At 46.1% G+C, this 57,671-nt stretch carries 45 protein-coding genes, 1 tRNA gene, 1 pseudogene and 1 CRISPR repeat array (1 of these 48 running past the window's edge); of the genes and pseudogenes, 16 read left to right on the top strand and 31 right to left on the bottom strand.

Annotation, left to right across the window (positions count from 1 at the left end):
- Positions 1 to 517: direct repeats of the CRISPR family, unit length 37 nt; unit sequence GTTTCAATCCCTGATAGGGAGTTAGGTTAATTGCGGC; it reaches 603 nt to the left of the window's first position.
- A 278-nt stretch (positions 518 to 795) separates the two neighbouring features.
- The 6 genes from QUA57_RS17120 to QUA57_RS17095 all read right to left on the bottom strand — a co-directional run bounded on the left by QUA57_RS17120 (position 796) and on the right by QUA57_RS17095 (position 8,468).
- On the bottom strand, positions 796 to 2,913 hold the full coding sequence (locus QUA57_RS17120) for a DNA-binding protein (protein ID WP_333062358.1): 2,118 nt from the start codon (positions 2,911 to 2,913) through the stop codon (positions 796 to 798).
- Between the two features lie 264 nt (positions 2,914 to 3,177).
- The gene (locus tag QUA57_RS17115) at positions 3,178 to 4,944 is read right to left on the bottom strand and encodes an NACHT C-terminal helical domain 2-containing protein (protein ID WP_333062357.1); all 1,767 of its coding nucleotides are present in this window, start codon (positions 4,942 to 4,944) and stop codon (positions 3,178 to 3,180) included.
- A gap of 351 nt (positions 4,945 to 5,295) precedes the next feature.
- The gene (locus QUA57_RS17110; RefSeq protein ID WP_333040868.1) at positions 5,296 to 5,988 is read right to left on the bottom strand and encodes a hypothetical protein; all 693 of its coding nucleotides are present in this window, start codon (positions 5,986 to 5,988) and stop codon (positions 5,296 to 5,298) included.
- 172 nt (positions 5,989 to 6,160) lie between these two features.
- Positions 6,161 to 6,811, bottom strand: a complete 651-nt coding sequence (locus QUA57_RS17105) for a hypothetical protein (protein WP_333062355.1) — start codon at positions 6,809 to 6,811, stop codon at positions 6,161 to 6,163.
- Between the two features lie 38 nt (positions 6,812 to 6,849).
- The gene (locus QUA57_RS17100) at positions 6,850 to 7,623 is read right to left on the bottom strand and encodes a PP2C family serine/threonine-protein phosphatase (RefSeq protein ID WP_333062353.1); all 774 of its coding nucleotides are present in this window, start codon (positions 7,621 to 7,623) and stop codon (positions 6,850 to 6,852) included.
- A gap of 182 nt (positions 7,624 to 7,805) precedes the next feature.
- Positions 7,806 to 8,468, bottom strand: coding sequence for a VWA domain-containing protein (locus QUA57_RS17095; RefSeq protein WP_332953856.1), 663 nt, complete (start codon positions 8,466 to 8,468; stop codon positions 7,806 to 7,808).
- Between the two features lie 244 nt (positions 8,469 to 8,712).
- On the opposite strand from QUA57_RS17095, the gene QUA57_RS17090 reads away from it, so the two are divergent.
- Positions 8,713 to 9,315: a Uma2 family endonuclease gene (locus QUA57_RS17090; RefSeq protein ID WP_333062352.1), complete on the top strand. Its 603-nt coding sequence runs from the start codon at positions 8,713 to 8,715 to the stop codon at positions 9,313 to 9,315.
- Between the two features lie 52 nt (positions 9,316 to 9,367).
- Positions 9,368 to 9,622, top strand: a complete 255-nt coding sequence (locus tag QUA57_RS17085; protein ID WP_333062350.1) for a DUF6737 family protein — start codon at positions 9,368 to 9,370, stop codon at positions 9,620 to 9,622.
- 287 nt (positions 9,623 to 9,909) lie between these two features.
- Here QUA57_RS17085 and carB read toward each other — a convergent pair whose 3' ends face one another.
- The 3 genes from carB to QUA57_RS17070 form a co-directional block, all read right to left on the bottom strand.
- Positions 9,910 to 13,221, bottom strand: coding sequence for a carbamoyl-phosphate synthase large subunit (gene carB, locus QUA57_RS17080; RefSeq protein WP_333062349.1), 3,312 nt, complete (start codon positions 13,219 to 13,221; stop codon positions 9,910 to 9,912).
- Positions 13,222 to 13,734: 513 nt separating this feature from the next.
- On the bottom strand, positions 13,735 to 13,974 hold the full coding sequence (locus tag QUA57_RS17075) for a hypothetical protein (RefSeq protein WP_333062341.1): 240 nt from the start codon (positions 13,972 to 13,974) through the stop codon (positions 13,735 to 13,737).
- A 91-nt stretch (positions 13,975 to 14,065) separates the two neighbouring features.
- Positions 14,066 to 14,311 (bottom strand): hypothetical protein, encoded by a 246-nt coding sequence (locus tag QUA57_RS17070; protein WP_333062338.1) that lies wholly within the window; start codon positions 14,309 to 14,311, stop codon positions 14,066 to 14,068.
- Positions 14,312 to 14,529: 218 nt separating this feature from the next.
- On the opposite strand from QUA57_RS17070, the gene QUA57_RS17065 reads away from it, so the two are divergent.
- The 4 genes from QUA57_RS17065 (at position 14,530) to QUA57_RS17050 (ending at position 17,974) form a co-directional block, all read left to right on the top strand.
- Positions 14,530 to 14,787: a hypothetical protein gene (locus QUA57_RS17065; RefSeq protein WP_333040861.1), complete on the top strand. Its 258-nt coding sequence runs from the start codon at positions 14,530 to 14,532 to the stop codon at positions 14,785 to 14,787.
- Positions 14,780 to 16,003 carry a murein transglycosylase A gene (locus tag QUA57_RS17060; RefSeq protein ID WP_333062336.1) on the top strand — a complete coding sequence of 408 codons (1,224 nt, stop codon included), beginning with the start codon at positions 14,780 to 14,782 and terminating at the stop codon, positions 16,001 to 16,003. Before QUA57_RS17065 ends, QUA57_RS17060 begins: the two co-directional genes overlap by 8 nt.
- Before the next feature lie 151 nt (positions 16,004 to 16,154).
- A complete protein-coding gene (locus tag QUA57_RS17055) occupies positions 16,155 to 16,862 on the top strand; it encodes a tetratricopeptide repeat protein (RefSeq protein WP_333062335.1) in 708 nt (235 codons plus the stop codon).
- 224 nt (positions 16,863 to 17,086) lie between these two features.
- Complete coding sequence (locus QUA57_RS17050; protein WP_333062334.1) at positions 17,087 to 17,974, top strand: ROK family protein; 888 nt, start codon at positions 17,087 to 17,089, stop codon at positions 17,972 to 17,974.
- Positions 17,975 to 18,126: 152 nt separating this feature from the next.
- Here QUA57_RS17050 and QUA57_RS17045 read toward each other — a convergent pair whose 3' ends face one another.
- The 3 genes from QUA57_RS17045 to QUA57_RS17035 form a co-directional block, all read right to left on the bottom strand.
- The gene (locus QUA57_RS17045) at positions 18,127 to 18,549 is read right to left on the bottom strand and encodes a hypothetical protein (RefSeq protein ID WP_015174977.1); all 423 of its coding nucleotides are present in this window, start codon (positions 18,547 to 18,549) and stop codon (positions 18,127 to 18,129) included.
- 462 nt (positions 18,550 to 19,011) lie between these two features.
- Positions 19,012 to 20,670 (bottom strand): CTP synthase, encoded by a 1,659-nt coding sequence (locus QUA57_RS17040; RefSeq protein WP_333062332.1) that lies wholly within the window; start codon positions 20,668 to 20,670, stop codon positions 19,012 to 19,014.
- Positions 20,671 to 20,776: 106 nt separating this feature from the next.
- Entirely contained in the window at positions 20,777 to 21,757 is a 981-nt protein-coding gene (locus QUA57_RS17035; RefSeq protein WP_333062331.1) for an Rpn family recombination-promoting nuclease/putative transposase, read from the bottom strand.
- Between the two features lie 299 nt (positions 21,758 to 22,056).
- On the opposite strand from QUA57_RS17035, the gene QUA57_RS17030 reads away from it, so the two are divergent.
- The 3 genes from QUA57_RS17030 to cutA all read left to right on the top strand — a co-directional run bounded on the left by QUA57_RS17030 (position 22,057) and on the right by cutA (position 26,385).
- Positions 22,057 to 24,588, top strand: a complete 2,532-nt coding sequence (locus QUA57_RS17030) for a VIT domain-containing protein (RefSeq protein WP_333062330.1) — start codon at positions 22,057 to 22,059, stop codon at positions 24,586 to 24,588.
- Between the two features lie 253 nt (positions 24,589 to 24,841).
- On the top strand, positions 24,842 to 25,741 hold the full coding sequence (locus QUA57_RS17025) for a pentapeptide repeat-containing protein (RefSeq protein WP_333040854.1): 900 nt from the start codon (positions 24,842 to 24,844) through the stop codon (positions 25,739 to 25,741).
- A 323-nt stretch (positions 25,742 to 26,064) separates the two neighbouring features.
- A complete protein-coding gene (gene cutA, locus QUA57_RS17020) occupies positions 26,065 to 26,385 on the top strand; it encodes a divalent-cation tolerance protein CutA (RefSeq protein ID WP_333062329.1) in 321 nt (106 codons plus the stop codon).
- A 67-nt stretch (positions 26,386 to 26,452) separates the two neighbouring features.
- Here the strand turns inward: cutA and QUA57_RS17015 are convergent, their stop codons facing one another.
- Both QUA57_RS17015 and QUA57_RS17010 read right to left on the bottom strand, forming a co-directional pair.
- A complete protein-coding gene (locus tag QUA57_RS17015; protein ID WP_333040852.1) occupies positions 26,453 to 26,992 on the bottom strand; it encodes a DUF2231 domain-containing protein in 540 nt (179 codons plus the stop codon).
- Positions 26,993 to 27,042: 50 nt separating this feature from the next.
- Complete coding sequence (locus QUA57_RS17010; RefSeq protein ID WP_333062328.1) at positions 27,043 to 27,321, bottom strand: hypothetical protein; 279 nt, start codon at positions 27,319 to 27,321, stop codon at positions 27,043 to 27,045.
- 211 nt (positions 27,322 to 27,532) lie between these two features.
- Here QUA57_RS17010 and QUA57_RS17005 point away from each other — a divergent pair, with 211 nt between their 5' ends.
- Positions 27,533 to 28,732, top strand: coding sequence for an FAD-binding oxidoreductase (locus QUA57_RS17005; RefSeq protein WP_333062326.1), 1,200 nt, complete (start codon positions 27,533 to 27,535; stop codon positions 28,730 to 28,732).
- Between the two features lie 14 nt (positions 28,733 to 28,746).
- Here the strand turns inward: QUA57_RS17005 and QUA57_RS17000 are convergent, their stop codons facing one another.
- Genes QUA57_RS17000 through QUA57_RS16970 form a run of 7 tightly spaced genes read right to left on the bottom strand, consistent with a single transcriptional unit; the run spans position 28,747 to position 41,926 of the window.
- Positions 28,747 to 29,865, bottom strand: a complete 1,119-nt coding sequence (locus tag QUA57_RS17000) for an ATP-binding protein (RefSeq protein ID WP_333062325.1) — start codon at positions 29,863 to 29,865, stop codon at positions 28,747 to 28,749.
- A 4-nt stretch (positions 29,866 to 29,869) separates the two neighbouring features.
- A complete protein-coding gene (locus QUA57_RS16995; RefSeq protein WP_333062324.1) occupies positions 29,870 to 33,577 on the bottom strand; it encodes a PAS domain S-box protein in 3,708 nt (1,235 codons plus the stop codon).
- A 44-nt stretch (positions 33,578 to 33,621) separates the two neighbouring features.
- Positions 33,622 to 36,447 carry an adenylate/guanylate cyclase domain-containing protein gene (locus QUA57_RS16990; RefSeq protein WP_333062323.1) on the bottom strand — a complete coding sequence of 942 codons (2,826 nt, stop codon included), beginning with the start codon at positions 36,445 to 36,447 and terminating at the stop codon, positions 33,622 to 33,624.
- Positions 36,448 to 36,504: 57 nt separating this feature from the next.
- Complete coding sequence (locus tag QUA57_RS16985; RefSeq protein ID WP_333062321.1) at positions 36,505 to 38,061, bottom strand: PAS domain-containing sensor histidine kinase; 1,557 nt, start codon at positions 38,059 to 38,061, stop codon at positions 36,505 to 36,507.
- On the bottom strand, positions 38,058 to 38,594 hold the full coding sequence (locus QUA57_RS16980) for a Rab family GTPase (protein WP_333062319.1): 537 nt from the start codon (positions 38,592 to 38,594) through the stop codon (positions 38,058 to 38,060). Before QUA57_RS16980 ends, QUA57_RS16985 begins: the two co-directional genes overlap by 4 nt.
- A 2-nt stretch (positions 38,595 to 38,596) precedes the next feature.
- A complete protein-coding gene (locus QUA57_RS16975) occupies positions 38,597 to 41,311 on the bottom strand; it encodes an OmpA family protein (RefSeq protein WP_333062317.1) in 2,715 nt (904 codons plus the stop codon).
- 6 nt (positions 41,312 to 41,317) lie between these two features.
- Positions 41,318 to 41,926, bottom strand: a complete 609-nt coding sequence (locus QUA57_RS16970) for a hypothetical protein (protein WP_333062315.1) — start codon at positions 41,924 to 41,926, stop codon at positions 41,318 to 41,320.
- 1,130 nt (positions 41,927 to 43,056) lie between these two features.
- Here QUA57_RS16970 and alaS point away from each other — a divergent pair.
- Positions 43,057 to 45,708, top strand: coding sequence for an alanine--tRNA ligase (gene alaS / locus QUA57_RS16965; RefSeq protein WP_333062314.1), 2,652 nt, complete (start codon positions 43,057 to 43,059; stop codon positions 45,706 to 45,708).
- 211 nt (positions 45,709 to 45,919) lie between these two features.
- Here alaS and moeB read toward each other — a convergent pair whose 3' ends face one another.
- The 9 genes from moeB to QUA57_RS16920 form a co-directional block, all read right to left on the bottom strand.
- Positions 45,920 to 47,092, bottom strand: a complete 1,173-nt coding sequence (gene moeB / locus QUA57_RS16960) for a molybdopterin-synthase adenylyltransferase MoeB (protein ID WP_333062313.1) — start codon at positions 47,090 to 47,092, stop codon at positions 45,920 to 45,922.
- Between the two features lie 79 nt (positions 47,093 to 47,171).
- Positions 47,172 to 47,651: a M67 family metallopeptidase gene (locus tag QUA57_RS16955; RefSeq protein ID WP_333062312.1), complete on the bottom strand. Its 480-nt coding sequence runs from the start codon at positions 47,649 to 47,651 to the stop codon at positions 47,172 to 47,174.
- A gap of 123 nt (positions 47,652 to 47,774) precedes the next feature.
- Positions 47,775 to 48,386 (bottom strand): Uma2 family endonuclease, encoded by a 612-nt coding sequence (locus QUA57_RS16950; protein WP_333062311.1) that lies wholly within the window; start codon positions 48,384 to 48,386, stop codon positions 47,775 to 47,777.
- A gap of 181 nt (positions 48,387 to 48,567) precedes the next feature.
- Entirely contained in the window at positions 48,568 to 48,795 is a 228-nt protein-coding gene (locus QUA57_RS16945) for an indolepyruvate ferredoxin oxidoreductase subunit alpha (protein ID WP_006635695.1), read from the bottom strand.
- A gap of 144 nt (positions 48,796 to 48,939) precedes the next feature.
- Positions 48,940 to 50,175 carry an ATP phosphoribosyltransferase regulatory subunit gene (locus QUA57_RS16940; RefSeq protein WP_333062309.1) on the bottom strand — a complete coding sequence of 412 codons (1,236 nt, stop codon included), beginning with the start codon at positions 50,173 to 50,175 and terminating at the stop codon, positions 48,940 to 48,942.
- A 458-nt stretch (positions 50,176 to 50,633) separates the two neighbouring features.
- Positions 50,634 to 51,530 (bottom strand): DnaJ domain-containing protein, encoded by an 897-nt coding sequence (locus QUA57_RS16935; RefSeq protein WP_333040833.1) that lies wholly within the window; start codon positions 51,528 to 51,530, stop codon positions 50,634 to 50,636.
- A gap of 101 nt (positions 51,531 to 51,631) precedes the next feature.
- Entirely contained in the window at positions 51,632 to 52,447 is an 816-nt protein-coding gene (locus QUA57_RS16930; RefSeq protein ID WP_333062308.1) for an inositol monophosphatase family protein, read from the bottom strand.
- A gap of 173 nt (positions 52,448 to 52,620) precedes the next feature.
- Entirely contained in the window at positions 52,621 to 53,136 is a 516-nt protein-coding gene (locus QUA57_RS16925) for a thermonuclease family protein (protein ID WP_333062307.1), read from the bottom strand.
- Between the two features lie 34 nt (positions 53,137 to 53,170).
- On the bottom strand, positions 53,171 to 53,539 hold the full coding sequence (locus tag QUA57_RS16920) for a 2Fe-2S iron-sulfur cluster-binding protein (protein ID WP_333040827.1): 369 nt from the start codon (positions 53,537 to 53,539) through the stop codon (positions 53,171 to 53,173).
- A gap of 214 nt (positions 53,540 to 53,753) precedes the next feature.
- Between QUA57_RS16920 and QUA57_RS16915 the strand changes: the two genes are divergently transcribed.
- Positions 53,754 to 53,838, top strand: a tRNA-Ser gene (locus tag QUA57_RS16915).
- Between the two features lie 291 nt (positions 53,839 to 54,129).
- Here the strand turns inward: QUA57_RS16915 and QUA57_RS16910 are convergent.
- Complete coding sequence (locus QUA57_RS16910; protein ID WP_333062305.1) at positions 54,130 to 54,993, bottom strand: pentapeptide repeat-containing protein; 864 nt, start codon at positions 54,991 to 54,993, stop codon at positions 54,130 to 54,132.
- A gap of 17 nt (positions 54,994 to 55,010) precedes the next feature.
- Between QUA57_RS16910 and QUA57_RS16905 the strand changes: the two genes are divergently transcribed.
- The 4 genes and pseudogenes from QUA57_RS16905 to QUA57_RS16890 form a co-directional block, all read left to right on the top strand.
- Positions 55,011 to 55,913 (top strand): phosphodiester glycosidase family protein, encoded by a 903-nt coding sequence (locus tag QUA57_RS16905; RefSeq protein WP_333062303.1) that lies wholly within the window; start codon positions 55,011 to 55,013, stop codon positions 55,911 to 55,913.
- A gap of 295 nt (positions 55,914 to 56,208) precedes the next feature.
- On the top strand, positions 56,209 to 56,865 hold the full coding sequence (locus tag QUA57_RS16900; RefSeq protein ID WP_333062302.1) for a HEAT repeat domain-containing protein: 657 nt from the start codon (positions 56,209 to 56,211) through the stop codon (positions 56,863 to 56,865).
- A gap of 239 nt (positions 56,866 to 57,104) precedes the next feature.
- Positions 57,105 to 57,443 carry a hypothetical protein gene (locus QUA57_RS16895; protein WP_333062301.1) on the top strand — a complete coding sequence of 113 codons (339 nt, stop codon included), beginning with the start codon at positions 57,105 to 57,107 and terminating at the stop codon, positions 57,441 to 57,443.
- Positions 57,444 to 57,455: 12 nt separating this feature from the next.
- Positions 57,456 to 57,599, top strand: a pseudogene (locus QUA57_RS16890) (phycoerythrobilin:ferredoxin oxidoreductase); the annotation flags it as partial.
- Between the last annotated feature and the right edge of the window lie 72 nt (positions 57,600 to 57,671).

Genomic DNA, 57,671 nt, shown 5'->3' with positions numbered 1-57,671 from the left:
AGTTAGGTTAATTGCGGCGGGAGTTTAAGGCTTTAGGAAGCTACCGCAAAGGTTTCAATCCCTGATAGGGAGTTAGGTTAATTGCGGCGCTGTCGCCCAGCGCTACGAGAGGATCGAATGCGATCGTTTCAATCCCTGATAGGGAGTTAGGTTAATTGCGGCCTTGAAGGGGAGGTGTTTTTAAACTAATGGCAGAAGTTTCAATCCCTGATAGGGAGTTAGGTTAATTGCGGCACGTTCGGACGTGGTTTGCTGTTAATCAGCGACAGTTTCAATCCCTGATAGGGAGTTAGGTTAATTGCGGCTTGCCCCTTGATGGTCGTGCCTGGATACAGCAAAGTTTCAATCCCTGATAGGGAGTTAGGTTAATTGCGGCTGTCCGTAGATGCCCATAATACCTCTCTCTGGGGTTTCAATCCCTGATAGGGAGTTAGGTTAATTGCGGCCAACCAGTAGTCTTCGACATCATACTGATGGTTAGTTTCAATCCCTGATAGGGAGTTAGGTTAATTGCGGCCGCCCGTTCCAGAAGCTTTGCTGTATTTGGTTTTCAATGTTCATTTGCGTCTGCATAAAACAAAAGTACCATTTCAGCCTTCGACTTGTCAATACCCCAATTTTCATACAGCCCTCAAACCCTTTTCCAGCATAGATTCCAGCGATTGCGTCTACCATTGTTAAGCTTGAAGTGCCTCTAACCCTTAGAGCATATACATTATAGCCCCCAAAATTAACACCTCGATTTTTACACCTACGCATAGACGCATTTTCCACCCAAAAACAGACCCCAAGCGATCACCACTTCCCCAAAGCCCCCCAAACAGTACCCGAAACCACCCCCCAAATCGCCCCCAAACCAGCCCCCACGATCGCCCCCGCCACAGGCCCCAACTCCACCGGCACTCCAGCGCTAACAGCCGGAAACATCGCAGACACGCCCGCACCCAACACAGCACCCGCCAAAGTCCCCAAAAAACTGCCCCAAATCGCCCCCAAAGCTGCACCCTTCAAGCCCGAAGGCTGAAACGAAATCGGCAACTTCGGCGAAAACCCGCAAAAACCCAACAAACCCCCAGAAACCACACCTCCAACAGAACCCACACCAGCCGCCACGATCGCCACACCCAGCAGCAAACCCGCAAACTCATTCACCGGCCGCATCTGGACACCGTATTGCTGCCAAACCACCAGCCCAGCCCCCAAAAAAACACCAGCCAGAGTCCCCACAAACGAGCCCCAGACCGCCCCCAAAGACCCTCCCCGCCGGCCCCACACCCTCCCCGCCGGCAGCGCCAGAGGAGGCCGAAAACTCGCCCAAACACAGCCCCAGACAGCACCAACTCCCGCCCCAGCCAAAATCCTCTCCCCGATCCCCGGAGTGCTATTAATCGCGCCAAACACCGCACCGCCGATCGCCGCCAACAAAAAAGCCCCCCAAGCCGCCCCCACCAAAACTCCGCCCCACTTCCGCCAAATCTGATTCGGCGGCAAAGTAAAAACGCCCCACATCATCCCAAAAAAACAGCCCCAAATCGTACCAACAAAAATCGCCCCCAAAATAGCGCCGCCGCCCTCAGCTATTACCGAATAAATCCCCCCGATCGCCGCCAAACACAAACTACCCCAAACACCTCCCCAAGCAGCATCCTGAACAATGCGCTCAAACTTGCCCACGGGAACCCGAGGCGCAGGAGTTCGACTCCGAGGAGACATCGGCATCGGTAGCAAGGGCACTGCGTACTGGCCGAGGGGGCGGGGCAGCCCCGTGGCGGGCTGTTGCCGGCGCATTGCGGGCTCCCTCACGACGGGCGGTGGTTGGGGCTTTTTACGCTTGATTTTCGCGGGTTGCAAGTGCAATCCGTTGCTGATTGCTTGCCGCGAAGGAAACGGATCGCGCCCTTTGAGGAGTTTTGCCCGATCGCACCAAGGACAGCGACTCAGGTGATTTCCGTATTTATGCTGACTATTTCTGCTGCAAGTAACTAAAGCATCTTCTGCTTCCCGAATCGCATTCACCCAAGTTTTCGCATCCGGGCGCGCCGAAGGATTGCCGTGCCCTTCCTCAAAACAGCGGATAAACATCTGCCGCAGCCGCGGATGCAGCATCTCAAAAGGAGGCGCAGCGGGCATCGGGCGGTAGGGAATCCGTTTCGTACCTGTGGGGAAATGGCCCGATCGAATTCTCGCTTCCAAAGACGGTGGTTCATCGCTACCGAGATAAACTCCCGCAAACGGGTGCGTACCTTCCATCAGCAATTGAAAAATTAATACCGCTAAACCGAACAAATCGTGCTCTGGGGATCGATCGATATCGCGGAAAGTCTGCCCCTGCAACTCCGGCGGGGTAAACTCGGGTTTCCCCACGGGACACCGATAAACGTAACCCGTATAAGGATCGCGGACTTGAAACGAATCCGTATCTACCAGCGTTACCAACGCCGTATCCGTCACGAGAATGTTCGACTCGTTTACGTCGCCGATGACGTAACCCCTGACGTGGAGGGCATTTACAGCCGAGGCGAGATTTCGGGCGGTACGGTGGAGGTAAAGATAGCTAAATAGCGGTTTTTGTTCGCGCCTGGTTTTGGGAGTGTAGAAAGTGTGTACCGGCATCACTTTGTTGACGCGCGGCATCACAAAACCGACGATTTTTTCTCGCCCGCCCACAGTATGCAGCAAATCGATCGGCCAAGCAATGGAAGCGTGCCCGGGTTCCGCGATCGGCGCATCCGGCGGCATACTGAACATGACTGTGAGTTTGTCGCCGTCTTCGTCTGTCGGTTTGTGGTAGATTTTTGCTACAAGGGACGAGTCTTGGGCGATCGGGTAGATGCGACCTTCACCCCCACTGGCGATCGCGGTTTTGGTGTCGATCGCAATCAGTTGTCCGCTAAATTGGCGCTGCAACTGCATAGAATTCCGTTATGGGATACAGGATTTGGAAGCCATCACTCAATAAATTTGACTTGCCCATTAAATCTTACCTTTGTTAGGACTTAGGCACCGGTGAGGAGAAACCGGGTTTTTCACCAAAAGAGGCGTTGCAGCCCGCAGATTCGGTAAAAAACCCGGTTTCTTGGGTGGGAGTGGGTAAGCCCTGTTTCCATTGGTGGGATGGGCGTCCCGCCCGTCCGTCCCTTGGTGAGAGGGGCGTCCCGCCCGTCCGCGCTATCAAAATTAAATGTGAACCAGCTTCAAATCCACCGACAATAACAACATTTTATCCTCAATTTTTTGTCTGACGGCCGGTGTCACCTGACAATTATCGCTGTTGAGGCATTCCACCAGCAAGTTGTGGGCATAGTAATACTGTTTCAGCAAAGTTTTCTGTTGGGGGCGGAAGTCTCGATTGTAGCCGATCGCAGTTTTGAATTTTGCCAGCCAACAGCTACCGCAATCTTTGCGCCACTTTTTCCAGTTTTGCAAATCAGGCATCTGAGTCTGAAATTGGGCCAGCAGTTGTTTAAGTTCTGGTTCAATATCCAGCGCCAAAATGCCAACCAAGATACCCGCCACATCATTCTCAAAAGTCAATTTCAGAGACTCGTTAACATCCGCAAATTCTACCTTTTTTCGAGCTTTTGCCAAACAATTCCGAAACTTGCGAACTTTCGATCTATCAAACTTCAGACTCGGATCGAGGACGCGAGTCAAAGCCAAATCTAGCACGCAAACTAATGCCACATAAAAAGCTCGAATTTCCGCCGGTTTGAAATTCCTTTGCACTAACTGAGACTTGTGATTTGCCCAGATTAGCAACTGCTGCAAAGTTTCATCTTTAGCGGCCATACTGTCAAGTTTTTGTTGCATCAGCAGCAAAAGTTCGTCAGCCGGTTGCAAAATGCTGACAACTCTCACAAATTCATTTTTCCATTTTTTGTCTGTAATCCGGCTGACCAATTCTGGCAGCGATTCCGGGTTCGCACTGTCAATCAGATATTCGGGTTGAGTGTCGCTTTCCTCTAGCAGTTCGTCAACTGCGCTTTTGATAAAGTTATCCACCAACCAGTCGCGGGTACGCGAGAAATTGCTCTCCAACTCTAGGTAATGGCTGCCTAATTTTGCCTTAAAGTCTTTGGGAAAAATTTCTTTGGCCACTAACATATTTTTCCAGCGAGTTAGCTGGCTGGCGTTGCGTTCGGGAAAGCGGTTGTACAAATAGTCGATCGCGATCGCATCTAGAATATCCGCACCCAGGATTTCCCGCCGTTTCACCTCGGTTTCGGGTTCTATTTGTCGCCGCTGAGTTAGATCCAGATGCTGGCTAACATTTGGTTCAATCAAGCGCTGAATCAGCCAGTTTCCCCCACGAAAAAAATCGCGATTAAACTCCAAGTAAATCGCGCCAAACAAAGCTTCACAAGTCTCAGAAAAAACTTTTTTGTACTCGCTTTCTTCTGTTTCTCTCCCATTCCCTACGCGCCAACTGAGTTCGTTTAATTTCAATTTTTGTGCAAAATCCGCAAGTTTTTTGGGTTCTGCTAAACGAGCTTTTAAGGTTGAGACAGCATCGGGATATAGTTCTGGATATTCGCGGTAGAGGTAATCGGTAACAACAGCACCGAAAATCGCTCCCCCTAAGAGTGACAGCCGTTTGTACTTAACCTCTTGCCAAGCGGGAGACTCCTCCGGGCGATCGGAGTAATAGCTGGTAGAGTTACGGCAATTTAAGGCAATTTCCAGGAGTTTTGTCTGCTGAAAGCTGGGAATGTCGATCGCTGCTTTGACTGCTTCAATATCTACCTTTTTATTTTTTATTAGCTCTAATTCTTCTTCACATTTTCCCCACTTTTCCAACCAATCACCGCCAGCATCTTCCACATATAAATCCACAAAATCCACCCCATAATTCATCCATTCATCCTGCATCTTTCTGGCTGCTTCCAGTTCTTCCCATACTTTGTGCAAGTTATTTTCAACGATGCTCGTACCTTGTACAGTCATAGTATTTTATTTTGATGTAATTTGATTTTATTTCCAACAAGTCCACCGCGATTTAATCAAATCTCAATTCAATTTAGGCAGAGTTGCTAGTTATTTCACAAGATTGATTGCGGCGGTCAATCTTCCCGTTATGTAGCCTTCGTAGGAAGCACCTCTTGCCAGCGTCTGGCAAACTCCTCCCGGAGACAGAAAAGGGGAGGAAAAATCTTGGTCGGTTTTCCCTTTTCCCGAAGCAGTCTGGGGGTTAGGTTTTTGGCATTGTCGACAATTGTGCAATATGTGAGTTAGTCAAATTTTTTTTCACAGAGTTTTGGAGCAGTCGAACTATTCTCAGCAGCAGATATGCTTGATTTACGGGAACTTGAGGTAACGACCGGCGGGCAAATTATCGCTATTATATAATGCAATGTTAACTAACTGATTCAGGAAATTTGCATCGTTTTTATCATAACTTAAAAACAATCCTCTGTCAATCCCCCAATCTTTAAGAGTTTGTTGCCAGTTCTGATATTTTTGTTCAGAGAATTCATCCGAAAGAGTTGTGACTTGAATGCAGAGGGGCTGCTGTTGCCGGCTGCTAACGATCGAATCGGTTGCCATAGAAAGATCTGCAACATATCGATACAAAACAGTGCCTTGGCGATCAACAATTCGGGCTGCGATCGCACGAATCACGATATCATCTCCCGGATCGAATTGGCCGGCCTTGAGTTTTTGTTTCCAGATGTAAAATTTGCGATCGTTTTCGCTCAGCCATTTAGGAAATAGATAGCTGTACCAATACCTTTCCCCGGGCGTCATTAACTCAAACGCGGCTTGTTGTTCTCTTTCTGAAGGTAGAGATTGAATTGCCAGCCAAACCTGAGAATCTCGGATAAGCTGCAGCAAAAAAGCCATCACAAATTTTTTAGCAGTTAGCGAACCGGGTTTAATATCTTTCACCCAGCGATTGATTTCATCCAATCTTCTCGCCAAACTCGGATCTATTGGATCTGCTGCGCTAATTAGGGAGTTGAGCTTATCCTTAATCTCTTGTGCTTGCAAGTGACGACCTACTGTACAGATTAAACCAGAATTGTTGACACCTCGATTTTATTATAGAACCGCACCAAATTTTCACCGCTCGCGAGACAGCGCTAACAATTTTTGTGGAGTAGGTATCCTGACAGCCCTTGACTTGATTTTTAGGAGATGTCTATTTAATAGTTGCTGCCGATTACCGCAGGCGCAGGTACAATAAAACCAAATAAACATTCATCAACGGTGCGGCTAAAAATCCGAGTAGATTACCTCCAAACTGAGATGCTACGGATTTGGCAGTCGGATCGATTAATAGGGAAATCACTATGATTGGCACAGCAACGACAAAAACTATCAGAAAACTCGCTCGAAATACTAACCACCAGCGCCCTTTAGTTAATTCCCAACTGCTGCTAAGACTGTCCAGGGCCGAAGAGTTATCAATGACGGTAGCGTACAATGAAAATATTAAGCGATATGCTAGATAAAGCCCGGGAATTATTAGTGCAATTAAGCCTGCAAATACCAGCCCCACAAACATAATATAAACCAAAATAAGGTGCAGCAATCTTCTGTTTGCTTGATTGAAAGCCTGACCCACAGTTACTTGATTTCGAGTCAAACTTCGGTAAGTGTAGAAAATCATGGCTCCCGACAATAAAGGAATTACCACGAAGGAGTAGATAATATTGAAAGCAACACCTGCTGAACCTAGCTTGCCCAAACTATTGAGCGCGGAAAATATCAAACTGGGAGAATTGATGGTCAACAGGGAAGCGTATAGAGGTCCCATAGTAGCAAAGGTTTCTTGCAACAAAGTTCGGGCACTAATTCGTGGACTTGTCATAATTTTTGATCCGCTTTTTGTAAGTGGAGTTCAACAGATCAGACATTACTCGAAAAAGTTGCTAACAATAAAGTTAAGTCATCATCGGTGCGTTCGGAAACGCGGGGCGATCGCAAAAATGACTCTAACTGCTGTTTCGCATCTTCTTCTTCTTTCCACTCGCCAGAAAACCGAAACAAAGGCGCAAAAAACGGCCCGTGCGGCGTACCTTCCGGGATTTTGAGCGCTAGCATTTGCAAGCCGTCAGAAAAAACGGCCAAGTGTCGCAGTTTTTCCCGCAGTACCTGAAATTGCGCTGTTTCTATTGCATTCGGCGAAATCAAAAAAATGGTTTCGTTGATGTATTCGCCGCAGGGAGGTACAGTCAGGGCGATCGCATTTCCTGCACTATCACCCGCTACCGCCGCACCGTCGCCGATTTGAGCAACTGCGATTAATTCCGGCGTAGCAACAACAGCAATTAAAGTGCAGGCTAAATCTCTCGCAGCCACTTCCCGCACAGCCGCTTCTGCTTCCACCTGCGCCCGCGCAACTTGCAGTGATGCTGTCAAGAATACCTGCCATTCGTCGTCATTTTCAGGCAGCCTTTCCTGTTGCTGGCAAATCGTTTCGACAACCGCTTCCACAGCAATTTTCGCCCCAATTTCTGCGAGTGCTGCGGAGCCCGCACCATCGGCAACCGCTGCCGCTAAAACGCCGTTCGGCAAGAGACGCCAGCAGTGGGCATCTTGACAAGGCTGCGATCTTTTTTCGTGGCTTGTACCTATCACCGATGCCGCTACAACTTGCCAATTAAAGGATGAATTATGCATTAATAACTCTTTAACTCAAAACTTCGTAAATTCACAACTATGCAAAGTCTGGACGGGTTTATTTATCCCTAATTAGGTAGGGCGATGCACACCACACCTTACTTATTATGTAGGGCTATGCACACCGCACTTACCGCTGGTCACTTACTAATGACCAATGATCAATGAGCAATGACTAATACCTAAACAGTTCCCCATCCGGGTGGTGGCAGCGCTACTTGTTCATCAATTTTTGAGTGAGAAACTCTCTGCATACTAGCCGACAGCCAGATGAACATCTCTCTAAAGTCTAGTCCTCTCAATTTTACAGGCGTGCGCTCGACAATTTGCGCCAGACGGGTGATATTAGCACCTTCCACTCCGACTGCAAAAAATGCCACGCGCTTGTTAGTTTCTTCCTCTTTAATCCGCTGTGCTGCTATTTCCACAACATCGTCTGATTCACCTTGAGGTTCGCCGTCAGTAATCATAAATACCCACGGGCGGTAGTAGGTAATGCCGTTGTTGCGGTATTCGGATTTGCGAGCCGCAATAGTATCTAATGCTAGCTGAATGCCAGCGCCCATGTGGGTTTGTCCTTGAGCTGTCAGCAGTGGCGTCTCGAACTGGTCGGCGGTCACGAAGTCTTGCACGACTTTGATATGATTGTCAAATGAAATAATCGCGACTTCGACTCGCTTTTTAGCTAGTTCGTCTTTAATTAGGTCATTCCTAAAAATTTCCAGCCCCTCATTCAAGGCATCTATGGGTGCGCCTTGCATGGAGCCGGAGGTGTCCAGCAGGAGGACGCAGGGACAGCGCGGCTCTGGGTTTTCGGCAAATTCTACGGCTTCGTCTAGTCTCATGGTTCGGGGTTGACCTGGGAGTGGCTCGATTTCTAGGTTTATTACTTTACTGTATCAAGTCAGTAACAAATTTAAGTGCAAATTGCTAGGGCGATCGCATTTTACCATTTACGTGAATCGATTTTTGATTTTTGATTGTATATTTTAGATTTAAGAATTGGATGTCTGCCGTCAAAAAAACAAATTTTTTCCTGCCTGTGGTAATATAGACTAATAGTATTACTGCAAAATAAGGATAAATCTTATGATTGCAACAGTCACACAGAAATTAACCTTTGACCAATTCCTTGTAGAATGTCCAGAAGATGGACGCTATGAACTGGTAAATGGAAAAATTGTAGAGATGAATGCGACAAGAAATCATGATGATGTTGCTGATTTTACGTCTGACTCATTTAAAGATCAAGTTAAACGGCTAAGTTTAAATTATGTAGTCAACAATACCGCCGTTATCAGAACTGTAACTAAAGCGGGCATCGAACAAGGGCGGAGACCGGATGTCAGCATAATCGATCGCGATTTGTGGCGCTCGAACCGTTCTGCTTATTCTGCCTTACGAGAACCAATTCAACTGGCAGTGGAAGTAACATCAACAAATTGGGAGGACGATTATATAGACAAATTGGACGAATATCGGCGTCTCAGAATTCCTGAGTATTGGATTGTCGATTATTTAGCAATTGGTAGCAGGGAATTTCTGGGAAATCCCAAAGTTCCAACTGTATTTGTCCACCTTTTGGATGCAGAGGGCAACTATCAAAGAAGCGCCTTTAAAGGCAGCGAACGAATTGTGTCGCGGACTTTTCCCGAATTAACGCTGACAGCAGAAGAGGTGATGAATGTTTAACTTCCGTTAATCCACCTAGCCAGACTATCATTCATAAAAAATTACTGACAATATGAAATCTATTTCTAATAAAAAACTTTCCGATAAAAAAGCTATTAGTCCTTGGAGTTACAAACCTTGGTGGTGTCAGCCTTGGTCGATTCTTTTAACTGGTACTAGCCTGATTAGCGGTAGTTGGTTTTTATTAAAAACTGTTTGGATAACTGTTTTAGTCGCAATTCCTTTATTAGCTTGGATGGGTTTTTTCTTGTTAGTTTGGCCGAGGTTGATGCTGTCTAGCGGAGTTTTGGATTCCGATGCAGATTAGGTTTGGGTGACGCGCACCTTATGTTGAGGATAAGGTGCGCGGTCATTGGTGTCAACTTAACGTTCAACTCTCAGTCCGGCTCTTGTTGAAACCGCTGCCTCAAAGCGGAAGTCCTCGATATGAGGACTAATGAGTTATTCAGTCCTCTTTGAGAGGACTTTCGCTATAAGACAGGGAATTTATTCCCTGGCGGAGTGCCGGGTGAGCGAGAGGACTGGCGGACTAAAAGCTTAAAGTTGACACTAATAGTGCGCCCTGTACACCCTAAACATATGGTGTTTCGCAGTCTAGGTTTGCGGGTAATAGTCTTGAATTGCTTTTACTTCCATCGGGTGGGATTTGAGCGATCGAATTCCCGCTGCTGTCGCTTTGGCACCGGCTATTGTGGTAATAATCGGGATTTTGTAAGTCAAAGCTGTGCGGCGGATAAAGATGCCGTCAGCTCGGGATTCTTCGCCGGAAGGTGTGGTAATAATTAGTTGAATTTTCTCATTCTTGATCGAATCCAACAAATTCGGCCGCCCTTCGTGCAGTTTTAATTCCAAATCTACCTCTAAACCTTGCTCTCGCAAAACTTTGCGTGTCCCGTGAGTTGCGACTACTCTGAAACCCAATTCTAAGAATTCCTTGACAACGGGTACAACTGCTAGTTTGTCCCGATCGCGCATTGAAACCAGCACAGTTCCGAACAGCGGCATCATTTGTCCGGCACCTAATTGAGCTTTGGCAAAGGCTTTGCCAAAATCAGTGTCAATTCCCATGACTTCGCCGGTCGATCGCATTTCTGGCCCTAACAAGGTATCAGCGCCCGGGAACTTAGCAAAGGGCAATACAGCTTCTTTTACCGAAACATGAGTGGGTATAATCTCTTCAGTAAAACCCAAAGCTTCTAGAGTTTTGCCAGACATGACTCGCGAGGCAATTTTTGCTAAGGGAACTCCGATCGCCTTTGATACAAAAGGAACTGTTCGAGAAGCTCGCGGATTAGCTTCCAAGATGAAAACTTGTTCCCCTTGAACAGCAAATTGAATATTCATCAACCCGATTACTTTCAGGGATTTTGCTAATTCTACAGTCCAGCGGCGGATTGTTGCTAAAGCTGCGTCAGAAAGCGTTTGGTAAGGGATAGAACAAGCAGAGTCGCCGGAGTGGATTCCTGCTTCCTCGATGTGTTCCATAATACCGCCGATCGTCACATTGCCCGTAACATCAGCGATCGCATCTACATCAACCTCGATCGCATTCTCCAAAAACTTATCAATTAAAATCGGATGATCCGGTTCTACTAGCACGGCATAGGTCATGTAACGTTCCAATTCCGTATCGGAATAAACAATTTCCATGGCTCGCCCGCCTAATACGTAACTCGGTCGCACCACTACCGGATAACCGATCCGTTGAGCTACTATTAAAGCATCCTCAAAACTGCGCGCTAAACCGTTAGCAGCTTGCTGAATATCCAATTCCCGCAGAATCTTTTCAAATCGCTCCCTGTCTTCAGCAGTATCAATGGAATCCGGCGAAGTTCCCCAGATTTTTGTTTGTACGTCGGGGTGATTTTCCAGAGATGTTTGTAAAGGAACCGCTAATTTCAGCGGCGTTTGGCCGCCAAACTGAATAATTACTCCCTCTGGATTTTCGGCTTCGATGATGTTGAGAACATCTTCTTTTGTTAGCGGTTCAAAATACAGGCGATCGCTCGTATCGTAATCCGTCGAAACCGTCTCCGGGTTCGAGTTGACCATAATTGTCTCAAAGCCGTCTTCTCCTAGGGAATAGGAAGCGTGACAGCAGCAGTAATCAAACTCAATTCCCTGTCCGATCCGGTTCGGCCCGCCACCTAAAATCATCACTTTTCGTTTAGTAGAAGGGAAAACTTCCGACTCCGGCGCGAGACTGTGGCCTACAGGGGAAATCTTCTTTTCTTCATCGCCCACCTCCCAAATTGCCGCTCCGGCTTCGTAGGTGGAATAATAATACGGTGTAAACGCTTCAAATTCAGCGGCACAGGTATCGACTGTTTTGTAAACCGGAATTATGCCTAACTGTTTGCGGTAAGCGCGGACTTGATCTTCCGGTGTTTTGGTAGCGTAAGCAATTTGGCGATCGCTAAAACCCAACTGCTTTACTTCAAACATTGCCTCTTTTGTCAACTCTTCCAACCGCGTTCGTTTCAAGAACTTCTCAGTTTCCAGCAATTCCTGCATTTTATCCAAAAACCAAGGGTCGATTCCTGTGAACTCGAAGATATCTTCCACCGACATTCCCATCATCATCGCGTGGCGAACTGTAAAAATGCGTTCGGGATTTGGCGTCCGCAATCCGGCGCGAATTTGTTCCAAACTCGGCAACTTTTCCGGTTTGTCGCACCCGAAACCCGCGCGGCCTGTTTCCAATCCCCGCAGGGCTTTTTGGAAGGATTCGTTGAAGCTGCGCCCGATCGCCATTACCTCCCCAACTGACTTCATTTGTGTTGTCAGAGTTGGTTCGGAACCGGGAAACTTTTCAAAGGCAAATCGGGGAATCTTCGTCACCACGTAGTCAATTGTCGGCTCAAAAGACGCCGGAGTTTTCTTGGTGATATCGTTGGAAATTTCGTCTAGGGTGTAACCTACCGCTAATTTTGCCGCCATTTTTGCAATGGGGAAACCAGTTGCTTTCGAGGCCAAGGCGGAGGAACGGGAAACCCGAGGATTCATTTCAATAACGATGAAATCTCCGTTGACAGGATTGACGGCAAATTGAATATTGGAACCGCCCGTTTCAACTCCAATTTCGCGGATAATTTTCACCGAAGCATCGCGCAGACGCTGATATTCTTTGTCTGTGAGAGTTTGCGCCGGGGCTACGGTGATAGAATCGCCGGTGTGGACGCCCATCGGGTCGAGATTCTCGATCGAACAAATAATCACCACATTATCTGCCAAATCCCGCATTACTTCGAGTTCGTACTCTTTCCAACCAATCAAAGATTGTTCGATCAAAATTTGCGATACTGGACTGGCATCAATCCCGCCTTGTGCCATTTCTTCAAACTCTTCTTGATTGTAAGAAATGCCGCCTCCCGTACCTCCCATTGTAAAAGCAGGACGAATAATTAACGGATAACTGCCGATTTGGTGAGCAATTGCTTTGGCTTCGTCGAGAGTGTTGGCAATTCCAGAAGGGCAAACGGCAACCCCAATTCGTGCCATCGCTTCCTTAAATAATAGCCGATCTTCGGCCATTTCAATTGCTGGCAACTTAGCACCAATTAACTCGACATTGTACTTTTCTAAAACGCCATTTTTAGCGACGGCAACTGCTAAATTTAGCGCAGTTTGACCGCCCATAGTCGGTAGAATTGCTTGAGGTCTTTCTTTAGCGATGATTTGTTCGAGGATGACTGGCGTTAGAGGTTCGATGTAAATGCGATCGGCAGTTTCCGGATCGGTCATAATTGTTGCAGGGTTGGAATTCACCAACACTACTTCATAACCTTCTTCTCGCAAAGCTTTGCAAGCTTGTGTTCCTGAATAGTCAAATTCGCACGCTTGACCGATAACAATTGGGCCGGAACCAATGAGAAGAATCTTTTTTAAGTCTTGACGACGGGGCATAGGTTCGTAATTAGTAATTGGACAAGGTGGAGGATTAATTTGATATTTTGCCTCAGTCTTAGAAACAGGCTTTCTAAGCTGTTCCCCCCAAAGCTTACTCAAAATAGTGCAAGTTTTGTTGTTAATTTGAAATTGTGCACCATTATCAGCATTTTGGAAGCAGAACCTCGCAACTCCGGCTGACAGACACCCCCAGCTAACCAGAAATATTGATGAGAAAAGGGTGCGGTCGATCGGTAAATCAAGACTATTTTAAGTGTTGCGGTCAAATCGTGTTCTAAAATACACAATCCCTGTATTCCGCCGGATTAATCATTGTAGAGACTTCGGCCAAGGCGTGTCCTGACTGTGGGGAACGGGTAGAATTAACCGGGTTGGATGATGAAATTTCCCGTAGCTTGCGGGGCGTCCCGCCATCGCCCTCCGAGGATGTGACAATCAGATATCCAGCCATGTAGCCGCGGCGATGGAGGACACGGCAATGCCGTGTCCCTAGAGTATTTCAGCCTATTTCTAAGCTTTGCGCGATCGGCGAATGAGTACACTTATAACTTGTCCCGGCTTTGCACCTCGCTGCGGCGGACTCCAATCGCCAACTTGGGCAAATCCCAGTCGGTACAATGTGTGGATGGTTTCTAACACGGCTGCGCGGGAACCGACAACCGTTATCCGCACGACTTCCTGTTCCGATACTGCTGAGTCGTCATTTGGACGCGCGGACAAGTTATCGTCAGGTACGAATTCCTGTGACATAATATGGTCTCCTGGTTTTTGGTTTTCTAGGAAAACCCAAAAACCCAGCCGCCCCGCACGTTAACACAGAGCAGGGCGGCTACAGAGAGTGTTAAAATTCTCCATTAGCCTCCATACTGGCGTAATCAGTTTGGCGGTTAGCTGTCCATTGCTGTTGGTAGCAGCTTTGGGCAGTGCAACTAGATTTTTGGGCGACGCGGGCTGCTTCTTCTTTGAGGAAAGCAGCCTTAATTTCACAGCGTAGCCGCAGATGGGGGCCACCGTCAATCGATTTAAGATTTTGGATTTTAGATTGAGATTTTTCTCCAACAACTCTCGGACTCTCCCCTTCTCCCACTCTCCCCCTCTCCCTCAACCCAACCTACTAGATGAGGGAATGCGCCGAGGAAGAGGTAAAATATGGAATCGTTCCAAAAGCTTAAAATCAAAAATCTAAAATACAGATATGCCTAGAACTCAAGTGCGAATATTCCGTGCACCTGCTGCTTGATGGCAACCACATCAATTTTAGATTTTAGATTTTAGATTGTCGTCCAACAACTCTCCCTATCTCCTATGCCTAGAACTCCCAGCGAATATTCCGTACACCTGCTGCTTGAAGGCGGCCACCGCGAAGAAGTGCGTTTCGCAACGCTGCAAGATTTTCAAAAGTGGTACAGCAGTACGCTGGTGCCGAAACAAGATTCAAGAGAATTTCTTAACGTCCCGATCAAAAATATTCAAGGCGAATACATGGTAGTTCGGCCTACCAGCGTTCTCGCAATTCGCGTAGAACCGATATTTACTTCTAGCGTCGAACGATTCGATGAATAAGGAAAATAATCAATTTAGTAGGGAAGATTGGAAATTGAGCAAGATTTTTCGCTATCAGCTATTAGCGATCGCCTGTTGCGTTTTGGCGATCGCTTTTTCGGTGCCAGCCGTTGCAGCCCCGCCACTGCAACCAATTAGTATAAATCAATTGCAAGCTGGCGAGTCGGAGGATCTCGCCTTTGACGCTCAAATCTGGGGCGAAAATGGCAAACCGGGTGATAAAGAATTGCTGTTAAAGTCGATCGACAACAGCCTCCGCTATCTCAATACATCGGCCGCCGCCACTGCTTACAGCCGCTATACAGTCGCAGGAGTTACGCGCGATCGAGTTCGGCGTTCTCTCGATCGATTCCGCCAATTAGTTGTCAGTTCCACAACCCCATCACAACTTCAGGAATCGGTCAAGCGCGAATTTGTATTTTACAAATCCACGGGCAAAGATGGCCAAGGAACAGTCGCATTTACAGGTTATTTCGAGCCGACTTACGCAGCATCTCGCACGCCTAATTCCGAATACCGTTATCCCCTGTACCGGATGCCGCCAAACATGGCATCTTGGCCGAAACCTCACCCGACAAGATTGCAATTAGAAGGCGAAGATGCTTTGGAGGCGAGTAAAGGATTGCTGCGAGGATTAGAATTAGTTTGGTTGCGCGATCGATTCCAGGCATTTCTCGTGCACGTCCAAGGTTCTGCGAGATTGCAGCTAACAGATGGTAGCGTGATGACCGTCGGTTTTGCAGGCAAAACCAGTCACAGTTATACAGGAGTCGGGCGAGAATTAGTTAAAGACGGAAAGTTTACTTTAGAAGAGTTAAATTTGCCGAAACTAAGGGAATATTTCACTAACTTTCCCGCAGATATGAACAAATATTTGCCGAAAAATGAAAGCTTTGTATTCTTCCGGGATACTAATGGGGTTCCAGCCACAGGAAGCATTGGAGTGCCAGTAACTGCCGAAAGGTCGATCGCCACCGACAAAGCCTTAATGCCACCCGGTGCACTAGCATTAATTAGTACAAAACTCCCTTATCCGAATGCGGCAGGACAACTCGAACAAAATGCCGTGAATCGGTACGTTTTGGATCAGGATACCGGCGGTGCAATCAAAGGCGCGGGGAGAGTTGACGTATTCATGGGAACGGGGAATTTAGCGGGCGATAGGGCCGGTTATATCAACTCAACAGGAGAACTGTATTATCCGCTTTTAAAGTAGATTAATTCTACTTCATGTGATTTTTGACTGTGCGTCGCCATCCCGGACACGGCAGTGCCGTGTCCCTACAGATACCGCCGGCAATCAATATGTAATCTATTTTTGATAATTGCTATAAAATAGAAAATACCCCACCCTCCCAACCTCACAAATGCTCAACAAAATTCTGCAATTCATCAAAGGACTAATTCAGCGGCTGTTCGCAACCCCAACCAAACCCTCGCCGCCTTCGGAAAATACCGCCATCCGCCCAACATTAACTGACGCGGAATACGAGTCGAAATTCATGGAAATTCTCGAAGGGGTGAATGTCGGCTGGAGTCGCGGGGATGTAGCAGGATTCTTAATCGCAAAACGCCTTAAAGATAGTGAATTGGCTGCTTGGCTGCGACGGTTTGGCAAAAGATTGTTAGAGGGCGAACATGATGAAACCGCTGCTACGGATGCGGTGGCCTCGCTTCAGGAATTGGCGCAGCGGCTGGTTTTGTTAGGTAGAATTGGCAGCGGGGAATTGTCAGAGGTGGCGAGGCAAATTGGGCGGGAGATATTGACACGGTTTCCGCTGCCGGAGGTTGAGGAGGAGGATACAAAGGGGAGGGTGATTGAGGCGGTGTTTGTTGGGGATGGTTTGGGTTTTTCTGGGAAAGTGAACCGCAGAGGCGCAGAGGCTGCGGAGGCAGAATCGGAAGTTAATGTAGATGCTGAGGCGTGGTGCGAGCGAGGAAATGAGCAGTATAATTTAGGAAGATTTGAAGGTGCGATCGCATCTTATAACCAGGCAATTGCTCTCCAACCAGACTATCGCGATGCTTTGCACAACCGAGAGGTAGCGCAACGTAAGTTAGGCGAAATTCCATAGGCGAACTCGCTGGTATCTATAATTTTTGCTAGGTATTGCGAGCGACCTAATACTATTAATAATTAATGGCATTTTTCGGGGCTAATTATCATAAATTTAAAAGAGAAGTTTGAAGAATTCAGTTCTCACTACAAACTTAATTTGTAAGGTGTTTTAGGTGCACATACAATAGGTTTATAATATTAAAATTAGTCCCCAATTATTGCATCCAAAACCCACATCGAATGACACAAGTAATCGGCATTGACTTAGGCGGAACCGCAATTAAACTCGGCAGATTTAGCGAAGACGGCATTTGTCACCAATCCTTAACTGTCCCAACCCCTCAACCCGCAACGCCAGAAGCAGTTTTAGCCGCCATGACGGATGCTATTTTACAACTGAATCCGGTCGAAAATGCTGTAAGTGCGATCGGCATCGGTACTCCAGGCCCGGCAGACGCCGCCGGCCGCATAGCCAGAGTAGCAATTAACCTCAAAAACTGGCATAACGTCCCCCTCGCTGACTGGGTGGAAGCTAAAACCGGACTGCCGACCATATTAGCAAATGATGCCAACTGTGCCGGATTGGGAGAAGCTTGGTTGGGTGCAGGAAGGCACTTTAAAAACCTAATCTTACTAACTTTAGGTACAGGCGTCGGCGGTGCAGTTATCCTAGACGGCAAACTATTTGTAGGTCATCAAGGCGCGGCCGGAGAACTAGGATTGATTACTATAAATCCCGACGGCCCGAAGTGCAACAGCGGCAATCGCGGTTCTTTAGAACAGTACGTTTCGGTGCAAGCAATTCGCCGAGAAACGGGTTTGGAACCTATAGAATTAGCAAACTTAGCTAAGTCTGGAGATGCCAAAGCTTTAGAATTTTGGCAAAATTACGGGCGCTATTTGGGTATCGGTTTGGCAAGTCTCATTTATATTTTGACGCCGGAAGCTATTATTATCGGCGGTGGAATTAGTGCAGGTACAGAATTTTTCTTGCCGCAGGTTCGAGAAGAAATTGAGCGGCGGGTTCTGCCGACTTCTCGCGAAGATTTGCAGTTATTGGTTGCTGAATTGGGCAATCAAGCAGGCATGGTAGGCGCGGCAAAATTAGCTTGGCAGCTTGTTCAATAGTTAAAATTTAAAAAAGCAGCGCATTTTACTGCGCTTTTTTAATATCTAAAATGAGAGGGCAACCTAAGCACTTTAGCTCAAAAAAAAATAAAATCAATGTGAGGAGTTACTAAACATAGTCTCCCTTCATCCTTCAATGACTAATGACTTTTTTATGGCAGAGATTGTCCAGTCGTATTTTTAATGTATTCCTGAATTTCTTGATAAGTTTCCGGGTTGCTTTGGCGGAGGATAATAATATTAGTTGCGCTGTCAGGCAGGCAAAAGCTTAGCCGACCGTTCTGTTCACAAGCAAAAGAGCTAATTCGACTCATATCAATCGCAAATTCTTTGCGGTCATAATGAATTTTAATCCACGAGCCTCTAGAATTGCGATCAATGGTTTTTTTGAGGTAATCGAGAACTTGCTTGTAAGCCTCATAATTGCCTTGGGGATTGAGGATAATCGGCTGACTGCTATTAGGCAGCCAAAAGGTGAGACGCTTGTTATCCAGTTCGCTAGAAAAAGCACTAATAGTGTCAAGGTCAATTATGTATGTACTTTTCTCATAAGTAATTTTGCTCCAATAAGCCACAAAGCCTCCTCAAACCTGTGTTTCCTGGTATTTTAGGATAGTTTGACAACTCCTACCATTTTAGATTTTAGATTGTAGATTTTAGATTGGGCATGACAGATGACTATCGGGGTTGGGAAGTTGCCTAAAGTTGCATTTTTTTGGGAAACTGGTATCACCCTTGAAAGCCGTAAAAAGTTAAGAAAAATATTAGCATTTTTACCTTCTGCCTTCTCCCTTCTGCCTTCTCCCTTGTGGTACTATCCCCCCAGCCCTAGCATAGGGGTTGGGGGGGAGGTTTTTCACTCGTTGAGAATGCTGCCCGATATCTAGTCCGGTAAGTGCGACCCCTATCAAATCCTATTGGTCTGTTGGGTGGGTTTTGTAATGTCCATTGTAGGGGCGATTTGAATATTGTCTATTCTGAACCGCCCCTACAGACATCTAATATATCAGAACTCATCGATCGCACATGATATCAGATCAGTTTGCGACAACTTTCCCGGCCACCAAGTCGCGACCCTCATCTTCTAAAACATCCTGCTTTCCCTGGATGCTAGCGGCCTGGATAAACCCTTGAAACAATGGGTGGGGGGTGCTAGGTCGAGATTGGAATTCGGGGTGAAATTGACTGGCTATGAAAAAAGGATGGTTGGGCAATTCGATCATTTCTACCAATCGGCCGTCTGGAGATGTACCGGAGACGGCATAACCTGATTCTAAGAAAAGATTGCGGTAGGCGTTGTTAAATTCGTACCGATGGCGGTGCCGCTCGTAAATCACTTCTTTCTGATAAAGTTTGAAAGCTAGCGTGTCTGGGTTGACACGGCACGGATACAAACCCAGTCGCATTGTACCGCCCAAATCGACTACATCTTGCTGTTCTGGCAATAAATTAATTACCGGATTTGATGTATCCGGGTCAAATTCAGCGCTGTTGGCATCCTCTAGTTGGGCGATGTTGCGCGCCCATTCAATCACAGCACACTGCATCCCCAAACACAATCCCAAAAATGGAATTTTGTTGTGTTTAGCATATTCGATCGCCGCTATTTTGCCGTCCACTCCCCGAACCCCAAAACCTCCCGGTACAAGAATGCCGTTGATATCTTTGAGATAATTATCGAGGTTTCCCGATTCTAAATCTTCTGAGTTAATCCAGCGCAAATTCAGGTCGCAGCCGATCGCAATTGCCGCGTGCCGCAAAGCTTCGACTACCGAAAGATAAGCATCGTTCAACCGCACGTATTTGCCAACTAAAGCAATATCAATTTTGTGATTGGGACTGTAAAGCCTGTTGACTAAAGTTTGCCACTGATGCAAATCTGGCTGGCGATGTTCCAGTTGCAGCAAATTGAGCGTTTGTTGCGCCAAACCTTCCTGTTCCATCATCAGGGGTACTTCGTAGATACTTTTAGCATCTTGAGATGTGATGACACATTCTTCGGGTACGTTGCAGAATTCCGACAATTTCTGTTTCATGCCCAAAGACAGCGGGCGATCGCACCGACAGACTAAAATATCTGGTTGAATGCCGATCGACCGCAATTCCTTCACCGAATGCTGAGTCGGTTTAGTTTTCATCTCCCCAGCCGAAGGAATCCAAGGTATCAGCGTGACGTGCATATACACAACATTTTGCCGGCCGACATCCTTGCGAAACTGGCGAATTGCCTCCAAAAATGGCAAAGATTCAATATCTCCCACCGTTCCGCCGATTTCTGTAATCACGACATCGGGATTAGTATTTTTGGCTACTCGGTGAATTCGCTCTTTAATCTCATTAGTGATGTGCGGAATCACCTGCACCGTACTCCCCTGATACTCGCCACGGCGTTCTTTGTTGATCACCGCTTGATAAATGGAACCCGTGGTGACGCTATTGAGGCGAGACATGGAAGTATCGGTAAAACGCTCGTAGTGCCCCAAATCCAGGTCAGTTTCCGCACCGTCTTCCGTTACGAAAACTTCTCCGTGCTGAAACGGGCTGAGAGTGCCGGGGTCAACGTTAATATAGGGGTCTAGCTTCAAAATCGAGACTGAATAGTCCCGCGACTTCAATAGGCGGCCCAAGGAAGCACCGACAATACCCTTGCCGATGCTGGAAACCACGCCGCCAGTCACAAACACAAATTTGCTCATAGGATTTTCGACTTTAGATGTTTCAATGTCAGGTCAGACTCAAATGTGACATAGGTAATCCATAAGGGCAACCACGGGGGATTGCCCCTACACCCATTTGACCAAATTATTGACGATTGTTATGTGCTTGCAACCAAGTTGTCAAATCTGACACACTGGCAAAGTCTAATAGTGCCTCTCCTAGATTCTCTAATTGCTGAGCGGATAACTGAGCGATGCTGGTTTTGATCTCCGGCGACAGCAGGCCGACACTGCGCTCCAACTGACGAACAATTAATGTCACATTTCCTTGTTTGATGCCTTGTTCGATGCCTTGTTCGATGCCTTGTTCGATGCCTTGTTCGATGCCTTGTCTTATTCCTTGTTCTATCCCGATTCGGGTAGCTTTGGTAATTGCACCGCGCTGGTCTTGAATAAAAATTTCTCGCCTTTCTAAATCTTCCAATTCATCAGGATCGAGATTTGCTTCATTGGCAATTGTAAAAGCTTTGCGGAGTTCCGGTACATTTCCCAACTCTTCCGGCACAGACCTTAACGTCCGAGCTGTTTTCATGAAATATATCCACTTATCAGTCAGAGTCTCTAATTCTGCTAAAGTCTTGTCAAATTTGGGCAACTCAACAAATACAAATTCTAATTCATCCGCCAAATAATCGACTAAGTTGTTTTTTTCTTTGATACAAAACCGCGAAATTACTGTTTCCAGATGCTCAAACATTTGGAAATCTGTAATCGTTAAGGCAATCACGGGATTTAATAGGTTGTAGTTTTCTCCGCTTTTCAATTGCACTGAGTAAGCTTTGGTAGCATTGTATAAAATTCGTTTTTCAAAAGATTCTACATTCAATACCTGCATTTCAATGATCACTGTTTTGCTACCACTAATTTTAGCTTTAACATCCAAGTAAGTATCTTTGACTCCTTTGATTTTGGGAGCTAAATAAGGGTCAAGAATTTCTAAATCTTCGATGACTGGCTGCGCTTCGTAGAGGATGGCATTTAAGAAGCTAATCAAAATGTCTTTGCTGTCAGCAGAGCCGAAGATTTTTTTAAAGGCAAAGTCGGTTTTGGGGTTAATAAAATTCATGGCTTTTTCAATTTATTAGAGCTTGAGAGGTTGAGGTTAGAGTTATTTAATTATTTAACTATCATACAATCTTCTAGGTTGGGTTCGCGGACGATCGCCCCAACCGACATCACCCCAAGACGGATGAAAGCCCACAGCAGTCTAGACAAAAGTTCCAGTCTCCCATTAGCGCCTGTGGACTCAATCTAAAATCAGCCCTACGCGCTCAGTCATTTTTCCCAGAAAGCTAACTCAGGAACGTTTCGCGAAGCGTAAAGTCATGGTAAACAAAGCACCTCAAGTCTGCTAAAAAAACAGCTATGAAGTTTGTCTGCGTTTTATCCCCTCAACGGTTGCTTTCTGCTGGTATGGCATTGCTCGCTGCGATCCTCTTCGAGGGCTTCGCTAACGAGTGTGGCGCGTGGCTTGCTCCCAATGCAGCGCGGGCAAATGATCCTGGGGAAATTTATTCGTCTGTGTCGCCGAAAATCCTCGCTAGTAACGATGTTAATTGCAATGGCGGACGATCGCCACAAAATCGCTGTCCAGTCGGCGGTTTGTTCGTCAAAACTCCAAATACGACCTCAGAACAAGTCTTTCCTCTCAAGCAGACTGAAGTTAAAGCCAAAATAGCTGGCAATATCTCCCGCGTCGAAGTTGTTCAGAAGTTTGAAAATCCTTTTCCTGAATCTATAGAAGCTGTTTATGTATTTCCTTTGCCCGACGAAGCGGCGGTGGATGATATGGAAATTAAAATAGGATCACGAACTATTAAAGCTGATATCAAACGCCGCGAGGAAGCTTTGGAAATTTACGAACAAGCCAGAAAGCAAGGCCGGACTGCGGGTTTGTTGGAACAAGAACGATCCAATATTTTTACTCAGTCTCTCGCTAATATCAAACCCGGAGAAAAAATTGAAGTTACGATTCGCTACACGGAAAGTCTCAAGTTTGTCGGTGGCGATTACGAATTTGTGTTTCCAATGGTGGTAGGGCCTCGCTATATTTCGGGAAATACGACCCCCCCCAACCCCCCCTTGCTAAGGGGGGGCGATGGTTCAGGTGCCGATCGCATTAACCCGCCTGTCTTGCCTCCAGGAACGCGATCGGGTCACAATATTGCTGTGTCGGTAGAAATAGATGCCGGAGTTGCGATCGGCGATGTCCGCTCTACTTCCCATCAAATTACAACTGACCGCAGCGGCAATATTGTGCAAGTCCAATTAGCCAATTCAGACACAATTCCCAATAAAGATTTAATTTTGCGCTATCGAGTCGCAGGCGAAAATACTCGGGCAACTATTTTGACTCAATCGGACAAGCGGGGCGGTCATTTTGCTACTTATCTGATTCCGGCATTACACTACAAAACTAATGAAATTGTACCCAAAGATGTCGTGTTTCTGATGGATACTTCCGGTTCTCAGCAGGGCGAACCGCTGGCAAAATCTAAGGAGTTGATGCGCCGCTTCATTCAAGGGCTGAATCCCAACGATACTTTTACTATTATTGATTTTGCCAACACTGCGCAAGCGCTTTCAACAACTCCTTTAGCAAATACGGCTCCCAACCGACAAAGCGCCATAAATTATATCAACAAGTTGCAGGCAAACGGTGGTACTGAACTGCTTAACGGCATTCAAGCAGTGATGAATTTTCCGGCGGCGGCAACGGGAAGGCTGCGGAGTATTGTACTAATTACTGACGGTTACATTGGTAATGAAAATGAAGTGCTAGCCAGGGTTCAGGGGAGTCTGAAACCGGGAAATCGACTTTATAGTTTTGGTGTCGGCGGTTCGGTGAATCGGTTTTTGATTAACCGTTTGGCGGAAGTGGGAAGAGGCACGTCTCAAGTAATTCGTCAAGATGAACCGTCAGCAGAAGCGGCAGAAAAGTTTTTTCGGGAAATTAATCGTCCGGTATTGACTGAGATTCAAATTAGTTGGGAGGGAATGGGGGAAAAACCAGAAATTTATCCGATCGCACCCCCAGACTTGTTTGCGAGTCAGCCGCTGGTTTTGTTTGGCAAAAAGGCCGATCGAGCCTCCGGTCAACTTCGCATCCGCGGCACTCTTGCCGGCGGCAAAGCTTACGAGCAAGTTTTACCTGTTAATTTTGCTCAATCCGGCGGGCGGCAGCGGGAGTCAACATCAGTCGCAGCAAACGCTACGGATTTTGGCAATTCGGCGGTAGCTCAGCTTTGGGGTCGATCGCGCATTAAAGATTTAATGAATCAAATGTTTGGTGGCGAGACTAAATCTTTGGTGGAAGCTGTGACTAATACTGCTCTGACTTATCGGTTGCTGTCGGAATACACGGCTTTTGTGGCTGTGAGCGAAGAAGTGCGAGTCGAACCAGATGGAACTCGTCGTCGAGTGCAAGTGCCTGTGGAATTGCCGCAGGGTGTCAGCTATGAGGGTATTTTCGAGTCGGGAGGGGCAGAGCAAACTAGGGGTGGCTCTCGCAGCGTTACCTCGACTCGCAACTCGGCACCAGTGAGTCCAGCTCCTGCTATGCCGCGGCAGCCCGGTTACGGTGAGTTGCAACGCCCGAAGCCTTTGGTTTCTCGCCTCCAAGTAGTTAGCGCCGAAGGGTTGGATGCCGGGGCGATCGCGGCTTTGACTCAATACCTGCAATCTGTTAATCTCCCGGCGGGGGTTAGCGGTGAAACGGTATGGGAGTTATCGGTACAAGACGGCCGCGTTGCCCGATTGGCGATGGACACTAAAACCTCGACGCTGCAAGCAACAGACGCCGTAGAAACTCTCAAGAGGGCCTTGAGTTCCTGGCAACCTCCCGCAGGGTTCAAGGGCACGCTGCGCCTGAAGTTGCGAATTACTGTCGATCGTTAAGCAAGGAGTCTCTCTGTCAAGAAACATTAACTTTTAATTCAAAAATACCGAAAGCGCGATCGCTTCCCCGTGGAAGATATAAAATCTTTATTAAGAGATTGCCTTTAAACAGAAAGTGATGTTAAGGAAATTTATACCGTTTGAGGCAAACGCTAAAACAGTTTCCTTTCTGAAACAGTTTCCTTTCTGAAACAACCTTAACAGTAAAGATTTCTGGATCGAAACCCCACAATCATAGAAGGTATGATGCCCTATGGAAGTTAGTGAACTGCTCAACAATTACGAAAAAGGACAAAGAGACTTTACTGGAGCCGACCTCAGCGGGAAAAACCTCAGCGGAGCAATCTTAATCGGAGTCAACCTTTCGCGAGCTAATCTTTCCGGGGCGAACCTCAGCAGGGCGTTTCTCACCAAAGCAACACTCAACGATGCACAGATGCAAAGAACAAATCTGACTTTTGCCAAAATGGGCGAAACCCAACTTTCGGGTGCAGATTTGACAAAAGCTAATTTGAGTGGAGCTTTTTTGGTAAAAGCAAAATTGCCCAGAGTAAAGTTAAGTGGCGCAACTTTAACTAGCGCCAACCTGCGGGGCGCTGTGTTGTGGAATGCCAATTTGTGCAGCGCCGACTTGCAATTAGTTAACTTGCTGGGCGCGAATCTGACGGCAGCTAATTTTAAGTGGGCTAACCTTTACGGTGCAAGGCTCAATAATGCAAAACTTTTTGGAGCTCAATTAACCGGAGTCAGTCTGCGGCGAGCGCAGTTGACAGGGGTGAATCTCTGCGGTGCAGATTTAAGCGGAGTTAACGTGAGCGAAGCTAAACTAATGGGAGCTAATTTGGAAGGCTCGAATTTGGCAGGGGCGAATTTCAGCGCGGCTCAGTTGCGTGGGGTGAAGTTGGCGGGTGCAAACTTAACCGGGGCTAAGTTGAGGGGAAGTTGTTTGAGAGGGGCAAATCTGAATTGGGCAAAGTTGTGTCAAGCAGATTTGATGGCGGCCGATTTGAGCGAGGCGACGTTAATAGGAGCTAATTTAGATAATGCTTTGTTGGCGGGAGCTATTTTGCCGGAATCTACTAGGCGCTATTTTTCTTTAGCTGGGGCTGGCAAAGTCAATTCTTGGGAAGTTACGGAAATTAAAAATGGGTAATGGGGAATTGGTAATTGGGAATATCAAATCTGGTAAATATGGAATTATAGGCGAGTGCCAGCGGCACGCTCGCACTGCTTTAAAATCAATGGATGCACTCGCGCACAAAGAAACCGGGTTTTTTTACCGAGATTGAGGGTTTAAACTAAGTATTTTGGTTGAAAAACCCGGTTTCTAGGCATCGGTGCCTAAGTCCTAGAATTATTAAAAGTGGCAGATATCCACGCCGGACGTAGCCTGGGCCGTTGCGCTACAAGTGACTAAGTTCAAGGTTTTCTGTTGAAATCAAATCTTTAATCTCAAATCTCAAATCTCAAATCGTTATGACTGTTAATTTTGGCGTCGTGCTGGTAACTGTGGCATCGGAAGCGGAGGCGGAGAATCTCGCTAAATCTCTAGTTGAACACAAGCTGGCTGCTTGTGTGAGTTTGTCGCCCATTCGCTCTATTTATACTTGGCAAGGCGAGATTCATTCCGAGTCAGAGTGGCAGTTGGTGATTAAAACTGATTTGGCTAAATTTGAGGCTTTAAAAACAAAAGTTCAGGAACTCCATTCCTATGAAGTTCCCGAAATTATTGCTATTCCTATTATCGCTGGCAGCGATGCTTATCTCAATTGGCTGGGACAATCTTTAAGTTTGTAGTAAGGACTTTAGTCCTAAAGTGTCAAATGAAGAGGGACGGAAGTCCCTACTACAAATGGTCATAAACCTACGAATTATGACTGGTAGGGCCGATGACGCCGATTTTATGGCGAAAACTTAGTTCGCCGCCGAACCAGCCTGTAATGCCCAGCAAGGTTGCAACGACGATCGATATTGCTAAACCTGTATATACGATCGGCTCCGCCGGATTTCCTTGGCGCAACAGCAAGTTAATCAGGGTAAGTACCATAACCGCCACATTGCCGCCCATGTGCAACCAGCCAGCACTGCGAGCGCGCACTCTTTTAACTTTGAAAAAATCTAAAAAGCCCGTGATTGCTGCCAAAATCCCCGCAGCAAAACCGACACCCATCAGCCAAACCGAAGCTCTGGCCCAAAACGGATCGCTTGTCAGCCAATAACCGATGTCCGTGCCCGCGGCTCCTACTAAAAAGGCTACCGGAAAGATCACGATGATGGGGTGGATGGGATGGCCTGCAACTGAAAGCGTACTCGTAATGCCGGCGTCGCGATACTCTGAGTCGTCACTTTCGAGAATCGGCGGAATATTGGGATAAGGCGTACTATTTCTTTGATTTGTTTCCATGATTTCTACAGTAACTTTTGTACAACAAACCCATTTTTATTGGATTGAACTTAATCCCAAATCCGCTCGCCATTTTCGTCAACGCGGGCCTGCCGAATTACGTCGGAAATTTCGTCGGCGTCTTTGACGTGGTGCAAAGCTTTCTTTTCCCCATCGGGTTCTTCGACGATCACATAAGTTGGAACTGTAACAACATCTCCCGTGATGTCGGGTACGTGGTCTACCGCCAGTTGCTGCGCTTTTTCTTCAATGGTTTGCGGTTTGTCGGAAATGCGATCGCCCGGATTGGCAGTGCGCTCCATATCTTTGCCTGGTTTGTCGATACTCATAAAAACCTCTCTGGTATTTCTAATTTTTTGCTGACTCTAATTCCTACTATTGAACGAAAAATATCTCTACCTAAACATCTCCCGACGGGTGGAAGTTTCAGTTAGGGCGCTCGCAGGCAGCCTCTTCCTGTAGGTAGAGGTTTTTCGATTGGTTCCGAAAAAACGTAAGCTAAAATCTAAGCATGATATTTTCATTCCCTTTGAGTTGCCCATGAAAAGTTACGATTGGATTGTTGTCGGCGGTGGCATTACGGGTGCGGCACTGAGTTACGAACTGGCAAAAAAAGGTTGTGCTGTGCTGCTTTTGGAACGAGATGCTACCATGCAAAATGCTACTCGTTTTAGTTATGGCGGCTTGGCTTATTGGTCGGGAACGACTGATTTAACTCGGCAATTGTGTCGGGAAGGTATCGAACGCCACCGCCATTTATCGGCGGAATTAGATGCTGATACTGAGTTTCGCGAGTTGGATTTGTTGCTGACAATTGATGCGGGCAATGATGCCGAAAAAGTGGCGGCTAATTACGCGCATTTTGCGATCGTTCCGCAGCTTTTGAGTGTTGCAGAAGCTGGCGAGTTGGAACCTTTGCTGAATAAAAGTGCGATCGACGGAGCTCTGACTGTGCGTCACGGTCACATTTCGCCGACTGCCACAAATAAAGCTTATTGTCAAGGGTTTCTGCGGTTGGGAGGAACTATAGAATTTGCTGAAGTAATTGGATTTATCAAACAGGGAAATCGGATTTCGGGAGTCCAGACGCTACACGAAAGTTATGCCTGCGAAAATACGGTTATTTGTGCTGGAGGTTGGAGTCGGAGTTTACTGAAGCTGGCTGCTGTTTCTGTGGGAGTTTATTTCACTCGCACCGAGATTTTGGAAACTGCACCTGTGGATTTGAAACTCAGGACTTTGGTGATGCCTGCGGTATTAAAACGTTTTGAATTGGAAGCTGAATCGAGTAGAATTGAGGTGGATTTTCTTTGGGATGAACCGGGTAAAGAGTTACAGCCACCGATTTTAGATGCGGGTGCAATTGGGTTTAAGGATGGGAGTTTGCGTATCGGGCAATTGTCTCGCACTTTGAGCGATTTGAATGCTAAAGTCGATCGCGAAACCAGCGAAACGGCAATTCGTGCAGGAATCCGCAAGGTTTTGCCTGATTTGGCAGGCTTACCGGCAACTTGGCACGAGTGTAGTGTGGCATTCAGCGCTGATAATTTGCCTGTAGTGGGATCGATTGCCGATCGCCCTGGATTGCACGTTTTTTCTGGTCTCAGCAATCCTTTGGTGATTGTACCTGCTTTGGCTGAGCGATTTGCGAATGCGGCGGGCGGAGAAGAAGATAGGGCGATCGAGCTTTTGTCTCCCAATAGATTTATCGCAGAAGGAAGAAGGAAGAAGAATAGATGACTACTGACTACTGACTACTGACTACTGACTAAAAAAGGCAGCGCGACAATAAATGTAGTACCTTTGTCGATCGCACTTTCCACACTTATTGTACCGCCGTGCAGGTCAACTATGTGTTTGACAATGCAAAGTCCCAAACCCGATCCTTTAATCTTGCCTACATTAGCACCCCGTTCAAACTGCTGAAATAGTTTTGCTTGATATTCCGGTGTCATTCCAATTCCCTCATCTCGAACGCACAAAATTATCTGTTGGTTTTCGCAACTTAAGTCTAAACTGACCTGACCACCGTTCGGTGAATATTTAATAGCGTTTGAAAGCAAATTAGTCAGAAGGTGGTGCAGTAGTTTTGCATCGAGATTGGCGTGCAGGGGATTTGTATGACTGCGGAAATGTATTAGGTGTTTGTCCGTGACGATAGGTTGCAGTTCTTCTAAAATAGAATTGCATAAATCCGTCGCATTTATCGGATTTAAATTTAAGGAAATTTTCCCGGATTCTGCTTTGCTAAGCATTAAAATATCTTCCAGCAGCCCACTCATATTACTGACGGCTCTTTTAATCCGGTCAACATTTTTATTGCTAGTTCCGGGGTTTCTCTGCAAGTCGCTATCTTCTAACATTTCCGCCGATAACTGTATGGTAGTTAAAGGAGTGTTTAAATCGTGGTAAGCCATTGAAATAAAGCGCGATCTATTTTCGCTTTTTTCTGCTGCTAACGCCATTAAATTTTTCAGACTAACTGCTTCTTGATGTTTGCTCAGTGCTATCTTGATAGTGGCGTGCATTTCTCTTTCTTTAAAAGGTTTAAGCAGGTAGCCGTAAGAACCAGTATTTTGGGCTCGCTGCAAAGTTTCGTCGTCAGCATAGGCAGTTGTATAGATAATTGGTATATCTAATTCTTGATTAATTATTGCTGCTGTTTCTATACCGTCAATGTCGCCTTTAATAACTATATCCATTAAAATTAAATCTGGTCTTAGTTCGCGGGCGCTTTGGATTGCATCTGCTCCTGAAGAAACGATATCGGCGATTTGGTATCCCAATTTTTCTAATTTTGGAGATAAATTCTTAGCAATTAACAGTTCGTCTTCGACAATCAAAATATTAATTGGTTTTTCGGCAACACTCATATTTTTACAATCTTTGAAAGTAGTTTAACTCGTTAAATTTTAAGTGAAAGGATGTACCAAGTTCTCTGGATATTTCGATCGTTCCTTCTAACTGCTCGGTTAAAGTGCAGACAACTTGAAACCCCATCGAGTGAGTTTTCCGAAAATCTAAGTTTTGAGGAAAGCCAATGCCGTTGTCCTTAACTAAGAGGTTGATTTCTCGATCTGCCGTTTGATAGCATTCTACACTAACTGTACCTGTTGTGCCATCAGGAAAAGCGTGTTTCAGGGTATTTGAAACCAATTCATTGGCAATTAAACCGCAGGGAGTAGCGGTTTCAAGATTTAGGGAAATTGGTTCAGCTAATACCTGCAACTGAATTCGGTTGTTGCTAATATTGTAAGAGTGAAACAAGTTACTTACCAAATCTTGGAGATATTCGCCAAAATTAATTTGGGCCAGGTTAGTCGAGCGGTACAGTTTTTCGTGAATCAGAGCCATAGAATAAAGGCGATTCTGACTTTCCTCAAACATTTTGCTGACTTGCGGGTCGTCAACTGTATTCGATTGCAATTCTAACAGGCTGGCAACTACGCAGAGGTTGTTTTTGACGCGGTGGTGAATTTCTTTGAGCAAAATTTCTTTTTCTCTGAGGGAGTTTTTCAAATTTGCTTCCGCTTGTTTGCGGTCACTCAGCTCAGCTTGCAGTTGCTGGTAAAGTAGAGATTGCTGAATGGCGATCGCCAATTGATTCACCAACTGCTGAAATAAATTGATTTCCCATTCTTGCCAATCACGAGAGCGATCGCATTGGTGGGCAATCAGCAATCCCCAAAGCTGGCTGTGCTGAATAATCGGCACTACTAACTTTGCCCTAACTTTAATTTGTTTCATAAACTCCGCCACACAAGGTGTAATGCAGGGGTCATTTAGTTCGGAGATCGCAGAAATTCGCCCTTGCAAATAAAGCTGATAACTTTGGGCTGGAAAAACCTCTTCGCCAAAATATCTATCCACGAGTTGGCTGCATCCTTCGGCCACGGCTTCAGCAATGACTCGCCCGCCCTTTTTGGGTAAAAGTTGATAAACCAAAACTCTATCGGCTAATAATACTTGCTGGAGTTCCGCAACCGTGGTGTTGAGAATTTCCTCTAATTGCAAAGACTGGCGGACACGGCGGGCGATCGCCTCCACAAGCCGTTCTTGCTCGAACTGCTGCCCCCTAGCAAGTTCGGCATATTTAGAATTGCTGATATCAGCGGCGTAACCAATAATTTCGATCGGAATGCCCATGCTGTCAACCAATAGTTTTAGTTCGGTTCTTAGCCAACGGTAAATTCCGTCTTGGTGTAGAAAACGATACTCGCAAATGCAATTTCTTTCCTCGGACAAATCCGAAAAATTTACTAGAAATTGTGGTCTATCTTCAGGGTGAATCCTGCTAGACCAAAATTTACAATCTGCTAACAATTGTTGGGGGTCGTAGCCAAAGATTGTCTGAACGTTGTCGCTGATGTAAGTAGTACAAAAGTCCTCCATCGGTGCGGCTGTAAAAATTACCGCCGGATTAGAACCAAGTAAAAATTGCAGGCGTTCTTTTAACTGCTGAAATTCCATTTCTGCTCGCTTACGATAACTGATATCTTCGATCGCCCCCATGCTGTAGAGAGGAATGCCCTCGCGGTCCCGGATCAGCGTCACCGTCAAGTTTGCCCACATCAGCTCGCCATTCTTCTTAATCAAGCGTTTTTCCCTTTGGAAGCGAGAAATATGGCCATCGACCAACTGCTTGACTTGCTCCGCATCTCCTTGTAAATCTTCTGGATGCGTGAGTTCAGTAAAAGTCATGGTAGCCAACTCCGAATCGCTGTAGCCCAACATCTGGCGGTGAGCTTCATTCACTTTGATCGTGCGGTAGTCGCGCACGCTTGCCAAACCAAGCGCGATCGGAGCATCGTCAAATAAGTTGCGAAACTTTTCTTCGCTCTTTTGCAGTGCAGCTTCTGCCTGTTTGCGAGCGGTAATGTCTCGGGCGACCCACATCACCAGATCGAGATCCAGCGGCGAAATACTGGCATCAAACCAGAATAACTTGCAGCCAATTTCCATGCTGTATTCAACTCTGTGGGTTTGCCCAGATGCCAATGTTTGGCGAATGTGGGCTAGGGCAAAATTAGCTTCCGCTTCTGGGAAGATTTCGGCGAGGGTTTTGCCCAGCACTTCAGGAGCGGGTTTGTACAGCAGTTCGGGAGCCGTGGGGGCGATTTTGAGGTAGCGGCCGCTTGCGTCGAAAACCAGCACGATATCCGTCATCGCGTTAAACAGCGCCAGCAGTTCGGCTTCGGATTTTTGGAGTTTTTCTTCGGTCAATTTGCGATCGGTAATGTCGGTGTCAGTGCCAGTCAGGTGTAATGCCTTGCCAGAAGCCGATCGGATCGCGCTGCCGCGCGCAAGTATCCAGCAGGTGCTGCCGTCTTTACGCAGCATCCGGTGTTCTACTTCATAAATTTCTGTCACACCCTCTAGATAAGCTTTTACTGCTTCCTCGACTGCAACTCGATCGTCGGGATGAACGTGAGACACCCAATTTTCCATGCGGTTGGGAATCTCTGCGTCCTGATAGCCCAACAAAGCTTTCAAAGACGGAGCAATGTAGATTTCGCCGGTTTCCAAATTCCAGTCCCAAACCCCCACTTTGCCGGCCGATACTGCCATTTCGTACCATTGTGTCCGCTGCTGCACTCGCAGTTCTAACTCTGCATTGAGCTGCTGCAAAGCGATTTCTGCTTGTTTGCGATCCGTGACATCCCGGCCTGCAGCTTGATACTCGACGATTTGTCCGCTCTCGTCAAATATCGCCCGATCGATCCACTGCTGCCAGCGAATTTCCCCGCTCGGCAAAATTACTCGGTGTTCGCAGGTAAAAATAGGGTTGTCGGGAGACACAAAAGTATATTGCTGTTGAAAAATTTCTCGGTCTGCTTCTGGCAGCAGGGACAGGAAGCATTTGCCGAGTAAGTCGAACGCCGGCAGGCCGAAATAACGGCAGTAAGCTTGATTGACAAAAGTTATTTTACCGTCTGGGAGGTAGCGGCAAATCAGTTCAGTTTGGTCTTCCACAATCGCCAGGTAGCGCGCCTCGCTCTGCCGCATGGCATTTTCGACCTTTTGGCGATCGCTGACTTTTTCTAGTTCACAATTGCCCTCTAACAGTTCGCATTGTTCCTGGAGTTTTGCCACTTCTTGATGCAGTGACTCGATCCAGCTATACATTGCTGGGCGAATACTTTTTTCGCTGACTATACCTACTGGCTGACCCCGTTCATCTACAATTGGCAAGCAGTCGATCGAGTATTGACAAAATAGCTTAAATGCAGTAATAAGATCTGTAAATTCTGATTCTTGTAAGACAATTAAATTTCGCGTCATTGCGTCGGCAACTTTCATGCCTTGCCATCCGTATTCGGCGGCGGCTAAGTTCAGCACATCTTCCGGGCTTAGCAGTCCGACTAGCTGATTTTCATCGACAACTAAGACGCAACTAATAAATGCTTTTACAGTTTCGTTTGAGTCGGGAAATGCAGGTGAATTAGGCAGTGGGCAAGGGTTGCTCGTCCGACGCATCAGGGCGATCGCCTCTGCGAGGGAAGTTGAGGGCGCAACCGTCACAGGGTGGCGATCGACAGCTTCGTCGGGCGATCGTAAATTTGCCGACAAATTAGCAAGTTCCATTAGTCTTGGTCAAAAAGTATTGCTAATTAACTTTAGCAATACTTTTAGTCATCAGCCAGATGACTGATGACTGATGAGCTGCCTGATTTTCGACCAATGAGAATATAAGTTTTCATTACCCCTTTGCCTTTAACTTCAATCATTCCTCGCTCCTGAAATAAATATTTTTTTTCCAACAATTTATAAGTAGTTTCGCTCACTTGAATCCGCCAAGGCAAACCCTGAGATTCCATGCGGGAAGCAATATTTACCGTGTCGCCCCATAGATCGTAAATAAACTTCTTTATACCAATAACTCCGGCAACAACCGGGCCGCTGTGAATGCCGATGCGGATGCTAAAATATTTATTATGGCTAGCATTAAATCGGGCTATTTCTGCTTGCATATCTATGGCCATTTGGGCGATCGCATCTGCGTGATCTGCCCTAGGTTCAGGCAGTCCTCCTACTGCCATGTATGCGTCGCCGATGGTCTTGATTTTCTCTAAACCGTGCCGTTCGCACAAAAGGTCGAATCCTGAGAAAATCTTATTTAGGAGCTCCACAAGTTCGATCGGATTCATGACGGCAGACAAAGCAGTAAATCCCACAATGTCGGCGAACAAAACAGTCACTTCCGGAAAGTATTCGGCAATAGTAGTTTCGTTTTGCTTGAGGCGTTCTGCTATTGCCTTGGGCAAGATATTTAACAGCAGCTTTTCTGATTTTTCTTGTTCTTCCCGCAGGGCATCTTCTGCTTGCTTGCGTTCCGTAATGTCTTGGTAACTCCAGACTCTGCCGATAATTGTATCTCCCAGCCGCTGCGGTTGCGAATAGCGTTCAAAAAATCTGCCGTCTTGAAATTCCAACAAGTCGTAACTTTCGGCTTCTGGCTGCTCGTAAAGCGATTGTATTCTCTCTTGAAATGCTTGGGGGTCTTTGAGTTGGTTCAGGACAAAGGCGATCGTTGTGGCCTCGTCTCGCAGTGCCATCACTTCATTAGGTATGCCCCACATTTCCACAAATTGCCGATTGAAAGTGACGATTTTTCCGCTTCTGTCAATCGCTAAAATACCGTCCGCAGTAGAATCAAAAGTTGCTAGCAGTAGGGACACAGATTTTGCTAGGGCGTCTTCGGCCATTTTTCGAGCAGTAATGTCTCGCAAAATAGCGCGAATCGCTACTAGCGAACCTGCGGCAAATTTACAGCTTATGCTGCCTTCCAGCAAAATTTTTTCCTGATATTTAGTAAGAAATGTTAGTTCAATAGAGTCTGGATATATTGTATTTTCAGTTACCATTTTTTGGGTAATAGCTTGATACAATATATCCAGAGACTCGGGGGAACTGTTCGGATGAATGATATCAAAAACAGTCATTTGAGCAATTTCTGCTTCGGTGTAGCCCAGAGTTTCCCGCCAAGCCCGATTTACATACAAAAAATGACCGTCGGCTCCAATACTTTGAATTAAGTCAGTAGCATTTTCAAATAAATCTCGGAGTTGTTCTTCGCTTTCCCGCAAAGCTATTTCCGCTTGTTTGCGCTTGATAAATTGACCGAGTTGGCTGCCGATGGTTGCCATTATCTGGAGCAATTCTTCATCAAAACACTGCACTTCGCGGCTGAATAAAATTATCACCCCCAACACAGACTTTGCAGAATTTTCAGGATCGTAGTCGCCCAAAATTGGAAAACCAAAAGCTCCGTGCAGTCCTTCTTCAGCAGCGATTTCGCGGCGCATAAAACTGTTGCTTTTTGTGACATCGGCAATCCACTGAGATGAACCACTGGCCCAAACGAAACCGGGTAATCCTTCGCCAAACGCACAGGTCATTTGTTCGGTAAATTCGGCAAATTTGGGGAGAGAAACTGAGCGTTTTGTCCAACTGGCGACGCACCGAAGCAAATTGGGGTCGGAAACCGCAGTTATTCTCTTAGTTTCTGACAGCAGTTTTTCCCCAGCTTCTGGCATCCAAAGTTCGGCAGTATCCCATCCCAAGCTGTCACAAATTATGGGGAGAATTGCTGCTATAGCTTTTTTGATTGTTTCGGATGCAGAGAGGATGCGAGTGGTGACGTACTGAGTTATTTGTCGCTTGCGGGCGCGCTGTCTATCTGTGACATCGCGGCCTATGTAAACGAAATCTTGAAGGGCGGGCCCAGAGCCAGAAATACCTTTAATATCAGTCGAAATCGCCGTACAGGAAAACGCAACTGTCAGCTTTTCTCCGCTTTTTGCCGTGCAAATTAATTCGGCGTTAGTTTGCAATTGTTGAGGCTCTTCTTGGCTGACTGCTTGCAAAGAGGAGCCAAAAGCAGCAAGAGCGTCTATTTGCTGGCCTACTAATTCTGATTCGCTGTAACCGAACAAATCTTGAGCCGCTTGATTGACTTTTTTAATCTTTCCCGAGGCTGTTGTTACCAACAAAACTTCGGCCATTGAAGTAATAATTTTTTCAACATAATTATTAGTAGCCGCTAAGGTACTCAATAAAATATCCATTTCATTGGTAGCTTGCACGAGAGTTTGTTCTAAAGCCATTCTGTCGCTTACGTCTTGAAAAAATATAATTAATCTCTGATAATTATCGTCATTGGTGAACTCGACGATATACATATCAAAATAAAGCCGCGAACCATTTTCTAATAGTCGCGTCATCGCTTTTAATTCAAAACTTGGCAAACGTTTTTCAAAAATATCGATTAAAATTTCTTCAGTTCCCACCAATTCTGGAAAGGGAATGCGGACATCCTTGCCGGCGACTACTTCGTCGGGAGAGTCGGCAAATCGCTGAACTTGTAGAGAGATTTCTTGGATTAAAAAGTTTTTATCAAGTGCGAGGTACTCCAAATGGTGGGGAACTAACAGTTTTTTTAACAACGTTTTCATGTGAGATTTTTAATATTAAAGGCGCCCTCTGGCTCAAATTATCTAAAATTAATTTATTTATCTCTGTTTCTCAAATGGAATTCTGACTGTAAAGGTAGTGCCTAACCCTATCTCGCTGGAAAATTCGATTTGACCTCCGTGCAAGTCTACACACTGCTTAACTATGGATAAACCCAGTCCTGTACCGGGTATTTTTCCGACATTTTGGGCTCGGTAATAAGATTCAAACAGTTGTTCTTGGTCTTCAATAGGAATGCCAATGCCTGCGTCTTTAATTTTAAATATAGCTTCTTCATTATTCTGACAATTTAATTCAAAATAAATATGGCTGCCGAGGGGCGAATATTTAACAGCATTTGACAGCAAATTTGTCAAGATGTGTCGCAGCAATTTTGGATCGAGTGCGAACAACTGTTGCGTTTCCTGCGACTCGTTATCATTTTTTTGCGGCGGCGTAACTAATTCTTGATAAATAAAGTTAATTGTATGATTTTTTCCATAACTAATTTTAATTGATTCTACTAACTCACTGCAAAAGTTTTTTAAGTCAACTGGTGCGGGATAGAATTCGAGTTTTCCTGCTTCGGCGCTGCTGAGCAACCGCACGTCATCTAATAGCTGAGCCATGTGTTTAGATGCGGATTTAACGTGTTGCAGGTATTGTTGTTTTTCCTCGTGGGTGATTTCGTCGCCGTAGTCTTGGAGGATTTTAGTAGCAAATAATATTGTATTTAAAGGATTGCCGAATTCGTGAGCGATCATCGAGAAAAAACGAGATTTTACCTGTCGGAGTTCTTGCTCTTTTGCCAAAGAGCGGCGAATTTCTATTTCTTCTTGTTTGCGTTCTGTGATGTCCCTGCCTATATAAATGAAATCGTAAAGTCCCTCTAATTCTGTCTGAATTGCCGAACAGGAAAATTCTACCCAAATTTCTTCTCCTGCTTTAGTAGTGCAGACTATTTCTAGTTCTCTACGCAGCTCTTTATGAGACAAAATATAGCGGTGGCGAGCTTGGTAAATTAATTTTTCTTCTACTACTATTAGGGAGAGGGGGTTGCCGATTAATTCTGCTTCGCTATAGCCAAATAACCATTGTGCCGATTGATTAATTGTTTTGATAGTTCCTAATGTTGTTGTCACCAACAAAGCATCGCCCATCGAACGAATAACTTTATCTATATAATCTTTAGAAGCGGCTAAGGCACTAACCAAAAGATTAGCTTCATTCGCCCTCTGAATCAACGATTGCTTCATCACCATCTTTTCGGTGGTATCTTCAATCAAAATTAGCAATTTACTTGGCAAATCTTCTTGTTCTTCTTCATATTTGATAGCCAACATATCAAAGTACAAAGGGCGGTTCGGGTCGGGAAACCGAGCGATACCTTTGACTTCAAAACCCGGCAGCCGTCCCATAATGATAGACATGAGAATATTTTCAATGCCAATCAGTTCGGGAAAACTCAGGCGAGCATCTGCACCGGGTATAGCGTCGCCCGGAGTATCGGCATAATGATGCACTTCGGGGGAGGTTGCCTCAATGATAAAATGGTGATTAACTACAAAATACTGTGTTTGTCGCGGGCCTAACAGTTTTCTTAACAGTGGATTCATACTTGTTCTACCATTGTGTAAGCTAGTTTGTAGAAAATTTCATCAACGTCTTTGCCTGTTTTAGCAGATGTCGTGCACACTGCTATTACTTTGTCTTTACTTATGGAATGGGATATTTCCACTAGCAGCGCCAATTTTTCCTCGTCAATCAAGTCTACTTTGTTCAAAGCGACGATAATTGAGCCTTTAGGGTTGACTGAAGAAAAAAGCTGAATGTGTTCGGAGATTCGCTCAACTGTTTCGGAGCGACTGACATCGGCAACGATTAAAACGCCGCTAGCTCCCTGCAAGTAAGTCGGTGCTATTCCTTTGAATTTTGTATGCCCTTCTAAGTCCCAAATCAGCAACTGTGCAGTCACGTTTTCCCGCTGTTTTACGCCTTCTAATTCTACGTTTTTGCGAGAAATTTTTACTCCCACGGTGGAGAGGTATTGGTCGCTGAATTGCCGATCGACAAAACGGCGGATCAGGCTGGTTTTGCCCACGCCAAAATCGCCGATCATACACATTTTTTTAGCTATAGTAACTGACATAATTATTTAGTGTTTATGGTCTTAGTTATGGGTTCAAATAGCACGCACCTGCTTAAAATTCGCGGTTGGTTGGGTTCCACGTCGGCAGGAGGATGGGGGATGCCAACCGTTTGGAGGCGCTTTGGATCAGCACCTTGCCGCACTAAAGCATCTCGCACGGCTGCGGCACGCCTGAGCGACAACAGTTGATTTGTAGCAATTTCTCCACTTCGATCGCTGTGCCCAATTATCTTAATCTGTTTTTGAGGATATTGATCCATGAATTTTTTGACACTGGCGATGATTTCTTCATCTGTTGAGTCTAATTTTGTCGTTCCTTGCTCGAAGTAGATGCGGGTTGTAATCTTCAGCGGCTCTAATTTAATCGTACTGATGACCGACTGAACACCGGGAATTTGCTTCAGGGACTGAGCTATTTTCTGTGCGTCTGCACCGTCTCTAACTCGGCCCTCTACTGTAAGTTTGCGATCGCCATACCGCGTAGAAATAGAAACGCCCTCTCTCTGGTTCAAAACGGCGGTAATCCGCTGCACCTCAGCCGCCGTCAAAACTGGATCAGGGGGAACATCTACAGCTATAATTCTATTATCTAATTGCAATTTTGGTGCAGTTGATGCGGCTATTTTTTCTGCTTGTGCCCGCAATTCTTGATTTGGCAACTTTCCGCTTAGCTTTAAAGTTTTGCCATCAACTGCCACATCTAAGCGGTAAACTGCTAATTCGGGAGTGGATGCTAAAGCTGCGATGGCATTTGCTTCGAGGCGGCGCTCAACACTGCTGCGGTACTGATAAATTCCCCAAGGTACTAAGATTAAGCTCAAGGCGGCTAAACTGATAGCAGCTAGAGCGATCGGGGGTTTTGTTGATTTTTCCGTTTGTAGCGGGTCGAATAAAGTTTTTATACACGGGTGGAGCGACTCCGGTATAGTATCGGGGTCGCCGTTAAACTCGTGAATTACTTTAGCGTAATGAAGGATGAGATTACTAACGGTTTGTCGTATTTTTTGGATGAACAAGTTTGGCGGTTCTCCTTTAATCACGACGGCCATGTAGCAATATCCCGCTACTTCTAGCAGAATTTTTGAGTCGCCGTATTCAATTTGATTTAGTTCGGAAGATTCTCCCGGCCGCACGATGCACTCGTTAACAAAGCTGCGAATAGCTGTGAGCATTCCTGCTACCATTTCTGATTCTAACTGGTAGCTTTCTGAGTTTTGAAATTCGGAAATTATCAAGCCTGATGCTTTGTGAATTAAGAAGGCTGCTTGGACGGTAAAGGGTACTGATTCTTTGAGGATTAATTCGGCTTCGGAGACTCCTTGTACTTTGGAGCGAATTTTTCTCTGGAATCCTTCGACGCTGATGGCATTTGACACTTTTTCATTGATTGTTTTGATAGCTTCTGCCATGTATCGGGAAATTGTGCTACCAATTACGGGATAGAGGGCATCCACCATAGAGTCGCGTTCGAGTTCAATTTGGGCTGTAATCGCTTTGCCCATTTCCGGTGCAAGGGCTTGAGCGATCGACTCTTGGTCGAGGCGAATTTGCTCTTTAATTGCCAGACCGATTTCTGGGGCGATCGCCTTGGCAATTTCCGCTGGCGAATTCACTATTTGTTGAGCAAGTGCGTCGGGAAGCAGCTCAGCTATTGCCGCACTCATTGCCGACTTGTTTTCGTGAGTTTTTGCCCTAATCACTTCGTCAATAATTGGGACGATCGCCTTGACAACTTCTTCTCTGGAATCGGCAATTTTACGGCTGAGAATTTCTGCGATCCAAGGCAGCATCAACTCAATCAACTCTTGGGGCTCGTAGATTTGGTGCTCCAATTTTCCTAATTTATCGTCGATTGTTGCCATCAGGTGGCGCACCCCCGGCAAATCGTTTTCTGCCAGCAGACTTTTCACTTGCTCGATATCCGAGATTTGCGATCCGAACATCAGATTTTGCAGCCTTTCCATCGCGCTGTCGGCTTCATTTAAATCCTGTTTAATTTGGCCTAATATTTCTCCTGGCTGCGATATCGGTGTCGGCTGTTCTACCAAGTTTGGCATCGATTGAAGCGAAGCAACCACCGGATCTAAATCTGCTGTTTCTGGTGAGTCTGAGACTGTGGAAACTATGGGATTATCGGGAATTTCCGAGGATTTTGACTCGGTTTCGGGAGGGGAAATATCTTGTTGCCGATCGAACCCGTGGGATTTTTGAGCCTGTACTTCCTGTAGAGAATCTTTCATTGTCAAGTTAGACAATTCCTCGACAGGCTTTGATTCCTCCTCCAAATCCGGCTGGGCGATCGCGGAAACATCTATAGTTTTAGCTGAGGAATAGTCTTTTTCCAGTTCTGAAGTGTTGAGTTTGTGAGTAGCGAATAGCAAACTTTTGAACTCGTCTGCAACAGGCGGAGAATCGCCAGACTCAGGTGTGCGATCGCCAGTTTCGGTTACACTCGCTGCAACTTCCTCTGGCGCTTGTTCAGAAATACCTAACAAATCCATCAACCCGCCGAGGGCCCCAGCTTGATTATTTTCGCCACTGCTGTCATCTTCGGGCTCTGCATTTTGCTGGTTGGAACCTGCAATAATTTTGAGATCGACTAACAGATTAAGCAAGGGTTCTAGCTGGGTTGCTGCATCGGCAGCAGACTCGTCAGGTTGAGAAACAAAACCCTCTAACTCATTTTCGTCAGCCGGATTTTCTTTCGGTAAAGCCATGCGTTATTATCCGTTATGGTGGCGCTCCGGCAACAGAAATTCGGTATTTAACTTATTATCCGCAACGCCTTTAAGTTCTGGTACAAATTCTGTTCCTTTGAGCCTCATACCGAGTTCAAACAGAATTTCTGCCATGTCGTCTCTAGAAACTTTAACATCTCTGAGCATAGAAAAGCGACGATCTAGTTCTTCAAAAACCTGTGTTTTCAAAGTGCGGGTTTCTTCAGATAGTCGTTCTCTGGTTTGGGAGAGTTCGTCGCGAAGCGAACGGGTTTGATTGTCAATAGCCTCGTCGAGGGCTTCAATGCTGCTGGAGAATTTTCGGTTAACGCGATCGACTTGCTGACGGATGTCTGCGCTTTCTTCTTGGGTGTTTGAGCTGAGCGATTTAACTTTCTTTTCTAACGAATCAACCGCAGCCCTCATTTCTCCCGAAAGAACTGTTTTTACTTGTTCGATGCGAGCTTGCATATCTTGCTGCATCATCGACAAGTCGGAATCTATTTTATCGAAGCGATTGTCGTATTCTCTAAGCTGCGCTCCAAAAATTATATCCCGGATCTGGTCAATATTTCCCAGCCGTTCGCGCATTTCTTCTTTAGTTATTTCGGCCATGCTTGTACCTAGAATTTCCGCAGATTGTGAGTTTAAGAAGTGTGCTAGTGATTTACTACCGTTGTTGGCGGCACTAGCTTTTTTGAGTGGGCGGGCTTTTTTTTTTGAACTCTTACCCCTGCCTCGGGGATGGGATTTTTTAGAGTCTTGACTCTAAATATCCTGAGATTCAAATTTTTGAGCCTGGTCTTGTCACCAAAAATGGCGGTTGGCTATCCTTGGCTTGCAGCAAGCTCAGAGAAGCGTAGATTTGCTGCTATACAGGACAGCGGGGTAGATTTTAATGTCTTGTACTGACATCTTCAATGATATCGCATCTTGACAGTGCCTCATACCACAGCGCTTGATCCCAGGCAAAAAGCGGGCGGGGGCGGGCGCCCAGGTCCTATTATATATAATATATAACTCAAAAGCTGCACAGATCGCTCGCCGATCGACTCTGAGGGATGTAGCCTTTGAGCAGAAAGCACTTATACAGTCGAACTCAGCCCCTCTCTCTCACTCCCCCTCAAACCCTCTCCTGATGCGATCGCCCAAAAATTCATAGGGCCCGATCGACAGCGATCAGACCCAATAATATGAGAACTTTGTTTTTTCTAACAAACGAGATGTGTTTCCGATTGAGAACTGTTACTTACTAGGGTTTACAACTTGTGCAGCTTTACTTTTAATCAGCAACGACAACTAAGTCTTACTTGACTGCGGTTTGGCTTGACTGCTCGATCGGCAGTTCGCCACTATTCCAAGTTGTGTTCGGTTAATTTCTGCTGCGCCTGGGAATCTAGACCGGAGACACCATGCCTATATCCTTGAACTTTCTTTCTAAATATAGCGACCTCCTTTCTCTTTCTGTCCCGGTGTCTATTATTAAGTTAGCATGGCCTTTCGGAGGAGTAAAGCACTATTTGCAAAACTTGATAGGTCTTTACATTACTAAGTATAATGATATGAATCTCCAAATAGATGTAAGTTAGCACTCACGCACTCGTAACGAAGAAACCGGGTTTTTCTACCCAGATTGAGGATTTTAAGCAAGTATTTTGGTTTAAAAACTGGGTTTCTGGACACCCGTGCGTAAGTCCTATAAATTCTATTGTTGCTACATCTTTACATACTTAAGTGTTTTTGTCATGTCTATTTCTCCTAAGTTTCTCAGTGGCAGCCAAATCCGCCAAACATTCCTCGACTTTTATGCTCAGCGGGGACATAAGATATTGCCGAGTGCTTCTTTGGTGCCCGAAGATCCGACGGTGTTGCTGACGATCGCCGGAATGCTACAATTCAAGCCGATATTTCTCGGACAGCGCGCCGCCGAATCACCGCGCGCCACGACTTCTCAAAAGTGCATCCGCACTAACGACATCGAAAACGTCGGCCGCACCGCCCGCCACCACACGTTTTTTGAGATGTTGGGTAACTTCAGTTTCGGGGATTATTTCAAGAAACAGGCGATCGCCTGGGCGTGGGAACTTTCGACGGAAGTTTTCGGTTTACCAGCGTCGAATTTGGTTGTTAGCGTTTTCCGAGAAGATGACGAAGCTTTTGCGATTTGGCGCGATGAAATTGGCATTCCGGGCGATCGGATTCAGCGCATGGGAGAAGATGACAATTTCTGGCAATCCGGCCCGACTGGCCCCTGCGGCCCGTGTTCGGAGATTTACTATGATTTCCACCCAGAGAGAGGCGACAATATTGACCTCGAAGATGATAGCAGGTTTATTGAGTTCTACAACCTAGTTTTCATGCAGTACAATAAAGATGCAGAGGGCAATTTAACACCGCTGCAAAATCAAAATATTGATACTGGCATGGGACTGGAACGGATGGCGCAAATCCTCCAGAAAGTCCCCAATAATTACGAAACAGATTTGATTTTTCCGATCATTCAATCGGCCGCAGAAATTGCCGGGATTGATTACCACAATAGCGATGAAAAAGTCAAGGTTTCGCTGAAAGTAATTGGCGATCATATTCGGGCTGTGGTGCACATGATTGCGGACGAAATTCGCGCGTCGAATGTTGGTCGGGGTTACATTTTGCGCCGGTTGATTCGCCGGGTGGTGCGCCACGGGCGGCTGATTGGAATTCAGGGCGAATTTACGGTGCGGGTGGCTGAAAGTGCGATCGCCCTTTCGGAAGCAGCTTATCCGAACGTGCGAGCGCGGGAAGCTCAAATTAAGGCGGAATTGGCAAGGGAAGAGGCGCAGTTTCTCAAGACTTTGGAACGCGGAGAGAAGCTGCTGGAGGAAATTGTCGATCGTACAAAACAGCAAACCAACCAACAAATCAGCGGTCAAGATGCTTTCACTCTTTACGATACCTACGGTTTCCCCTTAGAACTGACTCAAGAAATTGCTGAGGAACAGGGAATAACTGTGGATTTGGAGGGATTTGAAAGGGCAATGAAGGAACAGCAAACTCGCGCTAAAGATGCTCGGCAAACAATCGATTTGACCGTGCAGGGTTCTTTGGATAAGTTGGCTGAAACAATCCAGGGAACTGAGTTTGTCGGTTATGCTGAATTGTCGAGTTTAGCTGAGGTGGAAGTTATCTTGGTTGACGGCAAATCTGTGGAAGAAGCAGCCGCCGGTACCGAGGTACAAGTTGTTTTGAACCAAACGCCGTTTTATGCAGAATCCGGCGGACAAATTGGGGATAAAGGTTATTTGAAAAGCGGAGATAATGGTGAGGGTTTGTTGGTGAGAGTTGAGGATGTGAAGAAGGAATCGGATTTCTTCGTGCATTTCGGCTTGGTGGAACGGGGAACGCTGAGAGTTGGCGATAGTATTACTGCGAAAATTGACAACAGCGGTCGCCGCCGAATTCAGGCTAACCACACAGCAACTCACTTATTACAATCAGCTTTGCGGAAAATTGTGGACGATTCGATTTCGCAAGCTGGTTCGCTGGTATCGTCAGAAAGATTGCGGTTTGATTTCAATTCTCCGCGCGCTGTCACAGCAGAAGAGTTGCAGAAAATTGAGGATTTAGTTAATAGTTGGATTGCGGAGGCGCACGCTGCGGTCGTTGCAGAAATGCCGATCGCCCTTGCGAGAGAAAAAGGCGCGACTGCGATGTTTGGCGAGAAGTACGGCGATGTGGTGCGGGTGATCGATTTTCCCGGCGTTTCGATGGAATTGTGCGGCGGGACTCACGTCAGCAATACCGCAGAAATCGGGCTGTTTAAGATTGTTTCCGAAGCCGGGGTAGCGGCGGGAACTCGCAGGATTGAAGCGGTTTCGGGTCAAGCTGTTTTGGACTATTTGAACGTGCGGGATAAGGTGGTGCGCGATTTGGGCGATCGATTTAAGGCGAAGCCTGAAGAATTGCCGAACCGGATTACTAATTTGCAGAATGAGTTGAAGGATACTCAGAAACATTTGGCTGCTGTGAAGTCGGAATTGGCGATCGCGAAATCCGACCAGTTGCTGAGTGCGGCTGAGGCGATAGGTGAATTCAAAATCATTGTAGCTCAATTGGGTGATGTGGATACGGAAGCGCTGAAAACTGCGGCGGAAAGATTGCAGCAAAAGTTAGGAAATGCTGCGGTTGTTTTGGCCTCAATTCCTGAACCGGATAAGGTAAGTTTGGTGGCTGCTTTTAGTCCTGAAGTCAATAAAAAAGGATTGCAAGCTGGCAAGTTTATCGGGGGAATTGCTCAAATTTGCGGCGGAAAAGGCGGCGGGCGACCTAATTTGGCGCAAGCTGGGGGACGCGATGCAAGTAAGTTGCAGGAAGCGTTGGAAAGTGCTCGGAATTTGTTAGTTGAAGGGTTGGGTTAATCTGCGTTTTTTGTAGGGACACGGCAATGCCGTGTCCTGCTTCACTACTAAAGGTCAAATTCCCCTTAAAAAAGGGGAATTTAGAGGGTTCTCGACTCGGCTGTGAACGAAAGATACAAAGCTTTTTCAGCGTAATTTGACACTAATTACCACAGTCTACTCGCTTGTATCTCCTGATATTAGCTAAACCCGCCCCAGAAAAAGATTGAGCTTAATATTGAGGTACAGATGGGTCTACTTCTTCACTCCAAGCAGTAATCCCGCCCTTAACATTAATCCCCTCAATTCCCGCTTCCTTCAAAATCCCCAAAGCCTTCGCAGAACGTCCGCCCATTTTGCAGTGTGCAATCAAGCGGTGGCCGTTCACCAATTCCTTGACCTTGGCGACACCTGCGCCCTGTTCGATATCCGGCAAAGGAACCAAAACCGACCCAGGAATTTGACAAATTTGATACTCATTGGGATTGCGAACATCCAACAATACAAAATCCTTCGCGCCGCTGTCGATTAACTCCTTAAGTTGCGTGACAGTCATCTCAGGAATTTGCGTTTGCTGACTTGCTTCCTGGGCTTTTGCTTGAGGAATGCCGCAGAATTGTTCGTAATCGATTAACTTTTCAATTACCGGACGCACTGGATTAGGCCGCAGTTTCAATTGCCGGAACGTCATCTCTAAGGCATTGTAAAGCAACAGTCTGCCGCTCAAAGTAGTGCCTTGACCCAAGATAATCTTGATAGCTTCCGTTGCTTGGATAGAACCAACCACTCCGCACAAAACGCCTAAAACGCCGCCTTCGGCACAAGAAGGAACCATCCCAGGAGGCGGGGGTTCCGGGTACAAATCGCGGTAATTCGGGCCACCTTCGTAGTTGAAAACTGTTGCTTGCCCTTCAAATCGGAAGATAGAACCGTAGACGTTGGGCTTGTTTAAAAGCACGCAAACGTCGTTCATCAAATAGCGAGTAGGGAAATTGTCCGTACCGTCGATAATGATATCGTAAGGAGTGGCAATGTCGATCGCATTTTCGGAACTAACGCGAGTTTCGTACAAATCTACTTGACAAAAAGGATTAATTTCTAAAATCCGATTTTTAGCCGACTCAATCTTCGGTTTCCCAACCCAAGAAGTGCCGTGAATTACTTGCCGCTGCAAATTGGAATGGTCTACAACATCAAAGTCTACAATCCCAATGCGGCCAACACCGGCGGCTGCTAAATACAGCAGCAGCGGCGAACCGAGACCTCCCGTACCGATGCAGAGCACGCTGGCAGCTTTGAGACGCTTTTGCCCATCCAATCCAACTTCTGGCAGGATCAGGTGGCGAGAGTAGCGTTCGTATTCTTGTTTGTTGAGCTGGATCTCGTCCAGATTAGGATTTAGCATGATATTGTGTGTAGCGCAGATTTTGAATTATATCCTATCTGAATCTTTCGCATTTTTACGTGTTTGTTATTTTTACTAATTATTTCTTAATCTCAGTCGGTTCCTGTGCGAGAATTTCCTCTGCTTGAAAATTCCCCTCTCCGTCAAGACTCCAACTGCGGAGGTCTTCCGAACAGCCTTGTCGGACTGACACAATGATGTAAGAGTATTCGGCCCACGCCAATGTCCGATCGCACTCTGAGGGCACTGCGGGACAATCCGTGTGAGAATGATATATACCGATAATATCCAGACTGCGATCGCGCCCATGTTTCATCGCCCGCAACATATCTTCGGGTCGGATAGCATATCTGCGTCTTTCTGTCAATCCTTTTTGTTCAGGCCAATTCTCCTCAGCTTCCGCACTCCAAGCATTGTCAGTTGGCCAAACTTCTACCACAGTTTTAACATCGCTAGTAACTCGACCGAGCAACAAACCGCAGCATTCTTCAGGATAAGCGCTTTCGGCGTGGGTACGCATGGATAAAATGTGAGAGTCGGAAAGTGCGATCGGCTGCATAGGATTTTATTGTAGTTTTTTTTGTAAAGTGCGATTCCCTGCGGGATAGCTACGCTTCACGGGCTTTTTTTTAATTGTGGAACAGGCATCTTGCCTGTTCAATACTGGCTTTTCGGGAGATGTCTATTGATTTGACATTCCTGTAGCTGTTTGCAAAACAGTTCTATAAGCAATAACAGCTTCAGTTTGGTTAACATATCCTACATATTGACTCAATACAGAAAAGTCTAACTCAGGCAAAAATTCACTCCTCGAAATTAACTCATAACCCAACTCCCGCAAGCGGTAAAGAGAAAATTGATCGTTAGCCCAGAACCAGACTTCAGGAACCTGCAAACCTCGATACACATCCAACTTGTCAACACCGCCGCTAGTCAAAGCAATTTCTATCACAATATCCGGGACTTCTGCAAGTAAACCTAAACAGTAACACTCGTCTGGTTCCGCACCCCGTCTCACAACTTCGCGGCGAAACGTAGCACTTCCGTAACCGTTGAGATTAATTAGTCTTTCAACCGCATAGGTTTCTATCAACCGGGCAATAACTTTTTTGAGCCTTTCGTGTTCGGGCGAAGTCGTCATGATAATTTCTAACGTTCCTTCCAAGTATGTCATCCTGGGGAATTCATCGACAAACATATCAGAAAGCTGCTCGTAGTGAGCCCAACTCACATCATATAAAATAATGCGCTGTTCTGTAGCCGGTTCGAGAGTTTTTGGATCTAAAAGTAACATAATTAATTACCTGCACTTAGATATCTAAACGTTATATTTTTCCAATATTTCTCACCCTTCTTCTCTGTGTCCTCTGCGGCCTCTGCGGTTCATAAAAAAGTTACTGTAGGGTGCGCCTGGTCGCGCACCTTACCTTTTAGTTAATGTAGCTATCTAGGCCTCAATTGCAATCAAGTTGCAATTAAGAGGGTGTTTGCTGCAACTCAGGTCGTTCATCTGGAACGATCGCACCTTCGACAGGACACACCTGCAAACAAATGCCACAGTCAATGCAGGTATCAAAATCAATCCAAAACCAATCAGTACCCTTGACATTTTTGCCAGGGCCGGGGTGAATGCAAGCAACCGGACAAGCGCCGACGCAATCAGCAATTCCTTCGCAAATATTCGTAACAATAGTGTGTGCCATAGTGTTCTCTCAAAACATTTTAGGTAGATAGGGAATTAGCAATTAGTAATTGGCAAAACCTTCTATCAATCAGCAGGATACATAATATCATATCGGGTGATTTTTAACCAATTACCAACTACTAATTACCAATTACCAATTAGCCTAATTTACCGTTTCAATTGTTGGCAATCCTTCGGCATTTACCCAAGCAATTTGAGCAATACGTCGATCGCGCGCGTATTCCCGCGCCGACTCTGCTGTCTCTCTACTCTCTAAATCTATTTCTACCCGAACTAAGTGAGTAGAGTCTCGGAGTTTGCGAGCGTAAGCAAACGCGGCTGCACTAGCTTCAGGAGTTTGAGCCACAACCAACCAGTCGCTAGCTGGCGTCTGGGTGGGCAATTGCCCCTCTGTCAGCAACACTTGATGCAAATCTTCAATATTCAGACAAAACCCGATGCCGGGGGAATTTTGCCCTTGCGGATCGAACAGTCCCAACAGTTGGTCGTAGCGTCCCCCTTGTCCTAAAACTCGCTGTCCTGTCTTGCTGCTGCTGACAACTTCAAACACAATTCCAGTGTAGTAGTCAAATGTTTGAATTAAACTCAAATCGAGGTGAATGTGGGATTTGAGATTGGGAATTTTTGACTGGCATTGGTGCAGCAATTCGATCGCCGATTTGAGATTATTTAACGCGGCTTGCTGTGGCAGATCTAAATCTAGTTTGGCAACAATTGGCAACACCTCTTCTGGGCGGCCGCGCAAGTCAAATAACAGCAGAGCTCTTTCTCGCAATTCGGTTGACAGCGGCAAAGTTTCCAAGGCAATTCGATCGAGATTGGCTATCGCCCCCCGAACTTTTTGGCGCACATTTGGCGGAAACGGTTCCAGCAATCTTGCAGTCAAGCCCGCTTCTCCCAAAACCAAATGCCAGTCATCAATTCCCAAGCTCTGCAAGCACTCAGACAGCAGCAGCAGCACTTCCGCATCCGCAACCGTCCCCCCCGCGCCGAGCAGCTCTACGCCAGCTTGATAGAACTCTTGTTGCCCGCCTGAGCCAGTATCTGGGCCTTTGCGGAACACGTTAGCGTTGTAGTAGAGGCGCTGAGGCTGCCAGCGAGTCCCGGCCATTCGCATTGCAGCCGCCCGGGCGATGGATGCTGTCAATTCCGGCCGCAAACCAAGTTCTCCATCCTCGGCGTCTTGCAGTTGAATTAAGGTCGATCGGTCGATCGCGCCCCCAGCCATCAATGTCTCCAGCCTTTCTAGAGTAGAGGTAATAATCCGGTGGTAGCCCCAGCGGTGAAAAACTTGCTGTAAGCGCCGTTCGATCGAAATTTTTTGAGCAACGTCAAGGGGCAATAAATCTCTTGCGCCGGATGGGGGTTGGTGAACCATATCAATTTTAGATTTTAGACTTTAGAAGATTTTAGATTGGGCTTAGAAGCTTAGCTTTATGGACGGTGTTAAAGTCTAACGAGGCAAGCTTAACATTTGACTTTAACAAATTAAGGTGTCATATCAATTTTAGATTTTAGATTTTAGATTTTAGATTGGGCTTAGAAGCTTAGCTTTAGGGACGGTGTTAAAGTCGAAGCAGGCAAGCTTAATCTTCGACTTTAACAAATGAAGGCGTGATAGCGTTTTGGTTTGCATGGGAATAATCATTTTCCCGGTCAGTGCGATCGTCCCGCTCTTTCTGGATCACCCGATCTCCCGGGACGATCGCACTGACGGTATAATTCCGATGTCACCGGATTTGATCTCACCAAGTCTTGATTGTTTTGATCTATCTCACTCCAATGCTGTGCAGTTCACCATTTTCTCAAAATTCAAGACTCACAAATCACAACTTCTCACTTCTTCTTCCCGCCAAACAAACTTGCAAAAAATCCTGGTTTCTCGTCACCTTTTTTTGCCTTTGCGGAAGCTTGTTCCAGCTTTTTCTTAACCTCCAAAGCCGTCGGTTCTTCAGGATTTGATGCCAAAGCTTTGTTCATCTCAAGTTTTGCCATTGTGGCTTGATTTTGTTCAACGTAACACATTGCTAACAAAGCGTGGGTCTTGCTGTGTTTCGGATCGCGTTTCACGCCTTCTTTCAACTCTATAATTGCTTTGGCGTAACTTTTGCTGTCCATGAATCCTTGAGCTCGGCGGCAATAGGCTTCGGCCGGCGAGCCTGTTGCCGGAGTTGGGGTTGGGGTTGGGGTTGGGGTTGGGGTTGGAGTTGGGGTTGGGGTTGGGGGGTCTGTTTTTTTTAGGTCGGTTGGGGCTTGGCGCTCTTTTCGCAGCAGGTAAACCATGTTGAGTTCGCTAATTTGATTAATCGCCTCTTGCGTTTCCTTAACTGATTCGTACTGCTTGAGAGCGAGTTTGCTAACTGCTGTTTTGTAAGCTTCTTCCCAATCTTTAGCGGTAGCTAACTGTTTGGCTGCTTCGCTTTCAATTTGCATTTTCGCCTGTTCTTTAACAACGCGCTTGCCGATGGCTCCTAATAGCAGGCTGTATTCTTTGCGATCGCTTTCCTTGGAGAATTTGTTGTAAGCCGGATTGACTACTTTTGACAAAAATTGGTTAGCCCAATCTTTATCGGCTTGGCTTTCAAAAGAGCAAGTATCCGAATGCAATCGGCGGGCGATTTTCATGTAGCGCTTGCGGATGTCGTTAAACTCGGCGTCTAAGGGAATTCCCAAAATTGCGTGCTGATCTGTAAAGTCATACTTGAACAGCCCTTTTGTCATTTCAAAAGACATAACTTTTACTCTTCCTTTCCTGGCTTTTCACTATTCTTTAATGTAGCTTGAGTCAAGGGGTTGTGACCCCCGTACTACCCCCGATCTATTGCTGGGAGGCGCTACTTCCAAGAAGATAAGGGAGGAACTGCTAGCAGTGCGCTGCTGAGTTCGGCGTGTATTTTGCCGTTTGTGGCCAAAATCCGACCCGAGTTCATCTCAAAGGCACTGCCGTCATAAGCTGTAATTTGACCTCCGGCTTCGGAGACGATGACTACACCGGCTGCTACGTCCCAAGGGGCGAGTCCCCGTTCCCAATATCCGTCCGATCGGCCCATTGCGAGGTGTGCCAGGTCTAGGGATGCCGAACCGCTGCGCCGCACGCCTTGGGTGAGGTGGGTGAGGTGACAGAATTCGGCATAATTATTGTCTGCTGTTTCGCGCCGATCGTATGCAAAGCCACTGACTAGCAAGCTGGTTCTCAATTCTGGGATTTGAGAAACTTCGATCGGCGACCGGTTGCAAGTTGCTCCCAATCCTTTGCCTGCCCGAAACAATTCGTTATGCAAAGGGTCGTAAATTACTCCCATTTGTGGTATTCCGTCGATTAAAAGTCCGATCGACACGGCCCAAAAAGGATATTGGTGAGCAAAATTGGTTGTGCCGTCCAAAGGGTCGATCGCCCACAGGTATTTGCTGCTGGCATCCCCTAATTTGCCGGATTCTTCGGCGAGGATGGCGTGGTCGGGTACGTGGCGACTCAGAATTTCTAAGATGACGGCTTCTGAGGCTTTGTCGGCTTCTGTGACTAAATCGCCCGATCGGCCTTTTTCTTGAATTTTTTCTAGTTTTCCGCAGAAAGATTGCAGGACGGAACCGGCGGCTAGGGCTGCTTCGGTGGCTATTTCTAAGAAGTTTTGCAGTTTATTGTCAGTCATTTGTTAGTTGTTATAGCAGAAGGAAGAAGGAAGAAGGAAGTACGAACCGCGAAGACGCTTATGACACGAAGGAAGAAGGAAGCAGGAAGAAGGAAGAATGAAATCATTGCTCATTAGTTGTTAGTTATAACTGAGGAGTTTTTATTCATTAACTAATGACTAATGACTACTGACTATTTCCGATTTTGCTGGCGAAATTCTGCAGGAGTTTGGCGCAAAGCTCGTTCTGGATTCCACAGACCTTTACCCATCAGTCTCGCCCATTCTTGAGCGTTGATGAGTCGCTGTTGATATTTGGTGTTGGGCGATCGCACTGAGGCCAGAGCATAACCTTCTTTGATTAGCTGTTCGTTGAGCAAATTTTTATCTTGCCACAAGTAGGCTAGTTTGCGATCGAACTGGTCTTTCTCTTCGATGTCGGATTCTAACAATACCTGTTTTCCCCTAGTTAGCTGTTCTAGTCTTTGTTTGGCTGCTTCTCCCCAAGGCTGCTGTTTTAAATCCGGCGCATCAATACCAATCAGCCTGATTTGTTCTAATAAGGCTATTTTGTCGGCTGTACTGATAACTTCGATTGTTTGCCCGCTGATGGCCCTTTCTACTTTGGCGATCGTACCTTGGGGCATTTCTGGTTTTTGGCAGCTAGCTAACAACAGACAAAGGGCGATCGCACATAACCGATAAAGCATGGATAATTGGTAGTTGATAATTTATCAAATTGCCTTATTCTTCATCCAACGGCAAACCGGCTTTAACTTTACCTTTGCCGAAGTAACGACCGAATTGCAGTTCGTACACTTCGTCTTCGTCTTGCGTCTCTACCTCAATGTTGGAACGGGGATAGCTGACGCACAGCAGGGCATAACCTTCTTTTTGCAGTTCCACAGAAAGCCCCATTGCTTCTGGCTGGTGCAGTTCCCCCGAATTGACGCGCACCGCACAGGCGGTACAAGCGCCGTTGCGGCAGGAAAAGGGCAATTCTACTCCTTGGTTTTCGGCGCTTTGGAGGATGTAGCGGTCTTCGGGTACTCGCACGGTGTGGCGATCGCCTGTCTGTCTGTTATGAATTTTAATTGTGTAAGAGTTAGTCATGGAATTTTAGATTTTAGATTTTAGATTTTAGATTGGGGTGGGCGGGGCAAGATCCTTGAAATGAATGGGTTTGCGACCCAGACAGGAGAACCCAAGCCTGCCCGTTTCACACCCTACCCATATTAAACAGCAAATTTATGCCGTTACCCCTTCCCAAATCAGATTTGTTCTGCTAAGATAGTTTAGCTGTGGCTAAATGAATGAATTTAGCCCTGGAGAGGTGGCCGAGCGGTTGAAGGCGCACGCCTGGAAAGTGTGTTTAGGGCAACTTAACGAGGGTTCGAATCCCTCCCTCTCCGTTAAACAAGCTGTTTAGGCAAAAAAAACAGCTTGCAAAAAAAATCTCTGATATGAGATAAATACTTTGATTAGATCGATCGCCCTGGAATTCTTTTAGAAAAATCAAGGGCGATCGCTTTTCAATGTTTGATTGTAATTTAGGGCGATCGGGGGGAAAAACACGCCCCGATATAATGCCAATACTAGAAAACCATAGTGACGCTCCTACACCACTCGCCACCGTTTGCAGCAAAGCATCGCTTTCTGCTGGCTCAATTGCTGTTTGAATATCAGTCGGGTAATTTTAGATTTTAAATTTTAGATTTTAGATTGAGGTAATTTATATCGAACTTAGCATCAGCGAGATTTGCCCCTCTGAAGGAAGTACCCTCAGCATTTCCAATCTCTCGAACAATAGCCGAGAAAGACACAAACGCAAACCAAAGATACAGCAGCGACAGCAAACCGAAACACATACCCCAAAACAGGTTGTGAGTGCTCAGAAAAGCGCTCGCCGTTGCACTGAACAAAAAAGCCGCTGCGTAAGTCGCCACACTTCCAGCCGATACGATCGCCACCTGTGCAAATTCGCTATGAATCCGGGAACTCACAAAAAACATTAACACCCCGCCGATCGCCATTCCAGCAATAGCAGCCTGGGAATTATTATTAGTTGCAGTGCCAGCATAGAAAAAACCCAACAAAGCTCCTGATAGAATAGCAGAAATTGTTTGTGCCAATCTACCCGCTTTTGAGGTTTTTGGCTGTTTGCTGGCGATCGCCGAAGCGAAACCAGCAGCGCTCAAAACGCCGTACAGCAACAGAACAAAAGGCCAACTGCCAGAGCCCGGTACTTGTCCTTGAGCTCCCAAAATCAGTCGAGTCAGAACATCGCCCACAACCAAACAAATCGCGATCGCCCCAGCACTTAAAACAGCTATCTGTCGCCTAGAAAGCCCTATTTTTGCACCGAGAAAATTCGCACCCGCTAACTGAGCATTTCTAAAATTGCACCCTCGAACATCCGCACCGCTGAAATCAGCACCGTTAAGAACTTGTCCTTGGAACGATCGATTTCGTAAAATTTGATTGCTAAAATTATTGGAACCCGAATACTTCACATTAGTACAGGATGCTTGAAAATATATAAACCTGTCAGTGTTCCCGTCCCCCATCTCAAATCTAAAATGGTATGACTTATCGACCCACGATCAAACAAATTTGGCATATTCTCGGTCTCGGAATATTGCTTGCACCAATACTACTTTACAACATTCCCTACTTTTTGCGTCCCCAACAAACAAACGAAGCCCGATCGCTATTTCAGGGAATAGCCTACCGCAGGGAATTTCGGACTAATCCGCGTCCCACCCTAATTCACATTGTTAGCATCGACCTAAAAGCGCCGGGAATAGGAATTTTTGTTACTCCCGGAAACCCAACAGCCGATTTAACAGAAACCAATGCCCGCACCGCTACTCAATTCCTGAAAGAATTTAAATTGCAATTAGCAGTTAACGGCAATTTTTTTTATCCCTGCATCGAGCAAGCACCTTGGAATTACTATCCTCGCAGTGGCGATCGAGTAAATAATGTCGGACAAGCCATTGCCAAAAGCCAAGCTTATTCTCAACCAGACCTAGCCTTTCCAGCCCTTTGTTTTGATGCCAAAAACCGCGCTCAAATAATCGAAAACGGCACTTGTCCTGCGGGAACAGCCTATGCAGTTGCCGGAGATACTTTGCTGGTGAAAAATGGCAAAACTGTAGCACAAAGTCAGGAAGAACGCAAACAGGATAAACCATATCCCCGTGCAGTCGCGGCGATCGACAAAACAGGCGACAAGTTGTGGTTAATTCTGGTAGACGGCAAGCAGAGGCTTTACAGTGAAGGGCTGAAATTGAGCGAAATAACTGAGATTTCGATGCAGTTGGGAGCCGAGACAGTGCTAAATTTAGATGGCGGCGGGTCGGTAACTTTTGCAGTAGCATCGCGGTCAGGGCCGAAACTGTTGAATGCTCCGATTCAGAACAAAATCCCGATGCAGGAACGTCGAATTTCCAATCATTTGGGATTTTATGCGCGGGAGAATTAGGGTTTTAAATTGCGCTTTAATCTACGAAAATTGGGGGTTTAAAATGATTATATTGTGCACTGCGCCCAAGCCGCGGCTTGTAAAAAACTTGCTATTAAAACCTATTAAAAAAAATAAATTATGCCTTCGCATACTCAAATAAATAGGGTAATGATTGCCTTCATTCCTAATACAAAACTTCGCTTAAATACCCAAAAATTTTCTTATTCAGCAGTGAATTTTTTTTAATCTGCCCAAAATCCAGGAATAATTGCTAAAATTGTAAAGAAACGTAACAAAAATATATAATTGGCTTATGAAAATTAGCGAAATCCAAGCAGCGCTGCAAAGTTCGGATTCTCAAGAGAGGCTGCGGGGGGTAACGGCTCTGAGAAAGTGCGATTCTGCGGTGGCGCTACCGATGTTGCTGAGCAAAGTGGACGATCGCGAGTTTATGGTGCGATCGTTCGTGGCGATGGGATTGCGGCAGATTCAAACTGCGGAAGCTTTTGCGGCGCTGTTAAAAATGATGCAGTTCGATCGCGATCCGAACGTGCGAGCAGAAGCCGCTAACTCTTTGTCAAGGTTCGGAACCGAGGCAATTTCTCATTTAGTCGAAGCTTTTCGCCGCGATGACAATTGGCTCGTCCGCCGCAGTATCATGGCTCCACTCTACGAAATGCAGTGTCCTGATGCAATATTTGAAATTTGTGCGATCGGTCTTGGTGGCGCAGATTTACCAGTTCAGGAAGCAGCAATTGACGGATTTGGTCTGCTGGCCAATACCCAGAAGCAAGAAGAGGCTTTGCAGCAATTATTACCTCTTGTGAGCGCGGATTACTGGGGAATTCGGCTGCGAGTTGCTCGCGCGCTGAGCAAATTTGACAATCCTCAAGCTCGCGCTGCTGTGAGCTATTTGGCAAAAGATCGAGATCATCGGGTTGCAGGTGCGACTTTGGAAGCTTCGCTGTAAAACAAGGGCTTACAAGATCCAGCAGACATTGGTAGCTGCCCTTAAACTCTTAAACCCGCCCCTAGATTAGCCCGATCGCGCTGCCCATCCCCAATTTATCAATGTTACGGATACAGTGCAGACAGAGAGCAGGCTTGGGGATTGTTTAGCAGTTATTTCGGTCACGAATTGGCTGACAAATTTCTTGAGAAATTTTTGTTTGAAGATGCTGTGCCTTTAGCTGTAACCGCGAACTCGCGATGACCGCTAAGTTTACATATATTTCTCAAAAAAACAAGTTCGCCTTAAGAACTTTAGTCATGACTACAAACCTCTCGATTGATTATGTAAAATCTCAAATCTCAAATCTCAAATTGACCGGAAAAAAACTTGATTTTTTACTATCAACCTGTGGATTGAGGACGGTGAAATCTCAAATCGATATCACTCTTGATCAGGCTTTTTTAGATGCGGCGATCCCTAAAATTAAAAATCCGTTAGACTTACAGTATTACCAGATTCCACAAGGGTTTGAACTCAAGCAAGCTACAGTCGGCAAAGGAAAAAAACAAACTCAGGAAATCGTAACTACCAGTTAGGCTTTTGCATCCCGGAATTTGCAGCAGTTTGGGGTGGCTCACGCTCAAGACGGCAGCAGCTTGCAAGTTCTCAATTTTGTGATATTCCCGCATCTTAACTTTGATTTGCCGTTTTCTGGCGCGGATGGGGTAACACTGCCGGGTGGCCATTTATAGTCATTTCAAATAAATGTGAGACAGAGGTAAGATCATGATAAAATCGATAAAAATAGTTAATTAGAAAAAAAT

This window comes from Microcoleus sp. Pol7_B2 (assembly GCF_036701035.1).
In the GTDB taxonomy this organism is placed as follows: Bacteria; Cyanobacteriota; Cyanobacteriia; order Cyanobacteriales; family Microcoleaceae; genus Microcoleus.
The sequence above is the reverse complement of the archived record's forward strand: the minus strand, read 5'-3'. Positions and strand labels throughout refer to the sequence as shown.

Coding starts and splice junctions, on each gene's coding strand:
- QUA57_RS17120 (WP_333062358.1), bottom strand. CDS start 2,913: ATGCAGTTGCAGCGCCAATTTAGCGGACAACTGATTGCGATCGACACC.
- QUA57_RS17115 (WP_333062357.1), bottom strand. CDS start 4,944: ATGACTGTACAAGGTACGAGCATCGTTGAAAATAACTTGCACAAAGTA.
- QUA57_RS17105 (WP_333062355.1), bottom strand. CDS start 6,811: ATGACAAGTCCACGAATTAGTGCCCGAACTTTGTTGCAAGAAACCTTT.
- QUA57_RS17100 (WP_333062353.1), bottom strand. CDS start 7,623: ATGCATAATTCATCCTTTAATTGGCAAGTTGTAGCGGCATCGGTGATA.
- QUA57_RS17095 (WP_332953856.1), bottom strand. CDS start 8,468: ATGAGACTAGACGAAGCCGTAGAATTTGCCGAAAACCCAGAGCCGCGC.
- QUA57_RS17090 (WP_333062352.1), top strand. CDS start 8,713: ATGATTGCAACAGTCACACAGAAATTAACCTTTGACCAATTCCTTGTA.
- QUA57_RS17085 (WP_333062350.1), top strand. CDS start 9,368: ATGAAATCTATTTCTAATAAAAAACTTTCCGATAAAAAAGCTATTAGT.
- carB (WP_333062349.1), bottom strand. CDS start 13,221: ATGCCCCGTCGTCAAGACTTAAAAAAGATTCTTCTCATTGGTTCCGGC.
- QUA57_RS17075 (WP_333062341.1), bottom strand. CDS start 13,974: ATGTCACAGGAATTCGTACCTGACGATAACTTGTCCGCGCGTCCAAAT.
- QUA57_RS17065 (WP_333040861.1), top strand. CDS start 14,530: ATGCCTAGAACTCCCAGCGAATATTCCGTACACCTGCTGCTTGAAGGC.
- QUA57_RS17060 (WP_333062336.1), top strand. CDS start 14,780: ATGAATAAGGAAAATAATCAATTTAGTAGGGAAGATTGGAAATTGAGC.
- QUA57_RS17055 (WP_333062335.1), top strand. CDS start 16,155: ATGCTCAACAAAATTCTGCAATTCATCAAAGGACTAATTCAGCGGCTG.
- QUA57_RS17050 (WP_333062334.1), top strand. CDS start 17,087: ATGACACAAGTAATCGGCATTGACTTAGGCGGAACCGCAATTAAACTC.
- QUA57_RS17040 (WP_333062332.1), bottom strand. CDS start 20,670: ATGAGCAAATTTGTGTTTGTGACTGGCGGCGTGGTTTCCAGCATCGGC.
- QUA57_RS17035 (WP_333062331.1), bottom strand. CDS start 21,757: ATGAATTTTATTAACCCCAAAACCGACTTTGCCTTTAAAAAAATCTTC.
- QUA57_RS17030 (WP_333062330.1), top strand. CDS start 22,057: ATGAAGTTTGTCTGCGTTTTATCCCCTCAACGGTTGCTTTCTGCTGGT.
- QUA57_RS17025 (WP_333040854.1), top strand. CDS start 24,842: ATGGAAGTTAGTGAACTGCTCAACAATTACGAAAAAGGACAAAGAGAC.
- cutA (WP_333062329.1), top strand. CDS start 26,065: ATGACTGTTAATTTTGGCGTCGTGCTGGTAACTGTGGCATCGGAAGCG.
- QUA57_RS17015 (WP_333040852.1), bottom strand. CDS start 26,992: ATGGAAACAAATCAAAGAAATAGTACGCCTTATCCCAATATTCCGCCG.
- QUA57_RS17010 (WP_333062328.1), bottom strand. CDS start 27,321: ATGAGTATCGACAAACCAGGCAAAGATATGGAGCGCACTGCCAATCCG.
- QUA57_RS17005 (WP_333062326.1), top strand. CDS start 27,533: ATGAAAAGTTACGATTGGATTGTTGTCGGCGGTGGCATTACGGGTGCG.
- QUA57_RS17000 (WP_333062325.1), bottom strand. CDS start 29,865: ATGAGTGTTGCCGAAAAACCAATTAATATTTTGATTGTCGAAGACGAA.
- QUA57_RS16995 (WP_333062324.1), bottom strand. CDS start 33,577: ATGGAACTTGCTAATTTGTCGGCAAATTTACGATCGCCCGACGAAGCT.
- QUA57_RS16990 (WP_333062323.1), bottom strand. CDS start 36,447: ATGAAAACGTTGTTAAAAAAACTGTTAGTTCCCCACCATTTGGAGTAC.
- QUA57_RS16985 (WP_333062321.1), bottom strand. CDS start 38,061: ATGAATCCACTGTTAAGAAAACTGTTAGGCCCGCGACAAACACAGTAT.
- QUA57_RS16980 (WP_333062319.1), bottom strand. CDS start 38,594: ATGTCAGTTACTATAGCTAAAAAAATGTGTATGATCGGCGATTTTGGC.
- QUA57_RS16975 (WP_333062317.1), bottom strand. CDS start 41,311: ATGGCTTTACCGAAAGAAAATCCGGCTGACGAAAATGAGTTAGAGGGT.
- QUA57_RS16970 (WP_333062315.1), bottom strand. CDS start 41,926: ATGGCCGAAATAACTAAAGAAGAAATGCGCGAACGGCTGGGAAATATT.
- alaS (WP_333062314.1), top strand. CDS start 43,057: ATGTCTATTTCTCCTAAGTTTCTCAGTGGCAGCCAAATCCGCCAAACA.
- moeB (WP_333062313.1), bottom strand. CDS start 47,092: ATGCTAAATCCTAATCTGGACGAGATCCAGCTCAACAAACAAGAATAC.
- QUA57_RS16955 (WP_333062312.1), bottom strand. CDS start 47,651: ATGCAGCCGATCGCACTTTCCGACTCTCACATTTTATCCATGCGTACC.
- QUA57_RS16950 (WP_333062311.1), bottom strand. CDS start 48,386: ATGTTACTTTTAGATCCAAAAACTCTCGAACCGGCTACAGAACAGCGC.
- QUA57_RS16945 (WP_006635695.1), bottom strand. CDS start 48,795: ATGGCACACACTATTGTTACGAATATTTGCGAAGGAATTGCTGATTGC.
- QUA57_RS16940 (WP_333062309.1), bottom strand. CDS start 50,175: ATGGTTCACCAACCCCCATCCGGCGCAAGAGATTTATTGCCCCTTGAC.
- QUA57_RS16935 (WP_333040833.1), bottom strand. CDS start 51,530: ATGTCTTTTGAAATGACAAAAGGGCTGTTCAAGTATGACTTTACAGAT.
- QUA57_RS16930 (WP_333062308.1), bottom strand. CDS start 52,447: ATGACTGACAATAAACTGCAAAACTTCTTAGAAATAGCCACCGAAGCA.
- QUA57_RS16925 (WP_333062307.1), bottom strand. CDS start 53,136: ATGCTTTATCGGTTATGTGCGATCGCCCTTTGTCTGTTGTTAGCTAGC.
- QUA57_RS16920 (WP_333040827.1), bottom strand. CDS start 53,539: ATGACTAACTCTTACACAATTAAAATTCATAACAGACAGACAGGCGAT.
- QUA57_RS16910 (WP_333062305.1), bottom strand. CDS start 54,993: ATGGGGGACGGGAACACTGACAGGTTTATATATTTTCAAGCATCCTGT.
- QUA57_RS16905 (WP_333062303.1), top strand. CDS start 55,011: ATGACTTATCGACCCACGATCAAACAAATTTGGCATATTCTCGGTCTC.
- QUA57_RS16900 (WP_333062302.1), top strand. CDS start 56,209: ATGAAAATTAGCGAAATCCAAGCAGCGCTGCAAAGTTCGGATTCTCAA.
- QUA57_RS16895 (WP_333062301.1), top strand. CDS start 57,105: ATGACCGCTAAGTTTACATATATTTCTCAAAAAAACAAGTTCGCCTTA.